Source organism: Alteromonas sp. NFXS44, assembly GCF_040148705.1.
Lineage (GTDB): Bacteria > Pseudomonadota > Gammaproteobacteria > Enterobacterales > Alteromonadaceae > Alteromonas.
Genome location: NZ_JAGDEA010000012.1, coordinates 865,074 through 922,744 on the forward strand (window position 1 = coordinate 865,074; position 57,671 = coordinate 922,744).

Annotated in this window: 55 protein-coding genes and 1 pseudogene (2 of these 56 cut by a window edge); 38 read left to right on the plus strand and 18 right to left on the minus strand. The window is 50.5% G+C overall.

The features are described 5' to 3' along the window. From J3369_RS20735 to J3369_RS20770, 8 genes are all read left to right on the plus strand, one after another. Nucleotides 1–282, plus strand: partial view of a TonB-dependent receptor gene (locus tag J3369_RS20735; RefSeq protein ID WP_349590585.1) — the 3' portion only. 1,962 nt of this gene lie to the left of the window's left edge; only the last 282 of its 2,244 coding nucleotides appear in the window; its start codon lies beyond the left edge, outside the window; the stop codon is at nucleotides 280–282. A 92-nt stretch (nucleotides 283–374) separates the two neighbouring features. After that, nucleotides 375–953, plus strand: a complete 579-nt coding sequence (locus tag J3369_RS20740; protein ID WP_349590588.1) for a GNAT family N-acetyltransferase — start codon at nucleotides 375–377, stop codon at nucleotides 951–953. 192 nt (nucleotides 954–1,145) lie between these two features. Then, the gene (gene aroQ / locus J3369_RS20745; RefSeq protein WP_303572374.1) at nucleotides 1,146–1,577 is read left to right on the plus strand and encodes a type II 3-dehydroquinate dehydratase; all 432 of its coding nucleotides are present in this window, start codon (nucleotides 1,146–1,148) and stop codon (nucleotides 1,575–1,577) included. A 20-nt stretch (nucleotides 1,578–1,597) separates the two neighbouring features. Then, entirely contained in the window at nucleotides 1,598–2,059 is a 462-nt protein-coding gene (gene accB, locus J3369_RS20750; RefSeq protein ID WP_303572375.1) for an acetyl-CoA carboxylase biotin carboxyl carrier protein, read from the plus strand. Between the two features lie 13 nt (nucleotides 2,060–2,072). Then, nucleotides 2,073–3,416, plus strand: coding sequence for an acetyl-CoA carboxylase biotin carboxylase subunit (gene accC, locus J3369_RS20755; protein WP_349590592.1), 1,344 nt, complete (start codon nucleotides 2,073–2,075; stop codon nucleotides 3,414–3,416). 126 nt (nucleotides 3,417–3,542) lie between these two features. Next, the gene (locus J3369_RS20760) at nucleotides 3,543–4,040 is read left to right on the plus strand and encodes a DUF3750 domain-containing protein (RefSeq protein WP_502877494.1); all 498 of its coding nucleotides are present in this window, start codon (nucleotides 3,543–3,545) and stop codon (nucleotides 4,038–4,040) included. A 129-nt stretch (nucleotides 4,041–4,169) separates the two neighbouring features. Continuing rightward, nucleotides 4,170–4,724 (plus strand): outer membrane beta-barrel protein, encoded by a 555-nt coding sequence (locus J3369_RS20765; RefSeq protein WP_303572378.1) that lies wholly within the window; start codon nucleotides 4,170–4,172, stop codon nucleotides 4,722–4,724. Between the two features lie 332 nt (nucleotides 4,725–5,056). Beyond that, nucleotides 5,057–5,977 carry a hypothetical protein gene (locus J3369_RS20770; protein ID WP_349590597.1) on the plus strand — a complete coding sequence of 307 codons (921 nt, stop codon included), beginning with the start codon at nucleotides 5,057–5,059 and terminating at the stop codon, nucleotides 5,975–5,977. 117 nt (nucleotides 5,978–6,094) lie between these two features. On the opposite strand, the gene J3369_RS20775 is transcribed toward J3369_RS20770, so the two are convergent. Continuing rightward, complete coding sequence (locus tag J3369_RS20775) at nucleotides 6,095–8,215, minus strand: exonuclease domain-containing protein (RefSeq protein WP_349590599.1); 2,121 nt, start codon at nucleotides 8,213–8,215, stop codon at nucleotides 6,095–6,097. 154 nt (nucleotides 8,216–8,369) lie between these two features. Here J3369_RS20775 and J3369_RS20780 point away from each other — a divergent pair, with 154 nt between their 5' ends. The 3 genes from J3369_RS20780 (at nucleotide 8,370) to J3369_RS20790 (ending at nucleotide 9,696) form a co-directional block, all read left to right on the plus strand. Next, nucleotides 8,370–8,561: a zinc ribbon domain-containing protein gene (locus J3369_RS20780; protein WP_119503069.1), complete on the plus strand. Its 192-nt coding sequence runs from the start codon at nucleotides 8,370–8,372 to the stop codon at nucleotides 8,559–8,561. Nucleotide 8,562: 1 nt separating this feature from the next. Then, nucleotides 8,563–9,219 (plus strand): flavin reductase family protein, encoded by a 657-nt coding sequence (locus J3369_RS20785; RefSeq protein ID WP_349590601.1) that lies wholly within the window; start codon nucleotides 8,563–8,565, stop codon nucleotides 9,217–9,219. 183 nt (nucleotides 9,220–9,402) lie between these two features. Next, a complete protein-coding gene (locus J3369_RS20790; protein WP_303572382.1) occupies nucleotides 9,403–9,696 on the plus strand; it encodes a high-potential iron-sulfur protein in 294 nt (97 codons plus the stop codon). Between the two features lie 21 nt (nucleotides 9,697–9,717). On the opposite strand, the gene J3369_RS20795 is transcribed toward J3369_RS20790, so the two are convergent. The 11 genes from J3369_RS20795 to J3369_RS20845 all read right to left on the minus strand — a co-directional run bounded on the left by J3369_RS20795 (nucleotide 9,718) and on the right by J3369_RS20845 (nucleotide 20,183). Beyond that, nucleotides 9,718–10,056 (minus strand): DUF3325 domain-containing protein, encoded by a 339-nt coding sequence (locus tag J3369_RS20795; protein ID WP_303572383.1) that lies wholly within the window; start codon nucleotides 10,054–10,056, stop codon nucleotides 9,718–9,720. Continuing rightward, a complete protein-coding gene (locus tag J3369_RS20800; protein ID WP_349590603.1) occupies nucleotides 10,053–11,675 on the minus strand; it encodes a PepSY-associated TM helix domain-containing protein in 1,623 nt (540 codons plus the stop codon). Before J3369_RS20800 ends, J3369_RS20795 begins: the two co-directional genes overlap by 4 nt. 13 nt (nucleotides 11,676–11,688) lie before the next feature. Continuing rightward, entirely contained in the window at nucleotides 11,689–11,985 is a 297-nt protein-coding gene (locus J3369_RS20805) for a hypothetical protein (protein WP_349590605.1), read from the minus strand. Continuing rightward, complete coding sequence (locus J3369_RS20810) at nucleotides 11,985–13,355, minus strand: tetratricopeptide repeat protein (protein WP_349590607.1); 1,371 nt, start codon at nucleotides 13,353–13,355, stop codon at nucleotides 11,985–11,987. Before J3369_RS20810 ends, J3369_RS20805 begins: the two co-directional genes overlap by 1 nt. Continuing rightward, nucleotides 13,355–13,978, minus strand: coding sequence for an energy transducer TonB (locus tag J3369_RS20815; RefSeq protein WP_119503074.1), 624 nt, complete (start codon nucleotides 13,976–13,978; stop codon nucleotides 13,355–13,357). Before J3369_RS20815 ends, J3369_RS20810 begins: the two co-directional genes overlap by 1 nt. A gap of 9 nt (nucleotides 13,979–13,987) precedes the next feature. Beyond that, nucleotides 13,988–14,395 (minus strand): ExbD/TolR family protein, encoded by a 408-nt coding sequence (locus J3369_RS20820; protein ID WP_119503075.1) that lies wholly within the window; start codon nucleotides 14,393–14,395, stop codon nucleotides 13,988–13,990. Continuing rightward, complete coding sequence (locus tag J3369_RS20825) at nucleotides 14,388–14,771, minus strand: MotA/TolQ/ExbB proton channel family protein (protein WP_119503076.1); 384 nt, start codon at nucleotides 14,769–14,771, stop codon at nucleotides 14,388–14,390. Before J3369_RS20825 ends, J3369_RS20820 begins: the two co-directional genes overlap by 8 nt. Next, on the minus strand, nucleotides 14,771–16,099 hold the full coding sequence (locus J3369_RS20830; RefSeq protein WP_349590611.1) for a MotA/TolQ/ExbB proton channel family protein: 1,329 nt from the start codon (nucleotides 16,097–16,099) through the stop codon (nucleotides 14,771–14,773). Before J3369_RS20830 ends, J3369_RS20825 begins: the two co-directional genes overlap by 1 nt. Before the next feature lies 1 nt (nucleotide 16,100). Then, a complete protein-coding gene (locus tag J3369_RS20835) occupies nucleotides 16,101–16,913 on the minus strand; it encodes a DUF3450 family protein (RefSeq protein WP_349590613.1) in 813 nt (270 codons plus the stop codon). A gap of 61 nt (nucleotides 16,914–16,974) precedes the next feature. Further along, nucleotides 16,975–19,194, minus strand: a complete 2,220-nt coding sequence (locus tag J3369_RS20840) for a FepA family TonB-dependent siderophore receptor (protein WP_349590615.1) — start codon at nucleotides 19,192–19,194, stop codon at nucleotides 16,975–16,977. Nucleotides 19,195–19,388: 194 nt separating this feature from the next. Continuing rightward, nucleotides 19,389–20,183: a substrate-binding periplasmic protein gene (locus J3369_RS20845; protein ID WP_349590618.1), complete on the minus strand. Its 795-nt coding sequence runs from the start codon at nucleotides 20,181–20,183 to the stop codon at nucleotides 19,389–19,391. 184 nt (nucleotides 20,184–20,367) lie between these two features. On the opposite strand from J3369_RS20845, the gene prmA reads away from it, so the two are divergent. The 11 genes from prmA (at nucleotide 20,368) to envZ (ending at nucleotide 32,029) form a co-directional block, all read left to right on the plus strand. Then, complete coding sequence (prmA, locus tag J3369_RS20850) at nucleotides 20,368–21,249, plus strand: 50S ribosomal protein L11 methyltransferase (protein ID WP_349590620.1); 882 nt, start codon at nucleotides 20,368–20,370, stop codon at nucleotides 21,247–21,249. 224 nt (nucleotides 21,250–21,473) lie between these two features. Then, nucleotides 21,474–22,472, plus strand: coding sequence for a tRNA dihydrouridine synthase DusB (gene dusB / locus J3369_RS20855; protein ID WP_119503082.1), 999 nt, complete (start codon nucleotides 21,474–21,476; stop codon nucleotides 22,470–22,472). Nucleotides 22,473–22,503: 31 nt separating this feature from the next. Next, the gene (gene fis / locus J3369_RS20860) at nucleotides 22,504–22,797 is read left to right on the plus strand and encodes a DNA-binding transcriptional regulator Fis (protein WP_018982332.1); all 294 of its coding nucleotides are present in this window, start codon (nucleotides 22,504–22,506) and stop codon (nucleotides 22,795–22,797) included. Nucleotides 22,798–22,886: 89 nt separating this feature from the next. After that, nucleotides 22,887–24,485, plus strand: coding sequence for a bifunctional phosphoribosylaminoimidazolecarboxamide formyltransferase/IMP cyclohydrolase (gene purH, locus J3369_RS20865; RefSeq protein WP_349590623.1), 1,599 nt, complete (start codon nucleotides 22,887–22,889; stop codon nucleotides 24,483–24,485). Between the two features lie 154 nt (nucleotides 24,486–24,639). Beyond that, nucleotides 24,640–25,452: a class I SAM-dependent methyltransferase gene (locus J3369_RS20870; protein WP_349591104.1), complete on the plus strand. Its 813-nt coding sequence runs from the start codon at nucleotides 24,640–24,642 to the stop codon at nucleotides 25,450–25,452. Nucleotides 25,453–25,471: 19 nt separating this feature from the next. After that, on the plus strand, nucleotides 25,472–26,767 hold the full coding sequence (gene purD / locus J3369_RS20875; RefSeq protein WP_349590626.1) for a phosphoribosylamine--glycine ligase: 1,296 nt from the start codon (nucleotides 25,472–25,474) through the stop codon (nucleotides 26,765–26,767). Nucleotides 26,768–26,961: 194 nt separating this feature from the next. Continuing rightward, nucleotides 26,962–27,354: a phosphate-starvation-inducible PsiE family protein gene (locus J3369_RS20880; protein ID WP_119503086.1), complete on the plus strand. Its 393-nt coding sequence runs from the start codon at nucleotides 26,962–26,964 to the stop codon at nucleotides 27,352–27,354. 148 nt (nucleotides 27,355–27,502) lie between these two features. Then, nucleotides 27,503–28,405, plus strand: a complete 903-nt coding sequence (locus J3369_RS20885; protein ID WP_119503087.1) for a phosphoribulokinase — start codon at nucleotides 27,503–27,505, stop codon at nucleotides 28,403–28,405. 161 nt (nucleotides 28,406–28,566) lie between these two features. Beyond that, nucleotides 28,567–29,814 carry a sodium:proton antiporter NhaD gene (gene nhaD, locus J3369_RS20890; RefSeq protein ID WP_349590629.1) on the plus strand — a complete coding sequence of 416 codons (1,248 nt, stop codon included), beginning with the start codon at nucleotides 28,567–28,569 and terminating at the stop codon, nucleotides 29,812–29,814. Between the two features lie 160 nt (nucleotides 29,815–29,974). Continuing rightward, nucleotides 29,975–30,697 carry an osmolarity response regulator transcription factor OmpR gene (ompR, locus tag J3369_RS20895; protein WP_119503088.1) on the plus strand — a complete coding sequence of 241 codons (723 nt, stop codon included), beginning with the start codon at nucleotides 29,975–29,977 and terminating at the stop codon, nucleotides 30,695–30,697. 15 nt (nucleotides 30,698–30,712) lie between these two features. Next, the gene (gene envZ, locus J3369_RS20900; protein WP_349590632.1) at nucleotides 30,713–32,029 is read left to right on the plus strand and encodes a two-component system sensor histidine kinase EnvZ; all 1,317 of its coding nucleotides are present in this window, start codon (nucleotides 30,713–30,715) and stop codon (nucleotides 32,027–32,029) included. Nucleotides 32,030–32,049: 20 nt separating this feature from the next. Here the strand turns inward: envZ and J3369_RS20905 are convergent, their stop codons facing one another. Together J3369_RS20905 and J3369_RS20910 are read right to left on the minus strand one after the other, a co-directional pair. Then, nucleotides 32,050–33,216 carry an MFS transporter gene (locus J3369_RS20905; protein WP_349590635.1) on the minus strand — a complete coding sequence of 389 codons (1,167 nt, stop codon included), beginning with the start codon at nucleotides 33,214–33,216 and terminating at the stop codon, nucleotides 32,050–32,052. Nucleotides 33,217–33,231: 15 nt separating this feature from the next. Next, on the minus strand, nucleotides 33,232–34,569 hold the full coding sequence (locus tag J3369_RS20910) for a Na+/H+ antiporter NhaC family protein (RefSeq protein ID WP_502877495.1): 1,338 nt from the start codon (nucleotides 34,567–34,569) through the stop codon (nucleotides 33,232–33,234). Between the two features lie 206 nt (nucleotides 34,570–34,775). Here J3369_RS20910 and J3369_RS20915 point away from each other — a divergent pair, with 206 nt between their 5' ends. Beyond that, nucleotides 34,776–35,213: a hypothetical protein gene (locus J3369_RS20915; RefSeq protein ID WP_349590641.1), complete on the plus strand. Its 438-nt coding sequence runs from the start codon at nucleotides 34,776–34,778 to the stop codon at nucleotides 35,211–35,213. Nucleotides 35,214–35,295: 82 nt separating this feature from the next. Here the strand turns inward: J3369_RS20915 and J3369_RS20920 are convergent, their stop codons facing one another. From J3369_RS20920 to hslR, 3 genes are all read right to left on the minus strand, one after another. Continuing rightward, the gene (locus J3369_RS20920; protein ID WP_349590644.1) at nucleotides 35,296–36,858 is read right to left on the minus strand and encodes a phosphoenolpyruvate carboxykinase; all 1,563 of its coding nucleotides are present in this window, start codon (nucleotides 36,856–36,858) and stop codon (nucleotides 35,296–35,298) included. A 419-nt stretch (nucleotides 36,859–37,277) separates the two neighbouring features. Next, nucleotides 37,278–38,177 (minus strand): Hsp33 family molecular chaperone HslO, encoded by a 900-nt coding sequence (gene hslO, locus J3369_RS20925; RefSeq protein WP_119503094.1) that lies wholly within the window; start codon nucleotides 38,175–38,177, stop codon nucleotides 37,278–37,280. A gap of 23 nt (nucleotides 38,178–38,200) precedes the next feature. Next, nucleotides 38,201–38,605, minus strand: a complete 405-nt coding sequence (gene hslR, locus J3369_RS20930) for a ribosome-associated heat shock protein Hsp15 (RefSeq protein ID WP_303572403.1) — start codon at nucleotides 38,603–38,605, stop codon at nucleotides 38,201–38,203. Between the two features lie 113 nt (nucleotides 38,606–38,718). Here hslR and gspC point away from each other — a divergent pair, with 113 nt between their 5' ends. The 12 genes and pseudogenes from gspC (at nucleotide 38,719) to J3369_RS20990 (ending at nucleotide 50,091) form a co-directional block, all read left to right on the plus strand. Continuing rightward, a complete protein-coding gene (gene gspC, locus J3369_RS20935; RefSeq protein WP_349590648.1) occupies nucleotides 38,719–39,666 on the plus strand; it encodes a type II secretion system protein GspC in 948 nt (315 codons plus the stop codon). 21 nt (nucleotides 39,667–39,687) lie between these two features. Continuing rightward, entirely contained in the window at nucleotides 39,688–41,724 is a 2,037-nt protein-coding gene (gene gspD / locus J3369_RS20940) for a type II secretion system secretin GspD (protein WP_119503097.1), read from the plus strand. 2 nt (nucleotides 41,725–41,726) lie between these two features. Then, nucleotides 41,727–43,289, plus strand: a complete 1,563-nt coding sequence (gene gspE / locus J3369_RS20945; RefSeq protein WP_349590652.1) for a type II secretion system ATPase GspE — start codon at nucleotides 41,727–41,729, stop codon at nucleotides 43,287–43,289. A 3-nt stretch (nucleotides 43,290–43,292) separates the two neighbouring features. Then, the gene (gene gspF, locus J3369_RS20950) at nucleotides 43,293–44,513 is read left to right on the plus strand and encodes a type II secretion system inner membrane protein GspF (protein WP_349590655.1); all 1,221 of its coding nucleotides are present in this window, start codon (nucleotides 43,293–43,295) and stop codon (nucleotides 44,511–44,513) included. An 8-nt stretch (nucleotides 44,514–44,521) separates the two neighbouring features. Continuing rightward, nucleotides 44,522–44,947 (plus strand): type II secretion system major pseudopilin GspG, encoded by a 426-nt coding sequence (gspG, locus tag J3369_RS20955; protein ID WP_442858472.1) that lies wholly within the window; start codon nucleotides 44,522–44,524, stop codon nucleotides 44,945–44,947. 11 nt (nucleotides 44,948–44,958) lie between these two features. Further along, nucleotides 44,959–45,597 (plus strand): type II secretion system minor pseudopilin GspH, encoded by a 639-nt coding sequence (gene gspH, locus J3369_RS20960; RefSeq protein ID WP_349590658.1) that lies wholly within the window; start codon nucleotides 44,959–44,961, stop codon nucleotides 45,595–45,597. Further along, nucleotides 45,594–45,965 (plus strand): annotated as a pseudogene (gene gspI, locus J3369_RS20965) (type II secretion system minor pseudopilin GspI); the annotation flags it as partial. The gene gspH and the pseudogene gspI, both read left to right, overlap by 4 nt. Nucleotides 45,966–46,051: 86 nt before the next feature. After that, nucleotides 46,052–46,681, plus strand: coding sequence for a type II secretion system minor pseudopilin GspJ (gene gspJ / locus J3369_RS20970; RefSeq protein ID WP_349591107.1), 630 nt, complete (start codon nucleotides 46,052–46,054; stop codon nucleotides 46,679–46,681). Then, the gene (gene gspK / locus J3369_RS20975) at nucleotides 46,678–47,670 is read left to right on the plus strand and encodes a type II secretion system minor pseudopilin GspK (protein ID WP_349590664.1); all 993 of its coding nucleotides are present in this window, start codon (nucleotides 46,678–46,680) and stop codon (nucleotides 47,668–47,670) included. The genes gspJ and gspK overlap by 4 nt, the downstream gene beginning before the upstream one ends. After that, the gene (gene gspL, locus J3369_RS20980; protein ID WP_349590666.1) at nucleotides 47,670–48,863 is read left to right on the plus strand and encodes a type II secretion system protein GspL; all 1,194 of its coding nucleotides are present in this window, start codon (nucleotides 47,670–47,672) and stop codon (nucleotides 48,861–48,863) included. Before gspK ends, gspL begins: the two co-directional genes overlap by 1 nt. Continuing rightward, nucleotides 48,863–49,336 carry a type II secretion system protein M gene (locus J3369_RS20985; RefSeq protein ID WP_349591109.1) on the plus strand — a complete coding sequence of 158 codons (474 nt, stop codon included), beginning with the start codon at nucleotides 48,863–48,865 and terminating at the stop codon, nucleotides 49,334–49,336. Before gspL ends, J3369_RS20985 begins: the two co-directional genes overlap by 1 nt. Next, on the plus strand, nucleotides 49,336–50,091 hold the full coding sequence (locus J3369_RS20990) for a type II secretion system protein N (RefSeq protein ID WP_349590669.1): 756 nt from the start codon (nucleotides 49,336–49,338) through the stop codon (nucleotides 50,089–50,091). Before J3369_RS20985 ends, J3369_RS20990 begins: the two co-directional genes overlap by 1 nt. A gap of 84 nt (nucleotides 50,092–50,175) precedes the next feature. On the opposite strand, the gene J3369_RS20995 is transcribed toward J3369_RS20990, so the two are convergent. Further along, a complete protein-coding gene (locus J3369_RS20995) occupies nucleotides 50,176–51,552 on the minus strand; it encodes an NAD-dependent succinate-semialdehyde dehydrogenase (protein ID WP_349590672.1) in 1,377 nt (458 codons plus the stop codon). A gap of 279 nt (nucleotides 51,553–51,831) precedes the next feature. Between J3369_RS20995 and J3369_RS21000 the strand changes: the two genes are divergently transcribed. The 3 genes from J3369_RS21000 to J3369_RS21010 all read left to right on the plus strand — a co-directional run. Further along, nucleotides 51,832–54,447 (plus strand): TonB-dependent receptor plug domain-containing protein, encoded by a 2,616-nt coding sequence (locus tag J3369_RS21000; protein WP_349590674.1) that lies wholly within the window; start codon nucleotides 51,832–51,834, stop codon nucleotides 54,445–54,447. Between the two features lie 171 nt (nucleotides 54,448–54,618). Next, nucleotides 54,619–57,027, plus strand: coding sequence for a TonB-dependent receptor plug domain-containing protein (locus J3369_RS21005; protein ID WP_349590677.1), 2,409 nt, complete (start codon nucleotides 54,619–54,621; stop codon nucleotides 57,025–57,027). Between the two features lie 92 nt (nucleotides 57,028–57,119). Then, nucleotides 57,120–57,671 carry the 5' portion of an aminotransferase class V-fold PLP-dependent enzyme gene (locus tag J3369_RS21010; RefSeq protein WP_349590680.1) on the plus strand. The gene runs 768 nt beyond the window's last position, so the window shows 552 of its 1,320 coding nt (coding positions 1–552); the start codon lies at nucleotides 57,120–57,122; its stop codon lies beyond the right edge, outside the window.

A 57,671-nucleotide genomic window follows, 5' to 3' on the forward strand; every position in this document is an offset into this window, starting at 1 on the left:
GCGTTGCCGTATATGCCCCGCATCAGTATTGCCCACCGCTATGTCGATGCGTCTCCGGTTGCTTTTGAGTCTGTTACGCAACGGGGTGGCTTCAATATCATCGACCTGAAAGCTGACTTACAAATCAGCGACCAGATTGGCGTGAGCATCTATGCTGACAACCTTTTTGATACCTATGGTCTTGTGAATTCACCGTTCGGCGACGACCAGCCAGATAACCCGCTGGGCAGCGTTACCCGTCCACGCACGTTTGGCGCTAAATTCACCTGGAAAATGTGGTAATCGTGTAAGTTACAACACTAATCGATACCAGCTTGTCATCCGGCAGGCTGGTATTTAATGTTGGCAATAACTATAGATAAACGTGAAACGCAATGGTCGGTGGTCAGTTAAATAAGGTATACGAGTGCAACCTGCCGGCGTTGCCGGGTACGCTTACCTTTTCACCGCTCACTTCCGCACACTTTCCATTATTTCAGCAATGGCAAAAACAACCCAGGGTGTCTTACTACTGGGGACTCGGTGAGAGCGGGCAGGCCACACAGGGTTATTTTCACGATGTGATCACTGCTGCAGATAAACAAGGGTACGTGCTGTATTGCGGTAAAGTACCGTTTGCCTATTTTGAGGTATACGACCCCACCACCGCGCCAGTCGGGCAGGTTTGCCACGCTGTGAAATCAGACAAAGGCATTCATTATCTCACCGGTGAGAAACAATTTCTCGGCAGACAATTTACCAGGGCCATTCTGAAAGCCTGCTGTGAATTTGTCTTTTTTAGTGATGAAAACTGTCTGTCGATTTGGGCAGAACCCCGCGCAGACAATGCTGCCATGCTCAGGTATGTCAGCGCTTTTGCTTCCTGGACGGAACAGGGAATTGTGCAGTTGCCCCACAAAACCGCCATACTTCTGCACTGCGATCGTGCAACCTTCTTCTCTAAAGACCTATAGATTATCATCTAATCTTGCGTCTATTTCCCCTGATTAGACCAGTATTTTGCTGCGAAAACTATCTCATCCTCTATAATCTGCCGTTATCCTGGTGGAAACCCACAATTCGTGGTTCAAAATTCGTGCAAGCAGAGTTATTTTCTGTTGAAATGCGTTGTAAGCAATCATTTTAAGAAAGATAGCAGCAAGTTTATGGAAATTTTGTTACTTAATGGCCCCAACCTGAATATGTTGGGCAAGCGTGAACCGGAAACCTACGGTTACCAGACGCTTCAGGACATTGTCGATAATCTGGTTGAAAAAGCCAGCGCGGCAGGTGCATCGCTGAGCCATTTCCAGTCTAACGCAGAACACGAATTGATCAACCGCATTCATGATGCCATGGGAAAGGTCGATGCTATCATCATCAATCCTGCGGCATTTACACATACCAGTGTCGCCCTTCGTGATGCACTGTTAAGTGTAAACATCCCTTTCATTGAAGTGCATTTGTCTAATGTGCATGCAAGGGAACCTTTCCGCCATCATTCATATCTATCTGACGTTGCTGCTGGTGTCATCCTTGGCTTAGGTGCCATTGGTTATGAACTCGCATTGACGGCAGCCCTGAACCTGAAAAACTGAATTAAAAACGAGAAATGACAATGGATATCAGAAAAATTAAAAAACTCATCGAACTGGTTGAAGAATCCGGTATTGCCGAACTGGAAATCACTGAAGGTGAGGAATCTGTACGCATCCACCGTGGTCCTACCGGTGCTGCTGCACCAATGGCTTATAACTATGCTGCACCAGTGCCTGCTCCGGTAGCAGCACCTGTTGCTGCCGCTGCGCCTGTTGCTGAAGCACCGGCTGCCGAGCAAGGTCCTACTGGCCATCAGGTTAAATCTCCGATGGTTGGTACGTTCTACCGCGCTTCTTCTCCTACTGCCAAGTCATTCGTTGAAGTCGGTCAGTCTGTAAACGTTGGCGATACCCTTTGTATCATCGAAGCAATGAAGATGATGAATCAGATTGAAGCTGACAAAGCGGGTGTTGTTAAAGCTATTCTGGTTGAAAACCAGGAACCGGTAGAGTTCGATCAGCCTCTGTTCATCATCGAATAATCAGGCGGCCGATATGTTAGATAAAGTACTCATAGCTAACCGCGGAGAAATCGCGTTACGTATTTTGCGTGCCTGTAAAGAACTGGGCATCAAAACCGTAGCCGTGCACTCTACCGCGGACAGAAACTTAAAACACGTACTGCTGGCAGATGAATCCATCTGTATCGGTGGTGCTTCTGCAACTGAAAGTTACCTGAACATTCCGCGCATTATTGCTGCGGCGGAGGTAACCAATTCAATTGCCATTCACCCTGGCTACGGCTTCCTGGCGGAAAACGCAGCGTTTGCTGAAGCGGTCGAGAAAAGCGGTTTTATCTTTATTGGTCCGAAAGCGGACACCATCAACCTGATGGGAGACAAAGTGTCAGCGATTAACGCCATGAAAAAAGCCGGTGTACCTTGTGTACCGGGTTCTGATGGCCCGCTGACCGACGATGAAGAACGCAACAAAGCTATTGCTAAACGCATCGGTTATCCAATCATCGTTAAAGCTGCCGGTGGTGGTGGTGGTCGTGGTATGCGTGTTGTACGCAGCGAAAATGAACTGATCCAATCTATCGCAACCACACAGGCAGAAGCCGGTGCCGCGTTCGGTAACCCGGTTGTGTACATGGAAAAGTTCCTTGAGAATCCCCGTCACGTTGAGATTCAGGTACTGTCAGACGGTCAGGGCAATGCGATTCACTTAGGTGAGCGTGACTGTTCAATGCAACGTCGCCACCAGAAAGTTGTGGAAGAAGCGCCGGCGCCGGGCATTTCCGAGCAAATGCGTAATAAGATAGGCGACCGCTGCTGTAAAGCCTGTGTTGAAATTGGTTACCGCGGTGCAGGTACATTCGAATTCCTGTACGAAAACGGCGAATTCTATTTCATCGAAATGAATACCCGTATACAGGTAGAACACCCTGTTTCTGAAATGATCACCGGCGTTGACCTGATTAAAGAACAGCTTCGCATTGCTGGCGGTCAGCCACTGTCTGTTGACCAGTCACAGGTACAAATTCGTGGCCACGCCATTGAATGCCGTATCAATGCGGAAGACCCGGACACGTTCATTCCAAGCCCTGGCACAATCAACACTTTCCACTCTCCGGGTGGTCTGGGTGTACGTTGGGAATCGCATATTTACAGCGGCTACACCGTACCGCCGTATTATGATTCCATGATTGGTAAACTCATCACTTACGGTGAAAGCCGTGATGAAGCCATCGCCCGCATGCGCCACGCACTGGACGAACTGGTAGTAGACGGGATTAAAACCAACATCCCGTTACAGCGCCGTATCATGGCCGATGAAAACTTCTTTGCCGGTGGTACTAACATCCACTATCTCGAGAAGAAACTCGGTATGGCGTAAACGTCAAAAATCGATAAAACACCCGCTTTTGCGGGTGTTTTTGTTTGTGCTGCTTTCACCGTCCTGAGAGTATGAAATGAAGAAAAGGAGAAAACTGTGCGAAAATTTTTGTTACTCACGCTCATTATGATCACCGCTGGATGTTCCAGTCAGGACTGGCGCAGTGCGTCCAGAGAGCCTGCGGGCATTGCTTATGCGCCGGAAAACTTTTCAGACGCGGTTATCGAAGTCTATGCGGCTGATGCTTACAGCTGGCGTGGCTGGTTCGCCGTGCATACCTGGATTGCGGTAAAGCCGCAGGATGCACCGGAGTACACAGTGTATGAAGTCACAGGCTGGCGGGTAAAAAGTGGCCTGCCTGCGTTGAGGGAGTACACCACGCCGACGCCGGATCGCTACTGGTATGGAGCAAAGCCGGAGAAAGTCCTTACGGTTACCGGTGAAAAAGCCAGAGCTTTGTTACCTAAAGTGCAGGAAGCCGTTGCCCGCTATCCCTGGGCAAATGAATATACCCTTTTTCCGGGTCCGAACAGCAATACCTTTCCGGCCTGGGTAGGCCTTCAGGTTCCTGAGCTGGAACTGGATATGCCTTTTACCGCAATTGGTTCAGGTTACGCCAGGTAATGTTTGGTTACACTTCGCGAGTGGCTTAACACTTCATCAGCATCTACCTTATGAGTGCACCGGACGGACTGGTGCATCAGATTCCTGCTCTTTACAGGTGTATCTGTCGATTCATTAAGGAGTTGTTTTATGTCGTCTTTTTTCAAAGCTGCCCCGCTGTTAGCTTCTGCAGTTGCCGCCGGTTTGTTTGCTCCCTCAGCTTTGGCTGATGAAGACAGTGGTCTTTACGCCGGAGCCGGTTTTTTCACAACTACGTCTGAAGATTGCAGTAGTTGCGGCTACTCCGGTCAGTATGTGGAAGCCGGATACGATTTCAATGAAATTACCTCTGTAGAATTCAAATATGGCCGTGAAAAGGGGATGATTACCATTGCCTACGCCGGATTAAATTTGGGTCACGATTTCAATACAGACTGGTTTCGTTTCTATGGAAAGCTGGGGGTATCGCGGATAGATGAAGACAACGCAGTGATAGACTCCGTTATCTGTAATGAATTTGAATGCATTCCCGGCTCTTACACGAGTACCTATCGCAGAAATGAGTTTACTGCCGGAATAGGCGCGAGATTCACCTTTTCAGGTAAGGCGCAGGGCTTTTATGCCAAGCTCGAATCAACAGCAGTATCAGACTCTGGCGATGACGTTTCTGCGGCATTGATGGCAGGTATTGGTTACCGCTTCTGATTTTGCATGCAGGGAGGTGGTGCTTCCGCCTCTCCCCCAGGCCTCGATAAATCACTCGGAAGATCATTCGTAAAATACGATTTCACTCATCGCTTTTTCCCGATATCCGGACCAGCTGGTCAGCGCTATTATAACCTCAACTTCAAACGGGAAGGCCTCTTCCTGAACATCTCTCCCGATGTGTTTGAGTTCCCAATCTCATTGCGTTCCACTTCTATGCCAGCCCCGTGCTGGCTTTTTTTGCCCCGAACATTTTTATCGCCTGAGCTAATGTAATAAATTCATCATATTGTGTTTGGTTTATTTGTGTCCGGTATATGGAAAGCAGTGTTATGTGGCGGTATTTTTCAGGTTTGTGTGTTGCTCTTTTTATCAGCACCAGTGCTTTGGGTCAGAGTGAATGGTCTTTTAACGACAAGCTGGATTTACAGGTTCGTTCAGATGCCCGCTCAGACAGAGATCACCGCACTCAATACCGGATCCGCTATTATCCTCAACTCGCTATGGGAGAAAGCTGGAGCCTGAACAGTTTTATTGTCACCGGTAGTGACTTCTCTTCAAGTCACAACACCTTGTTTGACGGTAGCAGCCAGCAGCTTCATGTCCGTCGTTTATATGTCAGACATACGTCATCTGCAGGCAAGACGGAGATTGGCATTATTCCCACCTACAAAGGACGGGTATCTTCCACCGGCTTGTCGAAGGACGGCTGGATTGAAGGTATTCGCCATGTGGTTAATCTGAACAGTCATCACGCCGTAGAACTGGTTGCCGGACAACTGGATAATCAGGATCCCTCAGATGCTCTGCAACTACCGGCGAAACTGGATTATGCAGAGCTTGAGTATTCGGGTCGCTTTTCAGATAAAGCCGGCTTTGAGATCAGTCTGGAGCGCATGACAGGCGGTAATTTTGTCCGCAGTGAATACCGCTATGCCTGGCACCCGCAGCATGAAGTATTTATTGAGTGGATCCAGCGCCTTGACCAGTCCCGCAATAAAGCCATTATTGGCGTTGCAGGGGAAGGCGCCATTAAAAACTATCCGCTGTCTTACTTTGTCTACGCTTCCCGGGTTGATGAAGGACTGGGTTCCCGTGCGGAACTCACCGAGGACTTTCTCGGATACGGTCATGGCTTTTCCGGCGAAATAGGCGGCAGTGCGCTGTTCGCAGAAGATGCTGAATGGTTTATCCGGCTGGATGTGGTGGACAACGTGGGGCGTGTTCTCACCGGTTTAAAAATGAAGTTATAAAAAAAGGGCCTTCCCGGAGAGAAGGCCAAACAGCAAGAACGCGTACACACTTCAACAGTGCATAATAAAATACGCAGGAGAAAACCCGCGGGTTCAGCAACGATGCATTAAGCATTTTTAATCCTGTTGCTGCGTCATCACCAGCAGTTCGCCTGACGCTCTTGCATCAGACAATGCCCGGTGATGCTGTTCCATATCAATGCCGAAGTGTTTTGTCAGCGCCGCCAGTGAATATGAGGCAAGTCCGGGAAAGGCTTTTCTGGACTCTCTGACAGTACACAACTTGGGCCGCCGGAAAGGCTGCTCAAGACGGGCAAATTCCTGTTTGATAAATCCATAGTCAAAATTAACGTTATGGGCGACAAACACACAGTCGCGGGTAAAGGCATCAATGGATTCAGCTACGTCAGCGAATACCGGCGCACCGGCGACCATGTCGTTACTGATCCCGGTCAGTCTGGTAATAGACGAGGGAATGTGTCGCTGCGGATTGATTAAAGACTGCCACTCATCCACCACTACCCCGTTGATAATTTTCACAATGCCGACTTCGGTGATCCTGTGGTACTGGCTGTTGCCGCCCGTGGTTTCGATATCAACGACAGCATAGGGCTGCTCCGGGTCACGGTACCAGCTAACCTGCGCTATTTGCACATCAAATCCGGCCTGCTGCAGCTTCTGAATACTGACAAGCTGGTTGCGGCGAAGCTGATCACCGGGTGCCTTAATTTCTTCAAACCGCAGCGCCCCGTTTTCCACCACCATAATATCGGGAAAACCGTCACGCAGACTGGCAAAGTCCTGCGCCATCATTTTCAGCATGGCTGTTACCTGTGTAACCGGCGCATGTGTCAGCAAGCCTTTGACCGGATCCAGCAATTTTGATCCCCACAGGAACAGGCTGTTCGATTCTCCATAATGGGCAGCGGCCTTGGCCGTTACATGCTTCATCAGTCCGTCTGCAGTAGTAAAACTTGCCAGCAGTTCATCAATTTTTACCGCAAATGACTCGTAGAAAGCATTATTTTTCAGGCTTTGGGGACGCCGGTCAAAAGCAGTTACCGGCGCATCCTCTTCGAACAATAATGTCCAGAACGTGAGTGCAAACAAACTCCGCCACAAACGATTCTCGGTTCGCCAGGCTTCAGCGCCGTGACGCTGATACCAGGCGATAACGCCCCGTTCAACAGACTGATTCTGACTCTCGTCCAGTTGCAGTGTACGGGACGCGTTTCGCAACATATCAGTCACTATACTGGTACGCTTCTTATGATATTTGCGCTGATAAAAATCTTCTGCGAAGGCCAGCAATGTATCTGAGGGCGGGGAATCGATAATGCTTTCCAAGCTTTGCTTTACCTCGTCTTTCAACCCTTCTTTATAAGCTTCGCGAATCCATTTTTCTTTTGCTGTGTCGCCGGGAGACTGTTCAAGAAAAGTCAGTGCAGCCTGCCGGTCGACAGAAAGCAGCTTTGACCCCAGTTTGGCGTGGTATTTTTCCGCCAGCACTGCTGAAATGGTGGAGAAGGTTTCCGGCACGGGGGCTTTTGCTGCTGCCAGACAGGCCTCATCATCAAGAAAATCCAGTTCGCCGGTGCGCGACGCATAGTAAAAAGCAGCGCCGGCATCCTCCGGCAATTCGAAGCGTGCCTGATCAGACACAGCCTGGCCCCGCGTACGCATGATGCCGAGATCACGCATGGAAAACTGATTCAGCCGCCCTTTAGTGTTGCCGAAGAACAGAAACAGCAAATAACGCATAGTGGCATCGAAGCGGCAAAACAGTAAATGCTCCACCGACAATGACGCCGGCCAGCCGTGACGTTTTATGCCATCGAATAAGTCTGCCATCAGCACACTCTTTTTTGCTGAAGCAGGCTGACCGCTGATCCCGAGATCATGCAGGTATTGCAGAATGTCGGCCTTGGTCAGCATACCGGCCAGTTCCTGCAGCGGCGCTTCTGTTACACACCCGAACCAACCGGAGGCGGAAAGCGCATCTATTTGCTGCTGCGGATGCGGTATTTCTTCGTAGTAGAAATGCTCACGGTTGATGATGGCGTATTTGCGGTTTGCTGCACGGGCGATGATGCATTGTTGCGGTTCAGGCAGTGCATTGAAATCCTCAATAAAACGCCGCGCATTTTCGTCCAGCAATGCGCCACTGGCACCGTCAAAAAAGGACAAAAACTCGCGGAAGTGATCAAGATAATATTTTTCAGGCAACGTTTTACGCATCATCTGCACCGGACACTGTACACCTGACCAAGTGTATATTTATACAGCCACCTTAATCAACCCGCCGGATGCAGTTTCCTTACAATCCGGTTATCTGCTTTCTGCGTATATTAGAAGTTAGCAACATCATTTTAATCAGTTATCCGGAGTGGTTATGAGTCTGACGACACCTAAGTTATTTCACTGCCCCTATTGCATGGAGCCGAATGAAGTAGAAATTGACGAGCAGAACGATATCAATGTTATGCAGGTTCTGGATTGTCAGGTCTGCTGCCAGCCTATTGAAATGACAGTGTACAGTGACGGCGATAACCTGACCGTTCAGGTTGAGCAGGAGAATGCCTGATATGACTGACCCGTCCATACGACATTATTCCTCTGCTGCTATTAATGAGCTGGAAAAACAGACCCGGACGAACCTGATCAACTGCTTGTCCGGCTACAAAGGGGCCAACCTTGTGGGTACCACTGACGGTAAACGGAATAATCTGGCCATTATCAGCTCAGTGTTTCATGTAGGGGCACATCCTCCTCTTCAGGGCATGTTGTTACGTCCCCATACTGTACCACGGCAAACGCTGGAAAATATTCGTGAAACCGGTGTGTACACCATTAATGCAGTCAGCGCCGGCTGGACAGATAAAGCTCACCAGACTTCTGCCCGCTATGATGAACACACCAGTGAGTTTGATGCCACGGGCTTAACACCGCTGAAAGAAGACGGATTCGCCGCGCCTTTCGTCGCTCAAAGTCCTTTGCGCATGGCCATGGCGGCAGAAGAAATAACCACGCTGCAATGTAATCAGACAGTGCTGGTCATTGGCAGAGTGCTTGATATTTACGTGATGGAGGGGGCCACCGGTGAGGACGGACAACTGGATTTGGAGAAAATGAATCTTGCCTGTATCAGCGGGTTGGATACTTACCACCGTGCGGAACCCATCGCCCGTTATGCCTATGCGAAACCGGACAAACCCGTCACGCTGGCAGGTAAAAACGCGTAAATGCACAGGTCCTGCGGTGAAGAAAAGTTAATCTACATCAAATATGTGACGGAACGATTTGGCAGTCCCGTAAATGTGTCGTATAACTATTGTCATGGTAAACCTGTCATCGCGGCAGGTTTTTTACGTTATAAGACCAAATAAAAGCAAATCATTCTCGTTTAAGCTTTATGGGAGCAAATTATGAGTAATGTGAACCGTCGTGATTTCCTAAAACTGTCAGGCACCACACTGATCGGCTTGACGTTAGGTGGCACTGCACTTCGCGCACAGGCACAGGAGCAACTGCAGACCGGCGACCCCACAGCACAGGCATTGAAATATACCCCGAAATCAACGGTGGAAGGGTCTCAGTGCGGTAATTGCATGTACATTCAGGGTGAGGACGGACAAGCTCACCGTCCCTGCGCCATTTTCCCGGGTAAACTGGTTAATACCAACGGCTGGTGCAGTGCCTGGGTAAAACGTCCGGGCTAAGTTTGAACCCGGACAGTTGGATCAGCGGGGTAATACCCGCTGAAGCCAGCCTCCCGGCACACACCAGCGCCATACAAATGCCAGCGCATCCTGCTGATAAGTAAACAGCAAAGACACCAGTACCGCTGCCACATGCAGCAATCCGCACCACACAACCAGTCCGATTTCAGTTTGCCAGCCGGCGATCGCCGGAAACGTTGCAACAGTCAGAAAACACACTGCCAGAGTCTGAAATATCAGCCTGCCCCCGGGCACATTTTCAATCTCATCACCTGTCACCGCACGGAAATGTTTCGGGTTCGCCATAGAAAAGTGCAGAAAACCGGCAATGCACAGCAGTAAACACAAAAATGTCATCATGCTGTCTGCTCCCCGGTGCTGCCCGCTTCCGGTGCAGGCCGTCTCCGGCGGGCAGTGCTGTCTTTGCGGCCTGACGGCGCGCGTTTAGATTTAGGTTCAGCTTTGAGTTTACTCACCGCATACCAGGCCAGAGCGGCCAGGATAAGACAGGCTGCATCGAATATGATCCTTAACGTATCAGGCACCGGGACAGGTGATGTAGCGACATCCAGCAACGGAATAAAGGTGAAGAGCACTGCAGCCACCAGCGTTTGCCAGAGCCAGCCTTTACGGTCGCGTCTGAACAGTCCGGCTACCACACAAAGCCCCCACACAATGAAAAAGCTGCGTATTTCCCAGTCACTGCGTGTCGCCAATTCTGCAGGCAAAAGGCGGTTCGCCCAGAAATAAGCACCGGTAGCCACCATCAGCCCGGCGATAGCACCAATGTTCGTGCCTCTCACCAGTTCGAAGCCTCTGCGTCCCATTTGCTTTTTGGCGCGCTTCTCTACCCAAAGGATAGAACCGGTCCCCACCATTAACGTGCCCAGGATACCGGCAAAGAAGAGCAACCAGCGGGTAACACTGTCGGCAAAACGGGCCTGATGCAGCATATCCATATAGTTATAAATTGCCTGGCTGGTATTCGGTGCAGAAGACGCCTCTTCTACTTTAAGAACTTCACCTTCAGAGTTAAAAACCAGCCCGCTGTTCCCGCCACGACCGGCGGACAACTCAACACGGTTCGGACCGGATACAGAAAATGTCGCTTTATCTGTGCCCGGGTTTTTAATGGTGATGCGGTCAGCAGGCACGCCCCATTCAGCAGAAGCACTGGCCATAACCTGTGCCAGCAGGGCGCTATTGTCCACAACCGGCGCTGCCGGCTTATGTTGCACTGCCCGCGCTTGCGGTGCGCCCCGTTGCGGCCCGCCCTGTCCTTGCGGACCTCCGCCACCGGGAGGACCACCATGGCCACCACCACTGCCGTTCCACGGAAGCAAAGTGCCACCTAACAGTAACAAGCCGGAGAATGTGATCATCAGATGAAATGGCAGCGCCAGCACGGATGCCAGAACGTGCCCGTCTATCCAGGAAAGCAACTTTTTCTTTGGCCTGAACATAAAAAAATCTGCAAAGATTTTACGGTGCATGATCACGCCGCTGACAATACCAATGAGCATCATCATGCTGACAATGCCGACAAAGGTCTCACCGGCAGCACGCGGTACGCCGTATAGTTCAAAGTGGAAGCGGTACAGAAAATTGCCACCGGCGGTTTCTCTCGGCTTCAGCTCCTCACCGGTAGACGCATTCAGAACGGCACGCTGCGAACGCATTTGCTGGCGATCTTCCCCGCCATTGCGCCAGCTTGCACTGACCGTTTCCTCTCTGGGTCCCGGCAAAGAAATTTGCCATTCCTGAGCCCCCGGGGCCTTGCCCTGCAGATAGCGGTACGCCACTTCAGCGCTGTTCTCAGCCGGCACAGACACATGCAATTCAGGCTGCATCCAGTGAGTGATTTCACTTCTGAAAAATGCCAGCGTACCGGTGAAAAATATCGCGAACAGGATCCAGCCCGCGGTGATGCTGCTCCATGTATGCAGCCAGGTCATCGACTGTCTGAGTGAACCTTTCATTGACGTCTCCCCTTCATGACGCTACACCGGACCACACCAGCCCCCACGCCGCTGCGTTAATTGCCAGCGCGGTGATGAAGGCTTTTACATGGTTATTGATGGCGAATATCCAGATGATATAAACCGTCCAGGCAAGGAAAAACACCATACGGATAAAAGCAATTTCCTGACGGCCGGTCACTTCTGACCCGGCCGCCAGCAACAAACTGATTGCGGTGGCCGCCGCATAACCACCCGCCACCGCCAGAATGACTCTGACAGTTACCGTAAAGGCAGGTGCTGAATAGAAAGGGAGATGTTGTGTTGTCATTATGATGCGTTCTTCACAATATTTTCCAGAGACTGAATATTGCTCAGCAAATCACTGCGTCCCGGATTCGATTTGTACACCTGACGAAGTAATGTAAGTGCGTCTGGATAAGCTTTCTGGTTAATTGCTACCTGTGCACGCCCCAGCATAGCCCGTTCTTTATATTCGGGGAGTGCTTCGGCACGCAGGTAATACATTTTTGCACGTTCGTCTTTCTTCTCTTTACGCAGAAGTGCTGCCAGCGTCATCAGCGCATCACCGTTCGCCGGTGCAGCTTTAATAGCAGACAGCAGGTAATCCTGCGCCTTGCTATTCTGATCCTTAGCAATGGCGAGGTTCGCCTTCATGACATTCAGCATTGCCGTGTTACTGCTATCCAGGCGTTTAGTATTTTTATCCAATGTGGTTACAAGCTCAGCAAGATTTTGCCAGTCCTGACTGGCCGCCAGCCAGTTGGCAATACTTAACATGGTCTCTGCGCCATCACTTTTGCCGGCCAGTAAGGTACTGACATTTTCATTAAGCAAGGTAACCGCACGGTGCGGGCTACCGGACTTCACATGCAGCTTTGCCAGTGTAGTCAGGTTTTCCGCTCGCTTCTCCCCCAGAGACATCGCCGTTTCCAGGCTGCTGATAGCAGTGAGATCATCCTGACTTTTCATCGCTATCTGACTGCGTTGCAGCCATAACCTCGCGCTGTCCGGCTTTTCACTGAGCATTTCACCCACCAGTGAAGACGCCTGAGGAAGTGCGTCACTGGCAATTAGTGCAAACAGCAAACCCTGCGCCCACTGGGTATTGCCGGGTTCCAGCATCATGGCATTCTGATAGGCTGCGGTAGCACTGCGGGGTTTTTCCAGCTGCAGGTTAAGGTATCCGAGCTGGCCATACACCTGACTGTCAGACACCCCGAGTGCCAGCGAAGCCACCACATGTTCACGGGCCTTTTCGTAAGACTCATCAAGCAAGTAAATCATGCTCAGGCCACGGTGTGAAGTTGACGATGAAGGATCTTCCTTTATCGCCAGTTCGAAGTGTTTTTTAGCTTCACTGTTTTTCTTTAAGCTTAAAAACACCTGGCCCATCATTTCATGCAGCATGGCACTGACTTTTTCGTGTTCCTGACGGTAGGTGTTCCAGGCTTGCTCTACGCCTTTGAAATCCTGCTTTTGCAGCAAAGGCTGTACGTTATGAAAGAACTCACCTTCGTCACGGTTTACTCTGTTCCTGTGGGCATCGTTTTTACCGGCGCGGTAACTGAATTCCCAGACCGGTTCTTCCAGCGATACTTTAACCTCTGCCTGCGCGCCCGCTGTGAAAGCAAGTAGTAACGCACAGCACCCTAATCGTTTAAACGTGAATTTTTTCATTATGCTTCAATCTCCACAGGCCAGATAAATCTTGCTCTGACAGCGTGATCGGCTTTGTGCGGAGCAGTGAATTTACTGCCTTTCACAAAGCGCTGAATTTCCTTATTAAGTTCATGATGCGGGTTGTCGACAATATCAATCAGGGTGACGTCACCCTTCTCATCAATCATCACATCCAGCTTCACCACAACCCGTTCAATACCGCGATGTTTCAGTTTTTTCGGGAACCGGATTTTTACCGGAGTCAGCAAGGTAGGTTTGCCGTCCAGTTCACTGAGAGCGTAAGCCTCCCAGTCTATTTCCGGTGCGGCCCAGTCAGGTTGCGCCATGGCCACGTCCGGCCGCTCCGGTTTATCAATTTCAATTTCCGGATCCACCTGAATATCGGCCATCGATACCGGCGCTCCGGCACCTTCCACCTGCATATTCACATCTGCCTGCTCAGTCACCTGCTGACTTTGCGGAGGCGGTGGCGGGGGCGGCTGTGCAATGGCGATATCAAGCTGTCTGACTTCAAGCTCGGGGCCGTCTTCACTGTTGAGGTAATAGCCCAGCGTCAGTATTCCCAGCGACACCACCATGACACCGCCGCTGAGTAAAAATGCTGAAAGTTGTTTTTTCATTCTGCATCCTCACAATTTTGCGGTGGCAATGTTGACGTCAACAGCGCCGGCCATTTTGGCGGCGTCAATCACTTCCACCAGCAGATCTGTCGACACGGTTTTATCTACCTGCAGTACCACCGGACGCACTTCCTGCACCATCAGTTGCTCTACCGTTCCCCGTACCCCTGCAACACCGATGTTGGTGCTGTCGTACATCACTTCACCATTTGCAGTGATAGCAATAAGAATGGACATCTGGTCCAGCTTTTGTGCCGAGATGGCCTGGGGCTTATCAACTTCGACCCCGGTTTCCTTAACGAAAACCGTGGAAACGATGAAGAAAATCAACAGGATAAACACCACGTCCAGCAGTGGTGACATATCAATAGACTGAATGGGTTGTGCTTCCAGCCGGCGTTGTAATCGACTAGCCATGTTTCACCTCACCTTCCTGCGTATCGTGCAGATGTCCTTTCACATATGACAAACATAACCAGCCCGGGATAGCCATCACCAGCCCCAGCTGAGTGGTAAATAATGCATCGGCAATCCCTGCAGACACGATTTGACTGTCAGCCCCGTCGGTCATCATGCCGGTAAAGCTGCCCTGTAATCCCATGATGGTGCCTAGCAGACCCATCAGCGGCAACGCCCCTACCAGCACGGACGGCGTCATCAACGGGTCACTGTCTTTACTGCGTACGTCCTTATCGAACCGGTTCAGGTACAGCATCCAGATTTGCTGAAAGGCAAACCAGCCGGTCAGTACCATGACCCAGCACAAGGGGTTGCCGGTGAATAATTCAATCATCAGCCTGCTCCGGATGGATGTCCGGATCCTAACAATTCAGTGTCAGTATCCCGTGCCTGCGCATCCGGGTATTCCTGATGTGTGTTGCCCTCGTCGCCACTTAAAATAAGTGCAAAGTTCTCTAGTTCTGTGTAGTACTGGCGCGCTTTGCGGCTAAGGAGAGCATTCAGGATCAGTGCAGGAATAGCGACGATCAAACCCAGCTCCGTCGTCACCAGTGCTTTGGCGATACCACCGGAAATCACTTCAGGGTCGCTTGAGCCGAATGATGTCATCATGCGGAAGGTTTCGATCATTCCGCTTACCGTTCCCAGCAGTCCCAGCAGCGGAGCCACAGCGGCAGTAACAGCCACAGCATTGATCCACTTATCCAGGGTCTGACGGTCTTGTTGCAGTTGTACGAACAGCTGATCGTCACGGTCACGGAACGTTACCGCCTGCTCAGCAATTTTAAGTAAGTCTTCCTGCATACCTTTAAATTGGGCACGGGCCGCACCACCTGACTGCAGAATTTTATCCAGCATCGCCTGAGACCGCACCGGAATCACTTTAGGCAGGCGAAGCAGTTGCGCCACTTTAAGCAGACCGATAACCGTAGCAATTAACGCGAACAGTAAAATGGGAACTACCCAGATACCGCCTTTTACTACGTGCTCAATCACACCTTCGTTTGCAGACTCACGGGTAAGTGCCCGGCCAAGGGTCGGGTCCAGTACAACGGTGCCCGCCTGCTCCTGCATAGTTGTCGCCAGCCCTGAAGGCAACATCCCTTTGGTTTGCAGTCTGCCAGATACGGTTTCAGCCAGTCCTACCGCATCATTATGTTTAAACCAGGTAACCGGTCCTACCGACAGTGACGGTACACTGGCCAGTTCACCGTTTTCCAGCACCAGCGTGCGGGACTGCCAGCCGGGAAGAGAGGCGGTTTTCACTGCAGCGTCAGACACAGCCGCCATTTTCGCGGCGGTGTCCATTCCGTTGACTTCATTAAACGGTAAGCCCTGCTGTTGCAGGAAACGGTTGAGCAGGTTCTGTTGATAGGTTTGCTGTTCTTTCCATTCAGACAAGCGTTCTTCCAGCTTACTCAGACTCAGTGTTTTTTCATCTGCGAGACGGCGGGCGACCGCAGTTTTGTCCCGTAAAGACATCACGTCTTTTTCTAACTGACTGAGGGTGGAGGACAACGAAACCCGCTCTTTTACGATGCGTGATTCAGCGCTGTTCAGACTGCGCTTTGCGCTTTCAATTTTGTTCAGCATGTCCTGCTGCTGTGCACCAGCACCTGCAGAGGCCCACGCCAGCATAATAAGTAGTAAAGTTCTTTTCATCTTAACGACCTCCGCCACTTTCCGGATTTTGCGCAGTAAAAGGCAAAGGCAGTGCAATAAATTCAGGTTGCTGACGGCGCTCGAAAACAGCCAGTGCGCGGCTGATGGCTTCACCATCAACACTGTCATCGAAGTGCCATGTCCATTGTCCGTTCTCCGGGTAGCCGGAACCGGCCACACTACCGTCGTTGTTTGCAAACCAGGCCAGCTGTGACCCCAGATATAACTGTTTCACCACCACTTCTTTACCGTCAGGCGCCGTGAGCACGTCTTCGTTTACTGTGAGCTTGCTGTCGAATTGCTCCAGCCGGGATAATTTAGCCAGTGCGACCTGCAAAATTTGCGAAGGGTTGTCGCCACCGTCACCGGCCAGCGCAGCATCTTCCTTGTCCCAGTTGAACTTCAGAGGAGGTGGCAGGCTTTCATATAAACTATTGATGCGGGTAACCAGAGAAGATAATGCACCTGTTACATCAGCCTGCTGACTTTCAAGGGTGTTTTGTTCGGCCAGCAGAGCATTACGGCGGGCATCCACGTCATCCTGTGAATCATTACTGGTCGCCAGAATCTCCTGCAACTGCGATTTTTCAGCTTTCAGCAGGTCGATCCGCTGACGGACCACCGGTTCCTGTTCCTGCCAGTCCATGACCAGCTTGCGCTCCTGCGCCTCAATGTGCAGCCACTGGCGGGTCAGTCCGTCCATATCATCTGTCACGGCTGCCATGGCGTTGCCGGTCAACAGTGATGCAGTAAGCAAAATACCGGCACTGCATGTAGCCGGTATTCTCAGACGCCCCATTTGCATTGTCTTCATTCCCGTTCCCTTCATTACAAAAAAACCGGTAACACAAACACTGTGTTACCGGCTGGTATTATCAAAAGTGGTAAGTTGCCGACAGCAGCCAGTTACGGCCCGGCTCGTTATAAGTATTCGCCCCTGCGTTAGTTTGGGTACCTTCACGTAAAATCGTTTTATCAAACAGGTTCTTCACTGAGATGGTAAAATCGATGTTTTTGTAGGTATACACACTGTTCAGGTTAACGATGGTGTAAGGGTCACGCGGTTCAGGATTTTCAATATCTGCACCACTGGTCGTGCTGGTTGTCGGGCTTTCTGTTTCGCCGTAATGCTGGGCGCTGGCAACCAGTTCCCAGTTTTCTGTGACAGTCCATGCTACCTGCGTATTAATCGTGTAATCAGGCACGATAGACAGCGGCTGACCGGTTTCTTTGTCTTCCGATTCAATCATCACTGTGCCATTCACAGACCATTCGATGTCGTCAGTAAACGGCACAAGCAGGTTACCTTCCAGACCTTCAATAACGGCTTCCGGCGTGTTGTACCACTGGAAAATTTGCACGTAAGTGTCAGCATTACCGCCGTCCAGCACATAAATCGGTGCGGTATTTCCGGTCACGATTTTGTTTTTATAATCGTTGTGGAAATACGTTAAACCGGCATTGATGCCATTGTCATTACCAGCGTAGTTGATACCGATTTCTTTGTTTACCGACGTTTCATGTTCCAGATCCGGGTTACCCAGAATTGAACAACCGCTTCCCTGGCTGGGGTAATCCACCGGACAACCGTTACCACGGGTGGTATAGACATAGTTAGGGTTCAGCTGATACAGGTTAGGGGCTTTAAACGCACGGCTGATACCGGCCTGGAATGAAATTTCAGACGTTGACTGCCAGCTCATGTTCAGGCTGGGGGATACGTTGTTGCCCGCTTCACTGTGGTGATCTAAACGTACGCCCGGCGTCAGCATAATGTCATCGGTCAGAACGATGTTGTCCTCGACGTACAGGCCGAACAATTCTGAGCTCATGTGAGGGTCGCGGTCGGCTGCGTCAATGTCAGTACCATCAATAACAACGCCGTCAGCCACATTAATACCGGCCTGATTAGACGACGCATCATCCTGACGCTCACCACGGAATTCGGCACCCACTGTCATAGTCTGGGCTTTTCCGAACAGATCCAGCGGAATGTTCCACTCAGATTTGGCAGTCAGATTGCGCAGCATGATTGTCACGGTTTCACCGGTCTCGGTGTTGAAGCGACCTTCCGTACCACCGGCCAGCCCTTCGCTCAAACGGGTGTTATCTGTTTCTTCAAACTGGATGTAAGAGAAAGAGTCGCCAAAATCGAACGTTCCGCGATGGGTACCGGAAAGTGTTTTACGTCTTACAACATTGGTTTCCTGGCCAATGTATAACTGACTTTGCGCGTTATCTACGCCCTGGAATGCATTGTCACCGGCGTATTCATTACCCTGACGGCTGTAAGCCGCTTCTACTTCCCAGGTATTGGTTTCGTCCTGGTCAAAGCGCAACAGCGTACGGAAATCAATGTTCTCAACACCTTCAGAGCCGGCAGCAACGTTGCTGTCTTCAACGGTAGAATCACGGTTGATGTCAGGAGAATCCCCTTCCTGTTTGTTGTAGTTTAGCACGGTACGGTGAGAGAAGCGCTCAGATAAGGGGCCGCTGACCACGACATCTGCGCGTTTGTTACCACCTTCCAGCGAATTTTCAGGAATTTCGGTTTGTACAGTAATGCTGCCTGCGGCCACATCCGGTTTTTTGGTAATGATGTTAATGACACCACCGGAAGCACCTGAGCCGTAACGGGCCGCTGCCGGACCACGAATAACTTCGATACTTTCAATAGCTTCAGGGGGCACCCAGTTACTGTCGCCACGGGTGTTCCGTTCACCTGAACGGCCCATTTTTACACTGTTGCGGGACAGTACAGGCTTACCGTCGATAAGAATCAGGGTATTTTCCGGGCCCATGCCGCGAATGTCGATCTGACGGTTGTTGCCGTACTGGCCTGTACTTGTGTTGCCGGTCAGGTTAATACCCGGCATGGTTTTCACCAGTTCGGAGATGTCATTGGTAACCGGACGACGTTTGAAATCTTCTGCTGTAATAACCGACACACCCTGGGCTTGTTTAAGCTCTTCTGAAGCGGCTTGAACAACAGTGGTGTCGAGGGTTTCTAATTCTTCATTTTCTTGCGCGAAAACAGTGGCTGATAAGCCGGGAAATAATGACGTGAGCAGTACTATCTTACCTAATTTAGGCATTACTTTTTCCTTGAAACTCAGAGTGTTTTTATGTGGATGAAAAATAACTTACGAGAACACGGGAATACCGGCGGGTGAAAACGCTCTTCTAATCTTTTAACTATACTTCCGTTCAATGCGTATTAAAACATATATACCAATGAGAATCATTATCATTTGTTATTAAAATAATTAAAGATGTTTTTTAATCGATTTTAATAGTCGGAGGGGTGTTCGAGATGTGTCAGGAAGGGGTATTGGACATAGTTGTCGAGCAAGTTAATCAGCGAGAACTCGTTGGCCAGGGCCTGATAGTCACCGCTTTCACGGAATTTCGTTAACTCAAGATTGAATTTGTCACGGAGCTGTTTATTCGGAATGACGGCATGATAAGGGCTGACGTCAAAGAGTTCGTGCACGGTCACTTCCACATCCGGCCCTTTAGGATGCTTACTGCGTATTGCTTCAAAAATATTCCGGTCCAGTACAATAGCATCCACACTGCCGAGCAGCAGCATACTGACCTGACGGTGCTGATCGGCCATTTCAAGATAGCCCTTGTGCTTTGCTACTGTTTGCGAAAATTGGGGACCGAGAGCTTCTGACGCAGTCTGAAATGCCACAACGGTGTGGTTTTTCAGATCTTCCACCCGCTCAATAGACAAATTACGGTTCTTTAGTGTCACCACAACATTCTGGTATACAACATACACGTCACTGAACCAGGCTTCGGGAATGTCGTTTCGACGGCTCACTGAAAGGGCCACATCCACATCACGCTCTTTGACAAGTCTGACTGAGCGGCCCATGGGCACATACATCATGTTAGGTTCGTAACCGGCATTTTGAAGGACAGATTTAACCAGCTCGATCTCAAAACCGGTATCACCCTGAGCGATCACATAGGGTGGCTTGTCCCAGCCGGAAACCACATCCACACTGCGCACCACTGCGCCGGATGCCGGAGCAGCCAGAAAAGCTAACATTACCAGTTTGGCCAACAGTCTCATTGGTTTTCCTGTCTCAATACCTCTTATAAAGGTAGCACCTGCCAGTGAGAAACGAAATCAGACATAAGGATACTTCTTCCCGGGGATATTCAAAATTCGGGTTAAATGGTGCTGCGGGGTGCGTTTTGCAGGCAGTAACTGATAAAATATCTGCTGATTAACGTTTTCCCTTGAAAGAGTACCCATGTCCTGGATCCAGTTACGAATCGATTCTGACTCTGAACACGCAGAGCAAATCGGCAACATGTTAAGTGCCAATGGCGCACAAGCTGTCACCTTTACCGACGCCAAAGACACGCCTATGTACGAACCCAAGCCCGGTGAGACCATGCTGTGGCCGGATACGCAGGTAGTCGGGTTATTCAGTGCAGCCGACGACATGAAAGCGGTGATTCAAAGACTTGAACAATCGAAGGTGCTGGGAAAAGGCTTTAAACATAAACTTGATCAGTTAGAAGATAAAGACTGGGAACGGGAGTGGATGGATAACTTTCATCCCATGCAGTTCGGTAAGCGTTTGTGGATTTGTCCCAGCTGGCGTGATGTGCCGGACCCTGATGCGGTAAACGTTATGCTCGATCCGGGTCTGGCTTTCGGTACCGGTACGCACCCTACCACAGCACTCTGTCTGCGCTGGCTCGACGGCCTGGACCTGGAAGGCAAAACCGTGGTCGATTTCGGTTGCGGTTCAGGAATTCTCGCGCTGGCGGCACTGAAACTCGGTGCAAAAGAAGTAATCGGTATTGATATCGACCCTCAGGCCCTGCAGGCATCCATGGAAAATGCCCGCCGCAACGGTGTGGAAGACCGCTTAAGTGTGTATCTGCCTGAAGATCAACCCGAACTGGAAGCCGATGTGGTCATGGCCAATATTCTCAGCGGACCACTCATTGAACTGCAATCCGTTATCACTGCCTACTGCAAAACCGGTGGAAAGCTGGTTTTATCAGGCATTCTGGAAGAGCAGGTGGAAAAAATTGAAGCGGCTTACCAGACCAATTTTTCCCTGGAACCCAGCGTTGTAGAAGGCGATTGGGCAAGAGTCAGCGGCATAAGAACCCACTGAATCTATTCATAAAACTGTCAGAAATCTGTCAAATACAGGGGCCGCGGCCTTTTTCGACGAAAGGCTAACGGGCTATTTCACACGCAAAACTCGCCAGCACTGTCAATAGCCCGGCTTGAAATTTTGTGTGATTTTTAGCCTTTTCAAGGCTTGCGAAAACACGTAAACTTAGCGCCCCGTTTTGGCATGGTGTATAAATTCTGCGCAACAGTTGGCTGTAAAGTATGCGAATCGGACCTCACACACTCCAGAACAATTTGATGCTCGCGCCTATGGCTGGCGTGACAGACAGGCCCTTCCGGCAGATGTGCAGGAGAATGGGGGCAGGGTTAGTTGTATCTGAAATGTTGTCCAGCAACCCCAAGGTCTGGAAAACCGCAAAATCCATGCATCGTATGGATCATACTGGTGAAGACGGGATCCGCTCGGTACAGATTGCCGGTGCAGATCCTGACCTGATGGCGCAGGCGGCACAATTTAACGTTGAGAACGGTGCGCAAATCATCGATATCAACATGGGTTGTCCGGCCAAAAAGGTGAATAAGAAATTAGCTGGTTCAGCGCTCTTGCAGTACCCGGAGCTTGTAGAAAGCATTGTCCGGGCAGTGGTAGACGCTGTTGACGTACCAGTCACTCTGAAAATCCGTACAGGGTGGGACACAGATAACCGCAACGGGGCAGATATTGCCCGGATTGCGGAGCAGAACGGCATACAATCGCTGGCAGTTCACGGCAGAACGCGGGCTTGTATGTACCGGGGAAATGCAGAATACGACACCATTCGTGCCATTAAACAGGCGGTGTCTATTCCTGTAATCGCAAATGGCGATATTACTTCTCCGGAAAAAGCACGTTTCGTACTTGAGTATACCGGTGCTGACGGCGTAATGATTGGGCGCGGTGCGCAAGGTAATCCGTGGATTTTTAAACAAATCCAACATTACCTGCAAACAGGTGAAAACTTGCCGCCTCCTTCGTTGTCAGAACAGCAAGCGGTATTACATGAGCACGTTGTAAATGTACACGACTTCTACGGCGGCATTATGGGTGTGAGAATAGCCCGGAAGCACGTAGGGTGGTATCTCGCGGAGCACGACACGGAAAATCAGTTTCGCCGGACATTCAATGGTCTTGAGGAAGCTGACGCTCAACTCAACGCCCTTGATGCGTATTTTCAATCGCTGCAAACGAGAGATAAGCGACAGATCTCTCCTGCGGCATAGTAATGACTAACTAATAGAGCAAGAAAGTATTATGTTCGATCAAAATGTGACTTCACCTTTTACTACAACAGTAACTACTCCTTCACAAACTCAGGCACAGAAGCCTCTGCGTGACTCAGTAAAGCAAGCGGTAAACAAATACCTGAAGCAACTGGACAACGCTAACATCGATAATCTGTACGAACTTGTTCTGGCTGAAGTTGAAGCGCCGTTACTGGAAGAAGTAATGACTTACACCCGCGGCAACCAGACACGCGCCGCCATCATGATGGGCATCAACCGTGGCACACTGCGCAAAAAGCTGAAGCAGTACGGCATGAACTAAGATTAAAGGGCTTAGCCCGACTTTAAGAGCACCAAACGGTGCTCTTTTTTGTTCCACTCGTTAACTTACGCAAAGAGCTCAACACCACTATGCAAACACCTAAACCTATCAAGCGCGCCCTGTTAAGTGTTTCTGACAAAACCGGCATCGTTGAATTTGCCACGTCATTACACAACAAAGGCGTTGAACTGCTATCTACCGGCGGTACGGCAAAATTACTGGCGGAAGCCGGTTTGCCGGTTAAAGAGGTTTCAGAACACACTGGTCACCCTGAAATCATGGACGGTCGTGTGAAAACTCTGCACCCGAAAATCCACGGCGGCATTCTGGGTCGTCGCGGTCAGGACGAAGGTGTAATGGCTGAGAACAATATCGCGCCAATCGATCTGGTTGTAGTGAACCTTTACCCGTTCGCTGCCACTGTCGCAAAAGACGATTGCACGCAGGAAGACGCGATTGAGAACATCGATATCGGTGGCCCTACGATGGTTCGCGCTGCAGCGAAAAACCACAAAGATGTGACAATTGTGGTTAAAGCCACGGATTACGGCCGTGTGCTTGCTGAAATGGAAGAAAATGCAGGTTCACTGACGTACCAGACACGTTTCGACCTGGCCATTAAAGCTTTCGAACATACCGCAGAATATGACGGCATGATTGCCAACTACTTCGGCGCGCGCATTGATTCTGTTGAGTGCGCAGACGACTGTGAGCACGAGCACAGTGAATTCCCCCGTACGTTTAACGTGCAGATGAGCAAAAAGCAGGATCTGCGTTACGGCGAGAACAGCCACCAGTCTGCGGCTTTCTATGTTGAGAACAACATTCAGGAAGCGTCTGTTGCTACCGCTGAGCAGCTTCAGGGTAAAGAACTGTCTTTCAATAACATTGCAGATACCGACGCCGCGCTGGAATGCGTGAAAGAATTCGACGTACCGGCTTGTGTCATTGTTAAGCACGCAAACCCTTGTGGTGTGGCGCTGGGTGACAACATCCTTGAAGCCTATGACCGCGCTTTCAAAACTGACCCGACGTCTGCTTTCGGCGGTATCATCGCGTTTAACCGTGAACTGGATGCTGACACAGCGAAAGCCATCGTTGACCGTCAGTTTGTTGAAGTCATCATTGCCCCTACTGTCAGCGAAGAGGCGAAAGCCATTGTTGCTGAAAAGAAAAACGTACGTCTGCTGGCGTGTGGCGACTGGCAGGGTCAGCTTACCGACGGTTTCGACTTCAAACGTGTTAACGGCGGCCTGTTAATTCAGGAACGTGATTTTGGCATGGTGGATATGGAAGATCTGAAAGTCGTTTCTAAGGTACAACCTTCAGAAGAGCAATTACGCGACCTGATGTTCTGCTGGAAAGTAGCAAAATACGTGAAATCTAACGCCATCGTTTATGCAAAAGACAGCATGACCATCGGTGTGGGTGCAGGCCAGATGAGCCGCGTGTATTCTGCGAAAATCGCCGGTATTAAAGCGGCCGATGAGAACCTGGAAGTGGCAGGTTCAGTAATGGCATCTGATGCATTCTTCCCATTCCGCGACGGTATTGATGCAGCCGCGGCTGCCGGTATCAAAGCGGTAATCCAGCCGGGCGGTTCAATGCGTGACGATGAAGTTATCGCAGCAGCTGATGAACATGGCATTGCTATGGTATTCACCGGCATGCGTCACTTCCGCCATTAATTGAAAAAGTTGTTTACGGTAAAGGTTGTGGCTTTCGCCACAACCCTTTTGCGTTTTTACTGTCCTGCGTTAACCTAGCTGCTGCAGTACAAGGTATTACTTTAAAAATGCTATGCACCGTTAAAACAATTAAGGATCAATTATGAAGACCACGATGCGTGTAATTGCCGCTTCTTTGCTTGCTGTATCTGCTTCACTCACGTCAACACTGGCCAGCGCAGACGCTATTACCGATGCGGTAAAAAACGATAACCGCTCAGCGGATGCCAAAGCCCGTGACGAATACCGTCATCCTCAACAAACTCTGCGCTTTTTCGGTATTGAACCGGACATGACCGTTGTTGAGATCTGGCCCGGCGGTGGCTGGTATGCCGATATTCTCGCACCTTTACTAAAAGACGACGGCAACTATATTGCGGCGCACTTCTTTATGTTCGACGGTGCACCGGGTTATTACGCCGGTTCGCTCAACGGCTTCCAAGAAAAAGCCAAAGCGGGCGGCCTTTATGAAGGTGCCACGATTACGGCTTTCCATCCTTCAAAGAGCCCTGACATTGCCCCTGACGGCAGTGCAGACGCAGTGCTGACCTTCCGTAATGTCCATAACTGGTACATGGGCGGCGATAAAGAAGGCGTGACCGGCTCGTTTAAGTCGTTCTACAAAGCCCTGAAGCCCGGCGGCATCCTGGGTGTAGTTGATCATGAATTACCGGAATCCGCTGCTGACGAAGCAATGAAAAGCAGCGGTTATATGAAAAAGTCTTTTGTCATCGATGCTGCTGAAGCTGCCGGTTTCAAACTGGTTGCTGAAAGTGACGTAAATGCTAACCCTGCAGACAATGCCGATCACGCTAAAGGCGTGTGGACCTTGCCACCTTCTCTGCGCTTAGGCGAAGAAGATCAGGCAAAGTATCTGTCTATTGGTGAAAGCAACCGGATGACACTTAAATTTATTAAACCTGAATAAGAGATAACGGAACGCTTTGATGAACGTACTAGTTATTGGCAGCGGTGGCCGTGAACACGCATTAGCGTGGAAAGCCGCACAATCTGACTCTGTCTCCACTGTTTATGTTGCGCCGGGTAATGCAGGCACAGCCACTGAACCTAAGCTGAAAAACGTGAACATTGGTGTAACAGACATCGAAGGTTTGCTGGCGTTTGCCAAAGACACCGCGATTGACTTAACCATTGTCGGCCCTGAAGCGCCGCTGGTTGAAGGTGTTGTTGACGCGTTTCAGGCTGCCGGTCAGATGATTTTCGGACCGACACAAGCTGCGGCACAACTGGAAGGTTCCAAAGCGTTTACTAAAGATTTCTTAGCCCGCCATGCCATTCCTACAGCGGAATACCAGAACTTCACTGAAATCGATCCCGCTATCGCCTATGTGCGTGAAAAAGGTGCACCGATTGTCGTGAAGGCTGACGGTCTGGCCGCCGGTAAAGGTGTTATCGTTGCGATGACGTTACAGGAAGCTGAAGATGCCATCCGTGACATGCTTGCAGGTAACGCATTCGGTGACGCCGGCAGCCGCGTGGTAGTCGAAGAGTTTCTTGATGGTGAAGAAGCCTCTTTCATCGTGATGGTAGACGGTAAAAATGTTGTGCCTTTCGCCACCAGCCAGGATCACAAGCGCGCAGGTAACGGTGACTCTGGTCTGAACACCGGCGGTATGGGTGCATACTCACCGGCTCCGGTTGTGACGCAGGAAATCCATGACCGCGTAATGAAGGAAGTCATCATGCCTACCGTTGAAGGTATGGCAAGTGAAGGGAACCCTTATACAGGCTTCCTGTATGCAGGCCTGATGATCATGGCAGACGGTACGCCAAAGGTTATCGAATACAACTGCCGTTTCGGCGATCCTGAAACCCAGCCTATCATGATGCGTTTGCAGTCTGATTTGGTGGCAATGTGCCAACTGGCCTGTAAAGGCGAACTGGCCGGCAAAACCATTGATTTTGATGAGCGCGCTGCGGTTGGTGTTGTACTGGCTGCAGGGGGTTACCCGGGCAGTTACGACAAAGGTGATGTCATTGAAGGGCTGGATAAAGCTGCTGCTCACGAAGGCAAAGTTTTCCATGCCGGCACTGCCATGAAAGACGGCAAGGTAGTGACTGCAGGCGGTCGTGTACTATGCGCTACTGCACTGGGCAACAATGTTACCGAAGCACAACAGAAAGCCTATGAATTACTGAATACCATCAGCTGGAAAGATGTGTATTTCAGAACAGATATCGCATACCGCGCTATCGCCCGCGAAGCAAGCGGTCAGGCATAATCCGGTAAGGGCGCTGCGGCGCCCTTTCTTTTTGCCTTTTCTTCCCGTTCCCCCAAAGAAAGACCTTATTCTCTGGTCGTAACCCGACAGTCCCGGAAAATTCCCCGTTATATACGACCAAAGCACGGTGTGCCCGCCGGCACTTTCCAATTAGTCTTACAGGTCTGTACAAAAACGCTTCAAGATAGTCAGATATGGCGAAATTTATCGAGCAAATTGAAAAACTGTTGCTGATCCTCATTATGCTGGCGACGCTGGTTGCTGTGGGCGATGAAATCATGCACATGTTTCATCAGCGTAAGGTTGAACTGTCAGATCTGCTGCTATTGTTTATCTACGCCGAAGTCATCGGCATGCTGGCCGCGTACTATAACAGCAGCCGGATTCCGGTTACGTTGCCACTGATCATCGCCATGACAGCGCTCAGCCGCATGATCATTTTGCAAAGCAAAGAGCTGGATAAAATTGTGCTTCTTTATGAGTCCAGCAGTATCTTGTTGCTCAGTATTGCCGCAGTGATCATGAGTCTGAAAGATAAAATCAGTTTGGAGAAACTGAAAAACCGGCATCTGAATCCTCCCGGTTAACGGCGTACAAAGCACGCCCGACAATGGCCGGGCACTATAAATCAGGTGAATTTCGAACCCGTTGCGGACTTATACTGCAACATAGTTCCCCTTGATTCTTCCGTGCTGCCAGCTTATAACAGAAGTCCGGTATTCCTATTCTGTGATTATGTCAGCCAAACATCCGATTATTGCCATCACCGGTTCTTCCGGCGCAGGCACCACAACAACGACAAATGCGATCACGCACATCTTCCGTAACCTGAATGTCAATGCGGCAGTGGTTGGCGGTGACAGCTTCCACCGTTTTACCCGTCCGGAAATGGAGGTGGAAATCCGCAAAGCGCAGGAACAGGGCCGCCATATCAGTTACTTCGGCCCGCGCGCCAACGATTTTGAATTACTCGAAACCCTGTTTAAAGAATACGGACAAACCGGCACCGGACAATTCCGCCAGTACCTGCATACCTTTGATGAAGCCGTCCCGTTTAACCAGATGCCGGGCACATTCACGCCCTGGCAGGCGCTGCCGGAAAACACTGACTTACTGTTCTATGAAGGTCTGCACGGTGGTGTTGCCACGGAAGAAAATGACGTGGCGAGCCATGTAGATTTGCTGGTAGGCATGGTACCGATCGTAAACCTGGAGTGGATCCAGAAAATTGTCCGCGATACCACTGACCGGGGGCACTCCCGTGAAGCGGTGATGAGCAGTATTGTGCGCGGACTGGACGATTATTTTCAGTACATCACACCGCAGTTTTCCCGCACTCACGTTAATTTCCAGCGTGTTCCCACCGTCGATACATCTAACCCGTTCAGTGCCAGAGAGATCCCTACCCAGGATGAGAGTTTTGTTGTGGTGCGATTCCGCCGTGAAATGAAAAACGTTGATTATCCGTATCTGCTGCAAATGATCGACGGCGCCTTTATGTCCCGCATTAACACCCTGGTGGTACCGGGTGGAAAAATGGGTCTGGCGATGGAGTTAATCCTCACACCGCTGATTGAAGATATTCTTGATCAGAAGCGACGGGCAGGCAGTCAGATGGACTGGGTGAGCGAGCAGTAAGCAATTCGTACATAGCCGTTAACAGCCCGTTTTCATTGTGTTTTCATCATTCAAATGCATAACGGATATAACTGATTTTCCGCGGTTTACAACGCACCGGGCGTTCAGCCGCGGGCCCTGAAAACGTATAATTTACCTCTTACAATTTGGGGGTAAAAACCATGCTGGATTATGTACTCATCGGCATAGCTGTACTGGCGTTACTTGGCGTCGTTTTCGAAGAAGTCATTCACGTAAACAAAGCCAAAACGACGCTTTTTCTCGGAACACTTGCCTGGATCCTTCTCTTTATAAACGCTAACCGCGGGCCCGGTTTAGAAGAGCTCAACGAACACCTTACTGAAAACATCAGCGAAATCTCCACCCTGTGGCTGTTCCTCGTCGCCGCCATGACCTTTGTTGCTTACCTTAACCGTAAAGGCATGATTGAGAATATGCTCAATATCATCATGCCAGCCAAAATTACGCTGCGAAAGCTTATCTTCTTCACCGCCATCTTCAGTTTCTGTTTCTCTTCTCTGGCAGACAACATCACCGCCACTCTTGTGTCCATAGCCATGGTACTGTCACTGGGATTACCGTTTAACCAGACCATGCGGTTTGCGGTACTGGTGGTATTTGCGGTGAACTCCGGCGGCGTGTCACTCATCACCGGCGATGTGACCACACTGATGATTTTCCTCGACGGCAAGGTTACTATCACGCAGTTGCTGCTGCTCATCATTCCGTCCCTTTCCGCCGTACTATTCCTGGCAATGATGCTGAGTATTGGTATGAACGGCACCGTGAAGATAAAGAAAACCCGCCATGATATGCGTTCCGTTGACTATGTCATTGCCGGTATATTCTTATCCACCATCATACTGACTCTGGTTGCCAACGTTCTGTTTGCCATCCCACCGATGCTGTGTTTCCTGGCTGGTATGGCTGTCATGTTCCTGGTCGCGACCTTCATGGGCGAAGAGAAGTATCATGATCCGATCCTGGACTACATCCGCCTCATTGAGTTCGACACCCTGCTGTTTTTCCTCGGTGTATTGTTGCTGGTTGGTATGCTGGACCATATCCACGCACTGGGTGCATTGCTTGAGGTGTACAACATCTTCCCGTCAACCGGCGCTAACTTCATCATGGGCGTACTGTCTTCAATGATTGATAACGTGCCGCTGACAGCAGCACTGCTGAAAGCTGATATATCCATGTCTACCGCGGAGTGGATGGCGTTTACCTATGCCGTAGGCGTAGGGGGTTCACTGCTTATCATCGGTTCTTCGGCAGGGATTGTCACCATGAGTAAAGTGAAGGGTCTGACCTTTGCTAAGTATGGCAAGTTCGCACTACTGTTGCTGCTGGCTTACTCTTTCGGTTTTGCCATGGTTCTGCTGATGGCGGACCTGGTACTCGGCTGACATCATTTGTAACATTCCACGGACATTCGCAACATCTCTGTGCTTTTGTCCGTGACCTGAAGTGGTTATAGTTAAGGTAACTTAAGACAGTACCCGCCGTTTTGCGCGGCGTACTGCTTTTTATTACCGGTTACACAGCCACTGTTCAGGAATAATAACCATGGGTCAGGAAACGTCCAAAATACTTGTTGTCGATGATGATATGCGCCTTCGCAGCCTGCTGGAGCGTTATCTTGTTGAACAGGGCTTTCAGGTGCGCAGCGCAGCCAATGCAGAGCAAATGGACCGCCTGCTTGAGCGTGAGAACTTCCATCTGATGGTTCTGGACCTGATGCTGCCTGGTGAAGATGGTTTATCTATTTGCCGGCGTATGCGACAGGCAGAAAACGACATGCCCATCATCATGCTGACAGCCAAAGGTGACGAAGTTGACCGCATTATCGGCCTGGAAATGGGTGCCGATGATTACCTGCCCAAGCCGTTTAATCCCCGCGAACTGCTGGCCCGGGCCAAAGCCGTATTACGACGCAAAACCACAGAAGCGCCCGGCGCACCGTCCAGAGATGAGCAAATTGTTGAGTTCGGTGATTACAGCCTGAACCTCGCTACCCGCGAAATGACAGCCGCAGGTAAGCCGCTTTCGTTAACCAGCGGCGAATTTGCTGTGCTTAAATCACTGGTCACCCATCCCAGAGAACCGCTCTCCAGGGACAAACTGATGAATCTGGCCCGTGGCCGTGATTACAGCGCGCTGGAACGGAGTATCGATGTTCAGGTTTCCCGTCTGCGCCGCATGCTGGAGAAAGACCCGGCAAGCCCGCGCTATATTCAGACAGTATGGGGCCTTGGCTACGTGTTCGTGCCGGATGGTGGCGCAGCATAAGATGATGTTTCTTGCGTGAGGCTGCTTCCTAAAAGTGCATTCGGACAAACCGTACTGCTGATCGGCGTACTGCTGCTGATCAATCAGGTGGTGTCCTATCTGTCAGTCACCTACTATTTTGTGCGTCCCACTACCCAGCAGATCAGCAGTTTGCTGGCAACGCAGGTACAAAGCGTGCAATCGCAGGGGCTGATGAGCGCACCTCTTGAGCAACGGCTGGCTTACGCAAAACAAACCAAAGTCGAAATCATGACCACGGAGCAGGCGCTGCAGCAGGGTCTGCGTGATGCCACCCACTATAATTTCATGTCTTCGCAGGTATCTTCCCAAATTGGTGTCAAAGCAGACGTTCGGATCAGTACAGCTGAAACTGCAGTTGGCAGCGAGCCTTACCGGGTGTGGATATCTCTCAGCACGCGACCGAATATCTGGGTCAGTATTCCGCTGATAGGCGGCAACGACGCCCATATTTCACCGCCCCCCACCATGTATCTGATGGTAATCGGTATTTTGAGTGTGACCGGCGGCTGGTGGTTTGTACGCCATCTTAACCGGCCGCTGCAGGCGCTGCAGCAGGCCGCATTGCAGGTTGGCAGAGGACAGTTTCCGCCCCCGCTGAAAGAACAGGGCAGCAGCGAAATGCGGGAAGTGACCCGCGCATTCAACCGGATGAATCAGGGTATAAAGCAACTGGAAGATGAGCGGACATTAATGACCGCCGGTATCTCTCATGATTTACGTACCCCGCTTACCCGAATCAGGCTGGCTTCGGAAATGCTGCCGGAAGAAAGTGAGTGGGTGCGTGACGGCATCAATGAAGACATCGAAGATATGAATGCCATTATCGATCAGTTTATTGAATACGCCCGCTTTGACCGTACCGGCGAGTGGGAAAATGCCAATCTGAATACGCTTATCGGGGATATGGTAAGGGTGCATGAGCGTTACGAAAGCCATCATATCACCCTGAAACTGACTTCTTTGCCGGATACGCCGGTACGCACGGTAGCCATCAAGCGGGTACTGGATAACCTGATTGAAAATGCCTTCCGCTACGGCGGTGACAAAATTTCGATAAGTACCTTCTTTGACCGCGCGAAACAACGGGTGTATTGCCGCATCCGCGACTTCGGCCCCGGCATCCCTGACAACGAGCTGGATAACGCTTTTATGCCGTTCAAACAGGGAGATAAAGCAAGGGGCAGTCTGGGCTCAGGGCTGGGACTGGCTATTACCCGTAAAATTATCAATATGCACTTCGGCAACATCACACTCAGGAATCACCCTGAAGGTGGCCTGGTAGCGGAATTCTGGCTACCCGGCGCTCACTAGCCGCCGTTCAGGCATTACTGCTATACCTGCTGCTTAATCTGGCGGCTGTAATACCAGGTCGTGCTCCACAGCCATATGCTGGCAAGCGGGATGATCCAGAAGGCGATGTGAAGCCCCTGAAAACTGGCCCAGAATCCGGTGGCAAAAGAGGCTACCTGCACCCCGATAGCATTCCCAATCAACGAAATCCCGGACAATACCGGACCTTTTGACGGATCCACATTCATTGCCGCCGAAAGTACCAGAGGAAAGAGACCGCCTAATCCCAACCCGAGCAGGAAATTGAAGCTGCCAATAGTCACACTGCCTGCGGCAAGCTTAATACCGAAAGCACCGGTAATGGTCATAGTAGCCAGAATCATCATTAACCGGTAAACACTGTAATAGCGCAGGAACCAGGAAAAAATCAGCCTGCTTAATGTCATACCGGCGGTGAAACACGCCAGCAGATTGCGGGCCTGTTCACCATCGTAACCATCGTTTTTTGCGTAACTGACAAACCAGTTCGCATTACCGAACTCCACCGCCCCGTAGCCGAAACTCACCAGACACAGTAGCAGAAACACAGGCTGTCTGAGCATATCCATGTACTTCAGTGACGATTTTTTTTCTGCCGGTTTACCTTTGCTTAGTTTTCTGTGCTGTCCGGCAGTCATAAATGTGTAGGCCGACACGCAAAGCAGAAGGAACGTCAGAAATTGCAGCGGCTTCTGCCATTCATGAGAAAAGGTGTAGATCAGGGTCACGTAGAAAGACGCAGCGAACGTACCGAGGCTGAACATAAAGTCCATCACCCCCATCATGGCGAACCGCTTCTCTGCATACAACTGGGCTATGAGTGTATGTCCGATGGTGATCACCGCAGAGCTCACCACACCGGTGAGAAACACCATCAACAGCATCCCCTGCCAGGCGGTCATCAGGGAGACCCCGAACACCAGCACCGCATCCACAGCACACAGCCATGCCAGCAAATAAAGAAAGTCGAATTTACTGACGTATTTGCCGCCAAACAGAGCACCCAGCATCATGCCCAGCGAGAACAGCAGGAACAATGCTCCGCTGACGGTTTCACTCATTTCAAGATCGGCAGCAATCTCCGGCAGCAAAACGCCCCAGAGAATAAAAAGCATCCCGAACAGAAAAAATCCGCCAAATATGATCGCGGTAACCGGCCGGCGGCTCACAGGCACACTTGACCGTCAGACGTCAGGACTACCGTTTTCTGTAACGAACTTAGGAATATTAAACGCAATGGCCAGCACACCAAACACAAACAATAACATGGGGTACCAACAATACATGGAAACGGACAGCGGAGATAGCCCGCCCACAGCGGCGATTGTGAGGATTTGCGCACCGTAGGGCACCAGCCCCTGAAAACTGCACGAGAACACGTCCAGAATGCTGGCTGTACGGCGTGGGTCAACGCCATACTGTTTATTCAGATCGCTGGCTATCGGACCGGCTGCCACGATAGAAATTGTGTTATTCGCCGTGGATAAATCCAGCAAACTGACCAGTGCCGCAATACTGTACTCTGCACCCTGACGACTTTGCACACGCCGGGTTAGCACCTGAATCAGCCAGGTAATACCGCCGTAAGCATGCATCAGACTGACAATACCACCGATTGTCAGAGCGATGACCGACAGATTCTGCATCCATCCCAGGCCGGTTTGTATACTTTGCCACATCCCCATAGGTGCGAAACTACCGGTGATAAGGCCGATAACCCCTGCGGACCCGATACCGATAGCGAGCACCAGTACCACATTCAAACCTGCCAGTGCACAGGCAATAATAAGCATGTAGGGCAGAATGCGGATGAGTTCGTAATCACCCTGCTGTAACGAACTGGTATCCGCCACGCTGACAAATGCCAGAATGATAATGGTGATCACAGATGCCGGCAGGGTGATAAGCAGGTTAGCCTTAAATTTGTCAGTCAGCCTGACGCCCTGACTGCGGGTTGCCGCGATGGTGGTGTCTGACACAAAGGATAAGTTGTCACCAAACATGGCTCCGCCAACGACCACACCGGCCAGCAATGCCGGTGACACACCCAGCCCATCAGCCAGTCCGAGTCCGATGGGAGCCAGCGCCGTGATAGTGCCGGTAGAAGTCCCCATGGAAAAAGAAATAAAACAACAGATGATAAACAGACCCGGCAATATCATGGGCGTTGGTATTACGCTTAACGCCAGGTTGACGGTGGCATCCCGCGCGCCGATATCGATGGTCAGCGAATAGAATGCGCCGGCGAGTAGAAATATCAGCACCAGCAGAATAATGTTCTTGTTACCCGCTCCCTCGCAGAATTGCGCAATCTTCTCATTCAGAGTGAGCTTCTGATCCTTCGGGTTCAGCAGCAGAGCATATCCGGCGGCCAGGAAAAGGGCTACCAGAACTGGCATAGCGGTAATGTTGTCGCTGATAATGCCGGCAACCAGCATAGTGACAACAAAAAACAATATAGGCGTTAGCCCCAGAAATTGGGCAGGTGCTGACTTTTGCACGGGACCTCGTTGATTGTGCAGATGAATCCGGAAAGGATTTTATCGTAAACATACTGTCCGGGTGAACGTAAAACAGCGGTAAAACAGATACTTTAGCCTATATTATTTCACGCTATCTTATGTAATCCTTCTGCATGACGATTTTCATCCGTCATACAGGCGAGCGGTAACCGGCATGGAGATACCCGGCTGGCACTGCACACAAGGAACAGAAGAAAAGGTGCAATATGAAGAAGTTAATCAGTGCTTTAATTATCAGTGCGTCGGCCCTGAGTGCCGCTCCCGCGATGTCGAACGAATTAGGCAGTTGTCTGATCGATTCCTTAAACGGCAAAGAAAGAAAATCGCTGGCAAAATGGATTTTCTTTTCCATGGCCGCTCATCCTGAAATAAAAAGCTATGCCGAAGTATCGGAAAAAGACCGCCTTGAGTCTGATAAGGACATCGGCGACCTGGTCACCCGCCTGCTCGCAAGCGACTGCCCGGCGCAGTTTAAAGTTGCCTCTGAATCTGATCCCATGGCACTCCAGCGTGCCTTCGAACTGGTTGGTCAGGTCGCAATGGGCGAGTTAATGCAGGATCCGGTGGTTACTGACGCTATCGGTAATTATTCCCACTTCATGGATCCGCAAGCCATTCAAAGCGCACTGGCCGGCGGGCAGTAACCGCCAGCCGGAACCTTCATTGCAAAAAAAGCCCGCAGACACACTGCGGGCATTAAGTCGACTAACGTCGGATAGAAAGCAGTCAGAAGCCGGGGCCGGCTTTCACGATGGCATCACTGACATCATATTTTTCGAAGTTGGCTTTGAATTCCTGCACCAGGTTTTCAACATAGGTTTGATAAGCCTGCTGGTCGGCCCAGGTTTCTGCCGGCACCAGCAATTTACTGTCGACACCCGGTACCGCTACCGGCACATCCAGATTCAGACCATCAATATGGCGGGTTTCCACATTGGCAAGTTCCCCGGAAACGATGGCGTCGATTACCGCACGGGTAACAGGTATATCGAAGCGCTTGCCGGTGCCGTAGGGACCACCGGTCCAGCCGGTATTCACCAGGAAGACTTTAGCGCCGAAACTCTTCACCCGTTTAATCAGTAATTCCGCGTACACGCCGGCAGGACGCGGGAAAAACGGTGCGCCAAAGCAAGTTGAAAAAGTCGATTCAATATCAGCAGTGGACCCTATTTCTGTCGAGCCGACTTTTGCTGTGTAACCACTTAAGAAGTGATAGGCCGCCGCTTCTTCACTGAGTACAGAAACCGGCGGTAAGACGCCGCTCACATCACAGGTGAGGAACACAACGGAGCGGGGCTCACCGCCTTTATTGTCAGCCACACGCTTTTCAATATGATCCAACGGATAGGCAGCACGGGAGTTCTGTGTCAGACTGACGTCAGCATAATCCGGGGTGCGTTTTTCATCCAGTACCACATTTTCCAAAATCGTACCGAAACGGATGGCATCCCAGATGACCGGTTCATTTTTCTGCGATAAATCGATGCACTTTGCATAACAACCACCTTCCAGGTTGAACACGCTTCCGGGCGCCCAGCCATGCTCATCATCACCAATCAGAAAGCGCTTGGGATCGGCAGACAGTGTGGTTTTGCCGGTGCCGGACAATCCGAAGAATAAGGTCACATCCCCTTGCTCTCCCACGTTGGCTGAGCAGTGCATAGGTAATACTTCTTCTGCCGGTAACAGGAAATTCTGTACGCTGAACATGGCTTTTTTCATTTCACCGGCATAACGCATACCGGCGATAAGCACCTTTTTCTCAGCAAAATTCAGAATAACCACACCGTCACTGTTGGTGCCGTCGCGCTCAGGATCGCAGGTAAAACCGGGCACATTGAGGATCTGCCATGCCTCTTTGTTGTCCGGATTCCACGTTGCGGGCTGAATAAACAGGTTGCGGGCAAAGACATGCTGCCATGCCGTTTGTGTTCGTACTTTTATTGGCAAAGCATGTGTAGGGTCAGAGCCAACCTGTAAATGAGAAAGGAAATGTTCCTGTGTATTTAAATAAGCGTCTACGCGGTCCCACAATGCATCAAATTTATCTGCATCAAAGGGCTTGTTCACCTTACCCCAGTCGATGTCTGATTCCGTAGCAGGCTCTTTGACAATAAAGCGATCCGCAGGTGAACGACCTGTCCGGTGTCCGGTTTCTACTGCCAGTGCACCATTGTCTGCAAGGCAGCCTTCGCCACGTTTAAGTGCAATTTCAATTAACTCAGCTGACGTGAGATCAGTGAGCACGTTTACTGCTGTATCTGAATTTAAAAGTGGTGCCGCGGTCATTTTGGTAAGCCCTTTAGTAAGTTTACATTTTAACTTTCAAAAATCCTTTTCAATTCGATTGTATATAAAACAAGGGCACAGACAACATCATAAATACAAATAGCGATTATTTTTTGATCTGAATGACGTTTTAAAGAAATAAACTTTCAGAATGAGTAAAGCATAAAAAAGTTGGAATGAAATATAATGATTAATTTTCAATAAATTATGAAAATATTGAGGAATTGTAACTCGATTGTAAAATCAAAAAGGCAGGGAACAAAATTTGGTTTACACACAATTAAACGTTGGTGGCCCTTTTCCGGAAGCAGGGCTTTGCAGCTGCGGCCTGAAAGCAGGACCTGCCGGGGCTTAACCGGCAGGCACTGTTGTATTTCCGTTTTTTTGCGAAGCGCTAACTCAGGCACTTCGCAGGGCTTTTACTGATCTTTACGGGTTTCCACAAACTGGCCATTGTGAATGGCTTCCACATCCACGCTGTCGAACAGATATTCAGAATGACAATACTGGCAGTGCATTTTAATGGCACCATCCTCTTCAATGATCTGCAGCAGCTCTTGTTTGTCCACGTTTCTCAGTGCGTCAGCACTGCGCTGTTTGGAGCAGGAACAGGAAAATGAAACCGGGTGAGCCGGATACACTTCAACTTCTTCCTGGTGGTACAGACGATACAGAATATCATTCACCGGCAGACCAAACATTTCATCTTCTTTCAGGGTTTCGGTCAGCTTGCACACATGCTCAAAATCAGTATCCTGCGCCACATCTGTAGCGGCAGCCTGACTGGGCAGTACCTGCAATAGCATACCCGCAGCACGGGCGCGGGTAGGTTCCTGCAAATCAGTCATCAGAATGATTTTCGTCGCCAGTTGTTCAGACTGCGTAAAATAGGCTTCCAGACATTCAGCAAGTGTAGGCTTGTCCAGCCCTACAACACCCTGATAACGTTCACCTTCTTCCGGCGTGATAGTAATCACCAGTACAGCATCTTTTACCAGTTCACCAAAGCTCTCAGGCAAAACCGTCAGCGTTTCATCCCAGCGGGCTACGCCACGAAGTTTGTATTCATGGGTGGCGTTGATTACCGCGTAGCTCACCGGCCCTTTACTCTGAATTTGCAAACCGATTTCGCCTTTGAATTTTAAAATTGCTGTCAGCAAACAGGTTGCCGCTGCCATTTCACTCAACAGGTGCTGGATTTGCACCGGATATTCCGTGCTGTGCACAATGGATTGCAGACTTTCTTCCAGCCTGACCAGCTCGCCGCGTACGTTTGCTGCATTCAACAAATAGCGATGTAATTCATCATAGTTGCTCATGAAATCTATCCTGTCTTAGCAGCTTACTGCTGCTTAAATTTAATAATCTGTCTGCGTTGTTTTTTGTCCGGTCTGTTGTCAGGACGCGGACTGTGAAACGCACTTAATTTGCGGGCCTGCTGATTGGATTCCCGCTGGGCAATACTTTCCGGTGTTTCCTCGTAAAGCGCTTCAGCGAGCGGTGCACTCAGGCGTTTATCACTCAGTCCCAGCACTTTTATTTCTTTTGTGTCCCATCCGGCCGGAACTTTTATCATGGCGCCGGGCTCTACGTTTCTGCCCGGCTTCGCACGCTGGCCGTTGTAATGCACTTTACCGGCCTGCACCATTTCCCGCGCCAGACCGCGGGTTTTGAACAGACGAACAGCCCAGAGCCACTTGTCCAGGCGGACATTTACGTCAGTATCGCTTTGATTACGATTGCTCATGTAATATTTTTGTCACTCTTTCGTTTTACTGTTGTGACCCCCGCCTCGACCGGGCTATGATGGGTCGGCTAGCTCTAAATCTATTATTAAAAAAGCAGTACCTTCGACAACGCATGACACTCGACAAATTGAATTCTCAGTCACTGGCACTTTTCTTCAGCCGGCATCAGAAACAAGTGCATCTCGCAATTGTTGTTTTGCTGAGCCTGTACCTGTTAGCGTTTGCTGCAAAACTCATCTGGCGAATTATACCCGAACCAGCCGGGCCTGCCACACCAGCCGGACTCACTTCACAGCCTGAACGCATTACATCTGCGCAAGGTGGGGTCGATGTTGCCGGATTACAACAGTTGAACCTGTTCGGAACCGTCAACCGGACAGAACAGGCCGCAGACGAACAGCCGGTGACAGACGCGCCGGAAACAAAACTAAATTTAACGCTGACAGGCGTGGTAGTCAGTTCGCTCAAAGAAGAAGCCACGGCGATCATTGAAAACCGGGGCACCCAAAACGTATACGGTCTGGGCGAAAAAATAGAAGGGACTAACGCGACACTTGATCAGGTCATGAACGACCGCGTTATTATTAAAAACGGTATTCGCCGTGAAACCCTGATGCTTGACGGTGTGGATTACGACGAAGCAAACCGCCAGCGCACAGCGCGCGCTGATGACAACCCCCGTGCCGCAGCCCCCGCGCCTAAACGCCGCATTCCGCCTCCTCCGCAAAATCAGGTGGAGCTGGATGAAGACGTCGCCTCATCATTACGGGAAAGCCCGGCAGATTTCATGGATTTCATCGCTATTACGCCCAAAATCGGTGATGGCCAACTGGTCGGCTACGAAATCAAACCGGGTAAAAAACCAGATCTGTTTCAATCAGCCGGCCTGCAGGCGGGCGATGTTGTCATCCAAATCAACGGATTGGATTTGACCGATACCCAGCAATCAAAGGAAGCCATGAGTGAACTTCGTCAGGCCGATACCATAGAGCTGACGCTGACACGTGATGGTGAGTACATTACCTTGTACCTGGAAATCCCGGAGGCGGGTAATGACTAATAAAAACAGGAAGACAGACTCATGAGGCAAGAGAGCCGGACTTTATTCTCCCGGATTACTGCAGCTATCTGTGCTGCCGCGCTGTGCGTCTCTGCCACAGCCGCAGAGTACATGCCGAATTTCAAAGATACCGACATCAATGAATTCATTTCCATTGTTGGTAAAAACCTCAAGAAAACCATTATTGTCGAGCCCAATGTCAGGGGCAAAATCAGTGTGCGTTCATACGACATGCTCACTGAAGAACAATACTACCAGTTCTTTTTAAACGTACTGCAAGTCTACGATTTCGCTGTAGTAGAAATGCCCAGCGGTGTGCTGAAAGTCGTGCGCTCAAAGGAGGCGAAGACCTCCAATATTCCGGTTGTTGAAGGTTCGGCAATGGACGGTGACGAAATGATCACCCGCGTTGTACCCGTTTATAACGTGCCTGTGCGTGAATTAGCCCCAATCCTTCGCCAACTTAATGATCAGGCCGGTGGCGGTAACGTGGTTGCTCACGATCCGTCCAACGTGATGATGCTTACAGGCCGTGCGGCCGTGGTAAACCGCCTGGTGGAAATTATCGAACGCGTTGACCGCGCCGGTGATGAAGAAGTGGAAATTGTTAAGCTGCGTTACGCATCGGCATCAGAAATGGTGCGTATTGTCGACAGCATCAATAAGTCTCAGGGCAAAGCCGCTAACACCGGCAAGTCAGAGCCCCGCGCTGTGGCAGATGACCGTACAAACTCAGTGATCGTCAGCGGTGATGCTAAAGCCCGTGCCCGCATTGTTAACCTGATCCAGCGTATGGACCAGGAGCTGGAATCAAGCGGCAATACCCGCGTTGTCTTCCTGAACTATGCCAAAGCAGAAGACCTGGTAAAAGTACTGCAGGGTGTATCTGCCAGCATTCAGGCTGAAGCTCAGGGCGGCAACACACAAAGCCGTGGCAGTGCGAAACGTGACATCAGCATTGATGCCCATGAAGACTCCAATGCCGTGGTTATCACCGCTGAGCCGGACATGATGCGTTCTTTAGAAGAAGTTATCCGCCAGTTGGATGTACGCCGTGCGCAGGTACAGGTTGAAGCCATTATTGTTGAAGTATTTGAAGGCGACGGCGCAACCCTTGGTGTGCAATGGGTTACTGAAGAAGGCGGCGGCACCCAGTTTAACAATGGTGTTGTACCGGTTGGTTCACTGGCTGTGGCGCTGAAACAGGCAGAAGACACCACCACCACAGAAGCTTACATTACCGATGAAGGTAACGTGGTACAAATCGATTCCACCGAAGAGGGTGATTATACCGCCCTTGCAAGCCTGCTGAGCGGCGCCAATGGCCTGCTTGCCGGTATCATCAAAGACGGCTGGGGAGCCGTCGTTCAGGCAGTCAGTAACGATACCAACTCAAACGTACTGGCAACGCCTCACCTGACTACCATGGATAACGAAGAAGCCTTCTTTATCGTGGGTCAGGAAGTGCCTATCATTACCGGCACAACCACCGGCGATAATAATTCAAATCCGTTCCAGACCGTTGATCGTCAGGAAGTGGGTATCAAGCTGAAAGTCACCCCGCAAATTAACGAAGGTGATGCCGTTCAGCTGACCATCGAGCAGGAAGTATCCAGCGTCAGTGGCGCAACATCTGTAGACATTTCTATCAACAAACGCCAAATCAAAACCACGGTTATTGTTGATGACGGCGGCACCATTGTACTGGGCGGCCTGATTGATGAAGATGTTCAGGAAAGTGTGTCTAAAGTACCGCTGCTGGGTGATATTCCTATTTTAGGACATCTGTTTAAGTCTACCTCTACCAGCAAGCGTAAACGTAATCTGATGGTGTTCTTAAAGCCTACCATCGTGCGCGACGGTGTGCGTATGAATGAAATCAGTCACCGTAAGTACAACTATATCCGTGCCCAGCAACTGAAGCGCCACTCTGAAGGTGTGTCGCTGATGCCATCACAGGAACAGCCTTCCATGCCGGAATGGGATGATGCGCTGGCGCTGCCTCCCTCTTTTGAAGATTACATTCTGGAAAAAGAGAAGAACAAGGATAACGATTGATCATGGCTGCGAATGAAGACCCGCTAGAGCAGGCTATCGCAGCACAGGAAGAAGCTATGGATAGCCTGCCGGATGATGAACTGGCAGAAGCAGCAGGCCCCCGCCAGCTGAGTTTCAGCTTTGCCAAGAGGCATCATGTGTTGCTGGAGACGAATACGGATCCGGCCACCCTGTATTACACCGAAGCCACGCCATTTGCGGTATTTGCTGAAGTGCGCCGCTTTTTCGGTGAGCCGTTTACCTTAACGGAAATTCAGCAGGATAAATTCGAAGGCTTGCTGACACAGGCATTCCAGCGTGACTCTTCGGCCGCCAAACAATTGATGGAAGATTTGGGTAATGAGAGCGACTTGTTCTCATTAGCCGAAGAATTACCAGATACAGAAGATCTTCTCGACAGTGAAGACGACGCGCCAATCATTAAACTGATCAACGCTATGCTCGGTGAAGCCATTAAAGAAGGCGCCTCGGATATTCACATCGAAACCTTCGAGAACCAGCTCATAGTTCGTTTTCGCGTTGACGGGGTATTGCGGGAAATTTTACGCCCTAACCGCAAGCTGTCTTCCATGCTGGTTTCCCGTATTAAAGTTATGGCCAAGCTGGATATCGCCGAAAAGCGCGTCCCTCAGGATGGCCGTATAACCCTGCGAATAGCCGGCCGTGCTGTTGACGTGCGTGTATCGACCATGCCGTCCAATCACGGTGAACGGGTCGTACTGCGTTTATTAGATAAGAACAATGCCCGTCTGAATCTTGAAGATTTGGGCATGACCAAACGCAACCGGGATATCTTTTCATCGTTAATCCGTAAGCCCCACGGCATTATCCTGGTTACCGGTCCTACCGGTTCCGGTAAAAGTACCACCTTGTATGCGGGCTTAACGGAAATCAACTCGAAAGACCGCAACATCCTCACCGTTGAAGATCCTATCGAATTTGATTTACCCGGCATCGGCCAGACTCAGGTAAATCCCCGTGTAGATATGACTTTCGCCCGCGGCCTGCGTGCGATACTGCGTCAGGATCCGGACGTGGTGATGGTGGGTGAAATCCGTGATATTGAAACCGCGCAAATTGCGGTTCAGGCCAGTTTAACCGGTCACTTAGTACTTTCAACACTGCACACCAATACCGCAGCCGGTGCCATTACCCGTCTTGAAGACATGGGCATCGAACCGTTTCTGATGTCTTCCAGTTTGCTTGCCGTGCTTTCCCAGCGCCTGGTCAGAACACTGTGTCCTGAATGCCGTATTCCGGTGAAGCCAAACGAACAGCAGGCGGAATTACTGAATCTGCCCGCGGGTGAGCCACTGCCGACCATTTATCAGCCCAAAGGCTGTGCCGCCTGTAATCAAACCGGTTATCGCGGCCGGACAGGTATTCATGAACTACTGCTGGTTGATGAACCTATCCGCGGCATGATGCACGACGGTAAAGGTGAGCAGGCTATCGAAAAATACATTCGCCAGACCACCTCCAGTATTCGCGAAGACGGCTGCCATAAAGTGCTGGCCGGTAAAACGTCGCTGGAAGAAGTGTTGCGCGTGACCCGCGAGGATTAATCCATGGCAGCGTTTTCATACAAAGCGATAAACGCCAGTGGTCGCAATAAACAGGGCGTACTTGAAGGCGATAATGCCAGACAGGTACGTCAGCAATTGCGTGAAAAAGGGCTTATCCCCTTAGAAGTTGAACTGGTAGCGGAAAAATCCGGCGGTAAATCACAGGGCTTTTCTCTGTTCCGCCCGCGAATTTCGGCCGCAGACCTGTCTCTGATCACCCGTCAGCTCTCTACCCTCATTGAATCTGCTCTGCCTGTTGAGGAAGCGTTACTGGCGGTGGCGGAACAAAGTGAAAAACCCCGTCATAAAAATATGATGATGGCAGTTCGCAGTAAAGTTGTGGAAGGTCACGGCCTTGCGGATGCCATGAACCAGTTCCCCGGGGTATTCGACGAACTCTACCGCGCTATGGTGGCAGCCGGTGAAAAATCCGGTCACCTTGACGTAGTATTAAACCGTCTTGCCGATTACACGGAACGAAGACAGCAAACCCGCAGTCAGATAACTCAGGCGCTGGTGTACCCGTCCATTATGCTGGTGTTTGCCATTGGTGTTATTTCACTGCTGCTGACCATAGTCGTGCCTAAAATCGTGGGTAACTTCACCAACATGGGGCAGGAGCTGCCGGCCATCACTCAGTTTCTTATCGATTTGAGTGAATGGATGCAGAGTTACGGTCTGGTCGTTTTACTGCTGATTTTCATTCTGGTTGCCGTGGGTAACCGGCTTGTGCAACAGCCTGCCATGAAGTTGAAATATCATCAGTTAATATTACGCTTACCCGTGGTCGGAAAAGTCAGTAAAAGCCTGAATACCGCGAGGTTTGCCCGCACATTGAGTATTTTGACATCCAGTGCGGTTCCGCTGCTTGAAGCCATGCGCATTTCAGCGGATGTGCTGCAAAATCAGCATATCAAGAATCAAATTAACGAAGCGGCGGTCAATGTAAAAGAAGGCAGCAGCTTACGGGCAGCGCTGGATAACACCAGGATGTTTCCTCCGATGATGATGCACATGATTGCATCCGGCGAGAAATCCGGTGAATTACAACAAATGCTGGGCCGCGCTGCGGATAACCAGGAACGGGAATTCGAGACACAGGTCAGTATTTCCCTGAAAATTTTTGAACCTATGTTGATTGTGGTGATGGCCCTTGTGGTGCTGTTCATTGTAATGGCCATCCTGCAACCGATTTTAGCTATGAACAAAATGGTGAATATCTAATGAGAAAAATGAGAAGACATGCCGGTTTTACCCTGATTGAAGTCATGATCGTACTGGTGATCATCGGCATCATCGCTTCAATGGTATTGCCCAACGTTATCGGCAACCAGGAAATCGCTCAGAAGAAAAAAGCAGCGGTAGACATTCAGCAGCTTGAAGGTGCTATTGCCATGTATAAAATGCAGGCAAACCGGTTCCCGACCACGGAACAGGGTCTGGAAGCACTGGTTCAGGCTCCGACTATCGAACCCATTCCGAAAAACTATCCCAAAGGCGGCATCATTCAGCGCCTGCCGGAAGATCCGTGGGGCAATCCTTACCAGTTCATGAGCCCGGGCGAAATGGGCGACTACGACATTTACTCTAACGGTCCTGACGGCGAACCGGGTACAGATGATGACATCGGTACATGGAACGTAAACGAATACCTGTAACGACTACGTGCATGAAACAGCCCCGGCATACATTACAGCGGCATTTGCAGTGCGGGTTTACTTTACTCGAACTGATGCTGGTAATGGCATTAATGGGACTGGCTGCCACTTATGTGGTATTCAATGTTTTTACAGTCAGTCAGTCTGATCAATTAAAAAAAGAAGCTCAGCGCCTGCAAGTGCTGGTTGATATGGCCAGCGACTATGCCGTACTGAACCAGCGCCAGTTGGGATTACGCATCGGGCAGGCTGATCATGAATACTATTTTGTGTTTCTGAACGACGAAGACGAATGGCAAAAAATCGATGATGAGAAGCTGTATGCGCCTCATACCCTCGCGGAACCTTTCACCTTTGCACTGAACCTGGACGATCTTCCCTGGGATAAAGAAGATCAGTTATTCGACCGTGAAGTATTCGATGAAAATTTCTCGCTGGATGACGCGGGTGTGGAAATCGGAAACGAGGAAGATAAAAAGTTGCCGCCGCCGCAGGTTCTCATTATGTCCAGTGGTGAAATCACGCCGTTTACCCTGGTGTTCAGCTATGAACCCTCATTCAGCACCGACGCACCGGCGTATTTTCAGTTATTAAATCAGGATGTGCCGCCGCTTACGCTTAATGGTCCGCTGGAGCAGCCACCAGAATGATCACACCGGTAAAACAACGGGGTATGACCCTGCTGGAAGTTATGGCGGCGCTGGTGATTTTTGCACTGGCCGGTACTGCGGTAATGAAATCTGCAGCGGAACATCTGAGCAGCGTGAGCAGAGTGGAAGAAACCACGTTTGCCACCTGGGTGGCCAATAACCGCTTAAATGAAATGAAACTCACCGGCAAATGGCCGCCTGCGAATAACGCTAAAGGCACTATGGATATGGCAGATCGTACCTGGTACTGGCAGCAGAAGGTTACCAAAACCACCGATAACGATTTACGTGCCGTTGAAGTCAGTGTCGGGCTGGACGATCAATATGAATTTTTTGAAACCTCGGTGACCACCTTTGTGGCAAAACCTGCTGAAATTGCAGCAACAGCCGGATCATCAAACTCCCGCGCCAGCGGAACCAGCAGCGCATCAGACGATGATAACGGGACACCATGATGCAACGGGGATTCACGCTGGTTGAAATACTCATTGCCATCGCTATCTTTGCCTTTATCGGCGTGGCGTCTACGGCAGTGCTGACCACGGTTATCGACAGCGATGAACTGTCTTCTGCCCGGTTCGAAAAGTTTCAGCGCCTGCAACGCGCAGTCACCACCATCGAGCGGGATATGCAGCAGGCTGTGCCAAGGGCAGTACGCACCGACGGTCAGACAAACACCATTGTTATGCGTGGCGGTGAGTCAGATGAAAGCGATAATGACGGCCTCGCTTTTGTGCGCAGCGGCTGGCAAAACCCGCAAATGATGTTGCCGCGAAGTACTCTGCAGGCCGTGGCCTACCGCGTAAGAGACGGCAAACTGGAACGGCTGTACACCAATTACGTGGATAATGTAGTGGGCACAGAGCCGAAAGTGCGCGTGCTGCTGGAAGATATCAGCGAATTTAAAATTGAATTTATTGCTGATATTGATGAAGAGGAAAACTCCCTGTCAGACAACGACGAACTGAACTGGCGTGAGAGTTTTGTCGGAGCCACCTTGCCCAAAGCCATCGCGTTTGAATTTGTCAGCGATGATTTTGGCCGCATCCGCCGTGAATTCACCCTCAGCGGAGCCAGCTTATGAAAGGGTTTCAAAAGCAGCGTGGCGTAGCACTTATCATCGTATTTATGATTGTCGCTATCGTCGTGGTGATAGCTACAGACATGGGCTCCCGCCTGCAAATACAAATTCAGCGGGCTGCTAATTTAAAAGATAACAATCAGGCTTACTGGTATGCCATGGGAGCAGAAGCGTTTGCCCGCAAGTCGATTAAAACCATTTTTGATGAGACCGGCGATAAAATTGTCATTACCCAGCCCTGGTCACAAAAATTTGCTTATCCGCTCGACAATGGCGGTATTGAGGCGCAGCTGGAAGACGCCCAAAGCTGCTTCAACCTGAATGCGCTGGGTGAAAGTGACGATAACAGCAATCAGAGCAGTGCGACACAAACCACTGAAGCCATGGAAGCTTTCGGCCGTATGCTCGAGGCCACCGGCGATAACATCGACAATTACACCGCAGAAACTGTCCGCGACAGTCTGGCTGACTGGCTCGACAGCGATACGCGCATGCGTACTTACGGTGCTGAAGACAGTGAATATGAAAGTCGTGAGCATCCGTATCTGGCAGCCAACAGCTTAATGACCAATCAATCGGAGCTGAGGCTTATAAACGGTGTCAGCCCGGTGTGGTTAAATGCTATTCTGCCTCTTGTGTGCGTGCTGCCGGAAGATACCGCTCTGGCTATCAATGTGAATACGCTTACAGAAGAGCGGGCGGCCATTCTGGCGGGACTGACCGGACTGGATATGTCTCAGGCCACCAGCCTTATCAGCAGCCGGCCACAGGATGGCTGGGCAGACGTTGACAGTTTTCTGGGTGAGCCCGTGCTGGCAGCACTGGATTTAAGTGATGAACAGCGAAGCTGGTTCACCGTGACCACCGGATATTTTATTTTGCATACGAAGACCAGCTACAATAAAGCCACTTTTTCGCTCAGTACGCTGTTTAAAGCTCAGGGTGGAGAGAACGTAAGCGTTATCCGACGTGAATTTGGAGGAGTAAAGTAATGGAACAATTACTGGTCAGGCTGGGCTCCCGGCATGAAGATCCGGTGCAGTGGCTGGTATGGTCGGGCGGTGAACAGGAGATCATTGCGTCCGGCGAATTACCTGATGCCTCGCAACTTACCACCCTGAAGGAACGCGCAGGCCAACGTGCTGTTATTGCTCTGGCACCTGCCAGTGACGTGTTATTGCGTTGGGTGACACTTCCTCCCCGCGCCAGCCGTAAAGTACTCACTGCAATCCCTTTCATGCTGGAAGATGAGCTGGCACAGGATATCCACAAACAGTTTTTTGCCATGGGTCCGAAAAAAGGTGACCAGCAGGCAGTTGCTGTTGTCAGCCGTGAGAAAATGGACGAATGGCAACAATGGCTGAGTGACGCAGGGTTATTTTGCGACAAACTCATTCCTGATGTTCTGGCTGTACCCCATACGCCGGGTGCCTGGAGCGTACTGACTATCGGTGATGCTTTACTTGTCCGGGAAGACGAATGGCAAGGGATGCAGGGGGAACTGAGCTGGTTGCTTCCGGCGTTCGCAAGCCAGTTACGTCGTTCTGATACCCTGGTGCCGGTGAAAAACTATTCCGACATCGATTTAGTCTCAATACCAAATGCAGATATCCAGCAAACAGAGCTGGAATTGCCCATGCACATACTGGCAACGGAAGCCGTTAAAACAGACTTTAATCTGCTTCAGGGCGATTACCGCATTAAACGTAAAAAGGCCGGTCAGTGGTATCAGTGGCGGGTCGCCGCAGTACTGGCGCTTATCGCTCTGACCACCAGCCTCATTGATAAAGGTGTGAGTATTTATCAGCTTAAGCAGGAAAATGCCCGCCTGAGTGCACAAATCGATCAGGTTGTTAAGGCCGGATTTCCCGGGCTGGGTCCTTACCGGGATCTCAGGCTGAAGATCCGCAGTGAAATGACATCAATGGAACAGGGAGGCGGTGGCGCTTCCATGCTGGTGATGATGGATCAGCTCACTAATGCGTTCTCCTCATCACAAATCAAACCGCAAACGTTGCGTTTCGATGCCTCAAGAACGGAAATCCGTATGCAGGCACAGGGCAGAAATTTTGAGTCGCTGGAGCAGTTCCGCAGGCAGGCTGAGACCGCCGGATTCGAAATAGAGCAGGGTGCAATTAATAACCGCGATGATATGGTCATCGGTACAGTCGCGATACGGGGTTGATCATGAAGTTAATGGATAAATACCGTGCATTGAGTGAGCGTGAGCAGCGCCTGGTGATTATTACCGGTGTGATCATGATTATCGCAATGTTCTACTGGCTGATCTGGCAACCCTTATCTGACGGATTAGCGCAGGAGAAAGCCCGTCTTGATGACCAGCAGGAGTTGCTGTTGTGGGTGCAGGAGAATGCAAACCGTGCACAACAACTTCGTCGCAGCGGTGGTATAAAAACCTTCAATGGCTCACTGCCACAGGCAGTCAATACTACCTCGGCCCGTTTTAAAATCGCCATAGCCCGTATGCAGCCCCAGGACGAGCAGATTCAGGTGACGGTGGATGAAGCGCCGTTTAATGATGTGCTGGCATGGCTGCAAACCATGGAAGAAATGGGGATCCTCATTCTTCAGGCAGACCTTGCTGAAGGTAACGCCCCCGGCATGATCCGCATCCGTCGACTGCAATTGGGTAAATAATGAAATCGAACATACTCTGGACGCTCGCTGCTGTTTTTGTGTTTCTTTTCTTTGTGGTGGCTTACATGCCCGCCGCTCACCTTATACAGAGTCAGACGCTTCCGAAAGGCGTAAAGATTTATGGCGTCAGCGGTACTGTCTGGCACGGTAAAGCGCAGGCGGTAGTTGTAGAAGGCATTCCGGTAACCAACGTGGAATGGGATATTGCGGGCTTACCCATGCTGATTGGCAGCGTGCACGCCGACATTAAAGGCGGCAATTTACGTGATTCCGACGAAGTGTCGTTTAAAGGCGAACTGCGCACCAGCCTGCTGAATCCTGAAACCGTGGAGTCGGATGACTTTTTGCTGTTTCTGCCGGTAGACCGTGTGTTAGCGGAAGTGCAACTGCCACTGCCGGTTAACGCCGGCGGCCGGTTCAGAGCCAGAGTCGAAGCCTTATCTTTCGGTCCCGACTGTAACGAACTCACAGGCTTCGGCGACTGGCTGAATGCCACCGTAGCCGGCACCCGTGGCCCCATCGACTTTGGTAACTATTCAGCACAGTTACGCTGCGAAGGGAAAGGTATCGGTATTGCCCTTAAAGAGCCCAACATGCTGGGTCTCTCACTGGATGCGATCCTGGAACAGGGTTTTTCAAACTTCTCAATTAAAGGCAAATTCAAACCCGACCCGTCATTACCTGAAGAAGTGCATCAGGCCGCCGCCATTTTCGGCGCTCCCGGTCCTGACGGGTATACTGAAATTCAGCTTTAAGCTGTTTAAAAAGCAAAGCCCCGGACGTCACCAGACTCCGGGGCTAATTCTTATTCAGGCCTGATTTTTGGCCGTCAGACTGATCTATTCAGCGATGAATATCGTTTTTTCGTTAACGAATTCACGCATACCGAAACCGCCGTGTTCACGGCCGTAACCGCTGTCTTTCATACCGCCAAATGGCAGGTTAGGCTGTGCCAGTGAATAACCATTAATGTTCACCATACCCGTATCGAACTCTTCACGGGCCAACCGGATAGCTTTCTCTTTATCCGTGGTGAAGATACCGCCGCCCAGGCCGTAACGGGAGTCATTGGCAATGCGCATGGCATCCGCATCGTTTTCCGCACGGATAAATGATGCCACAGGGCCAAACAGTTCATCATCATACGCTGGCATGCCCGGTTTGATATTTTCCAGAATAGTGACGGGATAGAACCAACCCGTGGTGTCGGGGATTTCGCCGCCTAATGTGACTGTGGCACCGTTTTTCACTGACTCCTCAACCTGCTCGTGTAACTTGTCACGCAAATCTTCACGGGCCATTGGGCCAAGATCGGTTTCAGGATCGGTGGGGTCGCCCACTTTCAACGCTTTAAATGCAGCGACGAATTTCTCACGGAAGGCATCATAAACACTGTCAACAATGATAAAACGCTTAGCCGCCACACACGTCTCGCCGTTATTAACAATTCGCCCCTGAACACAGGCTTCCACCGCGGTGTCGATATCAGCATCAGATAACACCACAAAGGCATCGTTACTACCCAGTTCCAGCACGGTTTTTTTCGACAGACCGGCTGCGGTTTCGGCCACCGTTTTACCTACGTTATCACTGCCTGTAAAAGTCACGCCGCGCACCTTATCGTGCTCAATGAGCTTGCTGGCAGTTTTGCCGTCAATCAGTAACGACTGATACACGTTTTTCGGGAAACCGGCATCCAGATACAGTTTTTCAATAAATTCTGCCATACCGAAGACATTGGCGGCATGCTTCATCACCGTTGTATTGCCCGCCATCACATTGGCTGCGCTGTAACGGATGACCTGATAAAGGGGGAAGTTCCAGGGCTGAATACCCAGAATAGCGCCAATCGGCTGGTAGGTAATAATGGCGCTGCCACCGTCATATACCCGGTTTTCATCTTCGAGCACTTTTTCGCCGTTTTCAGCGGTGTAACGACAAATGGAAGCACAGAGCGCAATTTCCTGCTTACCTTGTTCAGTCACCTTACCCATTTCTTTGGTCATCAAATCAAGAATGGTGTCCGCGTTATTCTCAATCTGATCAGCGAGGTTGTTCATCAATTTCGCCCGCTCGTCGAAACTGGTCTTCTTCCATGACAGAAAGGCTTCATGGGCATTATCAACGGCTTGATTCGCGTCCGCTTCGGACATCAGCGTATATTCGGCAACGGTTTCTTCTGTTGCAGGATTAATCGTTTGTACTTTATCAGACATGCTCTGTCTCCTGTTTTCAACATGGACAGATGACAGTGCAAAGGTGAGGCCAATATAGAAAACATCGAAATAACAGTACGTTGAACAAACATTGAATAAAAATACTCAATAAACATCAGCGACATCTACAGGGTACCCTGTTGAATTTGCAAAATCTTATGCAACGAATTGATGTCATCAGGTTCATCTGTCATAAAAATTTAGCCAATCCATTGGGCTGTTTGACGTAGACTACTGACTTTTCCGCAGTGATAGTATTACGTTGTGTTTGTCTGGTGTGTGTCCTTAGTTTCTCTGGCATTGTTTATCTGCCCACTGGCTGCCGCATCCAACCTCTCTCAACCATCAGAACCGCCAAACCTGTTCAGAACGCTCAACACCATAGCGCAGCAACGCAATGTAAACGTGCTTTATGAATCAAGTGCCATCACCCCGCTCATCCATGGCCCCGTAGACAACACACTGCCGGTACCGGAACTGATTGCATCGTTACTCGCTGGCACACCATTTACTGCACTTCAGGTAGATGAACGCACCTTTATCATCCGGCGCAGGGCCACAGAAAAAAAAGAAGCAATAACAGAAAAATCCTACATTGATGAAGTGATTGTTACCGGCACGCGGCTGCCTGACAGAACCATTCACACGGCACTCTCGCCGGTGGACGTTATTAACGAGCCGGTGAATGTTAACTCTGTTGATTTAGCAGATAGTCTCGCTATACAACTGCCCGGCTACACAGCTTTCAGACTGCCTCTCAGTGACGGGCAGATTTTTAACCGGCGGTCCGGATTGAGAGGACTTAATTCAGACCATGTGTTGATACTGGTTAACGGTAAACGGCGTCATCACTCAGCCTTTATCGAAACCGCCGATGGGCAGCCAACGGACCTGTCTCATATTCCGATGTATGCAATCAAACGTATTGAAGTACTGCGTGATGGTGCTTCTGTTATGTATGGTTCTGACGCTATTGCCGGTGTGATTAATGTCATTCTGGATGATTCTCCGGAAACATCCTTGTCTGTGCAGTCGGGACAATATTTCGAAGGTGACGGACTTTCAAAACTGGTTCAGTTCAAAAGCGGGTACAGGACTACAGAGAGCCGGGCAACGCTGACACTGGCCGCGTTCTCGGATGACCCGACGTCAAGATCTGTACAACCCGCAGATGCGGTGGCATTTCGACGCGAACATCCTGATATTACTTTACCTGACCCGGTACAACGATGGGGTCAGCCTGAGCGCGAAGGTATTCAGGCGGTAATCAACGCCCGGGGCACATTGACCCCTCTTTCTGAATGGTTCAGCTTTGTCACGCTGTCACAAACAGAAGGGACATCTGACTTCAACTGGCGAAATCCTGATACCAATGCCATTTATACACCAACTGCTGCGTTTAGCGATTTCGATTTGCGTACTGTGTACCCTGCCGGCTTTACACCCCACTTTGGGCAACATGAAACAGATATCGCAGCGACGCTTGGCACAACGATGTCGCTTGAAGCCGGCGCTGAACTTGAAGCAAGTTTGACGGCGGGACAAAACACGATCGATTATTTCATCAGTAACACAATTAATGCGTCATTGGGCCCGTTAAGCCCCACAGACTTCAAACCCGGCGCACTGACACAGCGGGAATGGGTGCTGGATATCGATTACCAGCATCCTTTAAGTGAAAACAGCCTCTGGCAATCAGCGTCTTTAGCTACAGGGCTGGTTCTGAAAGGCGAGCAATACCGCGTTCAGGCCGGCGACCCGGCATCATGGGAAGCGGGGCCTGCCACCATTTACGGCTTGCCCGCGGGCTCAAGCGGATTCCCGGGATATTCGCCGGAGCAGGCCGGAACATTTCACCAGCAAGGCTTTGCAGCCTATTCAGATCTCAATGTATCGCTGGCTCAGGATTTTGATGTCGATCTCGCCCTTCGCTATGAGGATACCGCTAACTATGCCGGAATCATTCGCGGCAAAGTGTCAGCGCGGTACGCATGGCAAAATGGCTGGATGGCCAGAGCAACACTGACAAACGGCTTTCGGACACCAAGCGCCGGACAGCTTTTTAGCGAGCGTACGTCACAAGGCTTAAATACCGAATATAACAGCGTTAACACCAGCGGGCGCTTTTCCCCGCTTAGTCCTGTAGCGGCGATTTTATCTCTTCGCAGCGACGTGACAATTGCACCGCTGCGCCCCGAGCGCTCTGAAACGATAAGCGCCGGAATTGGCTACCGCATCTCAGATAACTTCGGATTGAACGTTGATTTTTATCGTATTGAATTAACCGACCGGTTCGGCACAACCCCTGCTTTTGAATTAACGGCACGGGAGCAAAGCGCCGTAGCAGCCATACACTCCGGCCTTAACCACCCCATCGATACCGCAACGTTCTTTCAAAACCTGTTTGATACAACCACTACAGGTTTTGACATCGTACTGACCAGACAAACCATACTGGCTGACGGACAACTTAATATCACCGCGGCAGCCAATTACAACAAAACAGACGTCACCCGACTGGGCGATGCGACAAACATTGCACAAAAGATACTGCAGGAAAAAGGCACGCCGGAATGGCAAGGCAGGGTGTCATTTAACTGGCAAAAAGGAGACTGGCAACACCAGTTCACCCTGCGGTATACCGGCAGCTGGACAGATCAACGGGAAACCGGAGAAGAAGTGTTTCAACGCTTTTCACCTATGACAATGATTGATGTTTCCTCCACGTGGTTCATATCGTCAGCCTGGTCATTAAGGTTGTCCATAGAAAATCTCTTCAATACCTACCCCGACCGCGCGGCACTTCAGGCAAACCGCGGGTTGATGTATTCAAGAAATGCCCCTTACGATACTGACGGCGGTTCATATTACCTCCGGACTGAATACCACTTTTAATGTTTCGTAGCGCCGGACATCCGGCGTGTTTTATGAAGCTTTTGTGAATTAAGCAACGAAACGCGCAGATCTTCAATTCAGGTTCGTCTTGTTAATTAGTCCCGACCGGATCCGGAAAAATGCATGCACGGTTTGGGAGTACTTTTAAGGACAACTCAACCTGGAAACCAAATGAACGCTAAATTTACTCTCTCAGCCTGTGCCATTGCACTCGCTACCATTATGCAGCCACACGCTATGGCACAAACTCAAGGCGCCTCAGGGGAAAAGGACGTTGAGAACGTCATTGTCACCGGCACACGCCAATCCAACCGTACTGTGTTTGATTCAATGGCCCCCATCGACCTTATTTCCGGCGACGCCATTAACAGCACAACATCGGAAGATCTCTCAGACAGCGTGGCGCAACTCGTTCCGTCTTTTAAAGTACAGCGTTTGCCTATGGCAGACGGACAGGTATTTGTTCGTCCCGCGAGCTTACGGGGCCTGTCTTCAGACCACACGCTGGTACTGGTAAATGGCAAACGGTTACACCGCTCTGCGTTGCTCGGTTCCAATGGCGCTCAGTCTGCAGATCTTGCCACCATCCCAACTTATGCAATTAAGCGTATTGAAGTTCTGCGCGATGGTGCATCTGCGCAATACGGTTCAGATGCCATTGCCGGGGTGATCAATATCATTCTGGACGACAAAGAAGGCTATAAAGCTTACAGCCAGTTCTCTCAGTACTATGAAGGCGACGGTGCCGCATGGCGTGCAGGCGGCAAGGCAGGCTGGTCGCTAAATGACAAGGGCTACCTGTCTTTCACTGCTGAATATTACGATGCCGACAGAACCAGCCGTTCGCGTCAGCGCGCAGATGCCATTGCCTACCAGGAAGCAAACCCTGAAGTTACATTGAGAAATCCGGTACAGGATTGGGGACAGCCAGACAGAGAAGCAATGCGCTTTGCGTTTAACAGCCAGTACGATATCTCACAGAACGCAGCTGTCTATCTGTTCGGCACATACAACGAAGGCGAAGGATTATCTGATTTTAACTGGCGAAACCCGACTTCCGCGGTATATAACCAAAGCACTGTTTATCCTGACTTTGATCTGAACGATATTTATCCCGGAGGCTTTGCTCCGCACTTTGGTCAGGAAGACTCAGATTACGCGGTGTATGGTGGTGTAAAAGGTGACCATGGCAACCTGAGCTGGGATGTATCTGCCAGCGTGGGCGGCAATGCTATCGATTACTTTATGTCGAACACCATCAACGCGTCTTTAGGGTCAGACAGCCCTACTGACTTTTACGCGGGTTCGTTAGAACAGGATGAAGTCACAATCAATGCCGACGGTGTGTACATTATCGAATCAGACAGTGTTTATGGCGATATCAACGTAGCATTTGGCACCGAATACAGGGAAGAAACCTATACTGTATCTCCCGGTGACGAAGCATCGTATGCAGTGGGTCCGGCTGCCAGCGAAGGTCTGGCATCCGGTTCAAACGGGTTCTTCGGATTCAGTCCTTCTCAGTCCGGTGAATTCAGCCAGGACAGTTACGCTGTATATCTGGATGTTGAAAGCGAGATCACTGACGCACTCACGTTAGGTGTGGCTGGCCGTTACGAAGACTATTCAGTATTTGGTGACAGCACCAACGGTAAAATATCTGCACGTTATGCTTTGTCAGAAAATCTGGCGCTGCGTTCCACATATTCAACCGGCTTTCGTGCCCCTACACCCGGTCAGCTGTTCAGTGAACGCGTGTCCCAGGGCTTAGATACGAACACGCTGGAAGTGTTTACCCGCGGCCGCTACAGCCCTGAAGGTGCCATCGCGGATATTATCAATTTACGTGATGATGCAGATATTGCTTCTCTTGAGCCTGAAAAATCCGACAACATCAGCCTGGGTATTACCTATCAGGGTAATAACGGTCTGTCTGCGTCACTGGATTTTTATCGCGTGGAAATTGAAGACCGCTTCGGTACATCATCCACCTTTACGCTGACAGATGAAGAGCGTCAGTCTCTGATTGATTTAGATGTCACCGGCGCAGAAAGTATTACCGGCGTGAACTTCTACCAGAATGATTTTGATACCCGCACCACGGGTCTGGACGCGATTGTCAGTCAGTTGTGGAAACTGGATAGCGGCTCACTGAATGTTGTGCTTGCCTATAACTACAACAAAACAGAAGTAGTGGGTGGAAATGTTGCGCAAAACGAAACCCAGCGCACATTGTTTGAAGATCGACTTCCCACCAACAGTGCCAATATCAGCGCAACTTACAGCACCGGCGACTGGAGCTACAATGGCCGTGTCCGTTACTACGGCACCTGGACAGACAGTTCCGGCAACAGCGATGGTGACATTTTTCAGGAGTTCGGTGCTGAGGCGTTTGTTGATGTCGGCGTTACATGGCAGGTATCCGACACAATTAAGCTGAGTGCCAATATAGAAAACCTGTTCGACGCTTATCCTGATGAAGCCACTTATCAGGCAAGCCGGGGCCTGATTTACTCCAGAAACGCCCCTTATGACACTGACGGGGGGAGCTACTCGCTGCGCATTGACGCAAGCTTCTAACAGCGGCTCGTCATTATTTTGAGACATTGTGCATGTAGTTTGGTTTTCACATGCCAATGTCTTTCTCTCTTTTTGTTTTTCGCAGGTATGCTATGCCACATATAACAAGACGCCATTTTGTGACCGGCGCGCTGGCTTCCACCGCCATGATATCCGCCTCAGAGGCTTTCGCTGACGACAAGGGCCTTCCTTTCCCGGAGCACTTTACAAGACAACCCGGCCACAGCGATATCGCTTCAGATGAAACGTTCTGGAGTCAGGTTGCCAGCTACTACGATGTGAAGCCGGGTATCATCAATGTGGAGAACGGTAACTGGGGAATCATGTCCCGCCCCGTGATGCAGGCTTACTTTGCGCACACACAACGGGTTAACCGTGACAACTCATACTTCTCACGCAAAGAATACTGGCCGGTGATGAAACCCGTCTGGCACGATGTTGCGAACCGGCTGAACGTTCTGCCGGAAGAGGTTTGTCTGACAAGAGGCGCAACCGAAGCACTGCAGAATCTGATTGGCAACTATCAGCTTTTAAAAGCCGGTGACGGCGTAATGTTCGCTGATCTCGACTATGATGCCATGCAGGCAGCGATGCGGCATAAAGCCGGCACAACAGGCGCTGACATTATTGAATTATCGATCCCG

Excerpts from the sequence above, each read along its gene's own strand:
- J3369_RS20740 (WP_349590588.1), top strand. The coding sequence starts at position 375 with ATGGTCGGTGGTCAGTTAAATAAGGTATACGAGTGCAACCTGCCGGCG.
- aroQ (WP_303572374.1), top strand. The coding sequence starts at position 1,146 with ATGGAAATTTTGTTACTTAATGGCCCCAACCTGAATATGTTGGGCAAG.
- accB (WP_303572375.1), top strand. The coding sequence starts at position 1,598 with ATGGATATCAGAAAAATTAAAAAACTCATCGAACTGGTTGAAGAATCC.
- accC (WP_349590592.1), top strand. The coding sequence starts at position 2,073 with ATGTTAGATAAAGTACTCATAGCTAACCGCGGAGAAATCGCGTTACGT.
- J3369_RS20760 (WP_502877494.1), top strand. The coding sequence starts at position 3,543 with ATGATCACCGCTGGATGTTCCAGTCAGGACTGGCGCAGTGCGTCCAGA.
- J3369_RS20765 (WP_303572378.1), top strand. The coding sequence starts at position 4,170 with ATGTCGTCTTTTTTCAAAGCTGCCCCGCTGTTAGCTTCTGCAGTTGCC.
- J3369_RS20770 (WP_349590597.1), top strand. The coding sequence starts at position 5,057 with ATGTGGCGGTATTTTTCAGGTTTGTGTGTTGCTCTTTTTATCAGCACC.
- J3369_RS20775 (WP_349590599.1), bottom strand. The coding sequence starts at position 8,215 with ATGCGTAAAACGTTGCCTGAAAAATATTATCTTGATCACTTCCGCGAG.
- J3369_RS20780 (WP_119503069.1), top strand. The coding sequence starts at position 8,370 with ATGAGTCTGACGACACCTAAGTTATTTCACTGCCCCTATTGCATGGAG.
- J3369_RS20785 (WP_349590601.1), top strand. The coding sequence starts at position 8,563 with ATGACTGACCCGTCCATACGACATTATTCCTCTGCTGCTATTAATGAG.
- J3369_RS20790 (WP_303572382.1), top strand. The coding sequence starts at position 9,403 with ATGAGTAATGTGAACCGTCGTGATTTCCTAAAACTGTCAGGCACCACA.
- J3369_RS20795 (WP_303572383.1), bottom strand. The coding sequence starts at position 10,056 with ATGATGACATTTTTGTGTTTACTGCTGTGCATTGCCGGTTTTCTGCAC.
- J3369_RS20800 (WP_349590603.1), bottom strand. The coding sequence starts at position 11,675 with ATGAAAGGTTCACTCAGACAGTCGATGACCTGGCTGCATACATGGAGC.
- J3369_RS20805 (WP_349590605.1), bottom strand. The coding sequence starts at position 11,985 with ATGACAACACAACATCTCCCTTTCTATTCAGCACCTGCCTTTACGGTA.
- J3369_RS20810 (WP_349590607.1), bottom strand. The coding sequence starts at position 13,355 with ATGAAAAAATTCACGTTTAAACGATTAGGGTGCTGTGCGTTACTACTT.
- J3369_RS20815 (WP_119503074.1), bottom strand. The coding sequence starts at position 13,978 with ATGAAAAAACAACTTTCAGCATTTTTACTCAGCGGCGGTGTCATGGTG.
- J3369_RS20820 (WP_119503075.1), bottom strand. The coding sequence starts at position 14,395 with ATGGCTAGTCGATTACAACGCCGGCTGGAAGCACAACCCATTCAGTCT.
- J3369_RS20825 (WP_119503076.1), bottom strand. The coding sequence starts at position 14,771 with ATGATTGAATTATTCACCGGCAACCCCTTGTGCTGGGTCATGGTACTG.
- J3369_RS20830 (WP_349590611.1), bottom strand. The coding sequence starts at position 16,099 with ATGAAAAGAACTTTACTACTTATTATGCTGGCGTGGGCCTCTGCAGGT.
- J3369_RS20835 (WP_349590613.1), bottom strand. The coding sequence starts at position 16,913 with ATGAAGACAATGCAAATGGGGCGTCTGAGAATACCGGCTACATGCAGT.
- J3369_RS20840 (WP_349590615.1), bottom strand. The coding sequence starts at position 19,194 with ATGCCTAAATTAGGTAAGATAGTACTGCTCACGTCATTATTTCCCGGC.
- J3369_RS20845 (WP_349590618.1), bottom strand. The coding sequence starts at position 20,183 with ATGAGACTGTTGGCCAAACTGGTAATGTTAGCTTTTCTGGCTGCTCCG.
- prmA (WP_349590620.1), top strand. The coding sequence starts at position 20,368 with ATGTCCTGGATCCAGTTACGAATCGATTCTGACTCTGAACACGCAGAG.
- dusB (WP_119503082.1), top strand. The coding sequence starts at position 21,474 with ATGCGAATCGGACCTCACACACTCCAGAACAATTTGATGCTCGCGCCT.
- fis (WP_018982332.1), top strand. The coding sequence starts at position 22,504 with ATGTTCGATCAAAATGTGACTTCACCTTTTACTACAACAGTAACTACT.
- purH (WP_349590623.1), top strand. The coding sequence starts at position 22,887 with ATGCAAACACCTAAACCTATCAAGCGCGCCCTGTTAAGTGTTTCTGAC.
- J3369_RS20870 (WP_349591104.1), top strand. The coding sequence starts at position 24,640 with ATGCGTGTAATTGCCGCTTCTTTGCTTGCTGTATCTGCTTCACTCACG.
- purD (WP_349590626.1), top strand. The coding sequence starts at position 25,472 with ATGAACGTACTAGTTATTGGCAGCGGTGGCCGTGAACACGCATTAGCG.
- J3369_RS20880 (WP_119503086.1), top strand. The coding sequence starts at position 26,962 with ATGGCGAAATTTATCGAGCAAATTGAAAAACTGTTGCTGATCCTCATT.
- J3369_RS20885 (WP_119503087.1), top strand. The coding sequence starts at position 27,503 with ATGTCAGCCAAACATCCGATTATTGCCATCACCGGTTCTTCCGGCGCA.
- nhaD (WP_349590629.1), top strand. The coding sequence starts at position 28,567 with ATGCTGGATTATGTACTCATCGGCATAGCTGTACTGGCGTTACTTGGC.
- ompR (WP_119503088.1), top strand. The coding sequence starts at position 29,975 with ATGGGTCAGGAAACGTCCAAAATACTTGTTGTCGATGATGATATGCGC.
- J3369_RS20915 (WP_349590641.1), top strand. The coding sequence starts at position 34,776 with ATGAAGAAGTTAATCAGTGCTTTAATTATCAGTGCGTCGGCCCTGAGT.
- J3369_RS20920 (WP_349590644.1), bottom strand. The coding sequence starts at position 36,858 with ATGACCGCGGCACCACTTTTAAATTCAGATACAGCAGTAAACGTGCTC.
- hslO (WP_119503094.1), bottom strand. The coding sequence starts at position 38,177 with ATGAGCAACTATGATGAATTACATCGCTATTTGTTGAATGCAGCAAAC.
- hslR (WP_303572403.1), bottom strand. The coding sequence starts at position 38,605 with ATGAGCAATCGTAATCAAAGCGATACTGACGTAAATGTCCGCCTGGAC.
- gspC (WP_349590648.1), top strand. The coding sequence starts at position 38,719 with ATGACACTCGACAAATTGAATTCTCAGTCACTGGCACTTTTCTTCAGC.
- gspD (WP_119503097.1), top strand. The coding sequence starts at position 39,688 with ATGAGGCAAGAGAGCCGGACTTTATTCTCCCGGATTACTGCAGCTATC.
- gspE (WP_349590652.1), top strand. The coding sequence starts at position 41,727 with ATGGCTGCGAATGAAGACCCGCTAGAGCAGGCTATCGCAGCACAGGAA.
- gspF (WP_349590655.1), top strand. The coding sequence starts at position 43,293 with ATGGCAGCGTTTTCATACAAAGCGATAAACGCCAGTGGTCGCAATAAA.
- gspG (WP_442858472.1), top strand. The coding sequence starts at position 44,522 with ATGAGAAGACATGCCGGTTTTACCCTGATTGAAGTCATGATCGTACTG.
- gspH (WP_349590658.1), top strand. The coding sequence starts at position 44,959 with ATGAAACAGCCCCGGCATACATTACAGCGGCATTTGCAGTGCGGGTTT.
- gspJ (WP_349591107.1), top strand. The coding sequence starts at position 46,052 with ATGCAACGGGGATTCACGCTGGTTGAAATACTCATTGCCATCGCTATC.
- gspK (WP_349590664.1), top strand. The coding sequence starts at position 46,678 with ATGAAAGGGTTTCAAAAGCAGCGTGGCGTAGCACTTATCATCGTATTT.
- gspL (WP_349590666.1), top strand. The coding sequence starts at position 47,670 with ATGGAACAATTACTGGTCAGGCTGGGCTCCCGGCATGAAGATCCGGTG.
- J3369_RS20990 (WP_349590669.1), top strand. The coding sequence starts at position 49,336 with ATGAAATCGAACATACTCTGGACGCTCGCTGCTGTTTTTGTGTTTCTT.
- J3369_RS20995 (WP_349590672.1), bottom strand. The coding sequence starts at position 51,552 with ATGTCTGATAAAGTACAAACGATTAATCCTGCAACAGAAGAAACCGTT.
- J3369_RS21005 (WP_349590677.1), top strand. The coding sequence starts at position 54,619 with ATGAACGCTAAATTTACTCTCTCAGCCTGTGCCATTGCACTCGCTACC.